The sequence below is a fragment of the Flectobacillus rivi genome (assembly GCF_030056655.1).
Lineage (GTDB): Bacteria > Bacteroidota > Bacteroidia > Cytophagales > Spirosomataceae > Flectobacillus > Flectobacillus rivi.
Window position 1 is genome coordinate 1 of sequence record NZ_JASHIE010000007.1, and the last position, 57,671, is coordinate 57,671.

The 57,671-nt window shown below is 39.9% G+C and carries 19 protein-coding genes (1 of these 19 running past the window's edge); 5 read left to right on the forward strand and 14 right to left on the reverse strand.

From position 1 onward, the window contains the following. The 3 genes from QM481_RS11340 to QM481_RS11350 form a co-directional block, all read right to left on the reverse strand. Positions 1 to 4,278: beta strand repeat-containing protein (locus QM481_RS11340; RefSeq protein ID WP_283381871.1), on the reverse strand; the 4,278-nt coding region annotated here is incomplete at its 3' end. 14 nt (positions 4,279 to 4,292) lie between these two features. Then, a complete protein-coding gene (locus QM481_RS11345) occupies positions 4,293 to 12,443 on the reverse strand; it encodes an Ig-like domain-containing protein (RefSeq protein ID WP_283381872.1) in 8,151 nt (2,716 codons plus the stop codon). Between the two features lie 126 nt (positions 12,444 to 12,569). Next, positions 12,570 to 14,522: a hypothetical protein gene (locus QM481_RS11350; RefSeq protein WP_283381873.1), complete on the reverse strand. Its 1,953-nt coding sequence runs from the start codon at positions 14,520 to 14,522 to the stop codon at positions 12,570 to 12,572. A 1,213-nt stretch (positions 14,523 to 15,735) separates the two neighbouring features. On the opposite strand from QM481_RS11350, the gene QM481_RS11355 reads away from it, so the two are divergent. Further along, positions 15,736 to 17,481, forward strand: coding sequence for a T9SS type B sorting domain-containing protein (locus QM481_RS11355; protein ID WP_283381874.1), 1,746 nt, complete (start codon positions 15,736 to 15,738; stop codon positions 17,479 to 17,481). Positions 17,482 to 17,860: 379 nt separating this feature from the next. Here the strand turns inward: QM481_RS11355 and QM481_RS11360 are convergent, their stop codons facing one another. The 4 genes from QM481_RS11360 to QM481_RS11375 form a co-directional block, all read right to left on the reverse strand. Next, the gene (locus QM481_RS11360) at positions 17,861 to 19,081 is read right to left on the reverse strand and encodes a sugar MFS transporter (RefSeq protein WP_283381875.1); all 1,221 of its coding nucleotides are present in this window, start codon (positions 19,079 to 19,081) and stop codon (positions 17,861 to 17,863) included. 358 nt (positions 19,082 to 19,439) lie between these two features. Further along, positions 19,440 to 21,590, reverse strand: a complete 2,151-nt coding sequence (locus QM481_RS11365; protein WP_283381876.1) for a S9 family peptidase — start codon at positions 21,588 to 21,590, stop codon at positions 19,440 to 19,442. A gap of 130 nt (positions 21,591 to 21,720) precedes the next feature. After that, complete coding sequence (locus tag QM481_RS11370) at positions 21,721 to 22,836, reverse strand: hypothetical protein (protein WP_283381877.1); 1,116 nt, start codon at positions 22,834 to 22,836, stop codon at positions 21,721 to 21,723. Between the two features lie 315 nt (positions 22,837 to 23,151). Beyond that, on the reverse strand, positions 23,152 to 23,694 hold the full coding sequence (locus tag QM481_RS11375; protein WP_283381878.1) for a hypothetical protein: 543 nt from the start codon (positions 23,692 to 23,694) through the stop codon (positions 23,152 to 23,154). A gap of 270 nt (positions 23,695 to 23,964) precedes the next feature. Between QM481_RS11375 and QM481_RS11380 the strand changes: the two genes are divergently transcribed. Further along, positions 23,965 to 24,987 (forward strand): LuxE/PaaK family acyltransferase, encoded by a 1,023-nt coding sequence (locus tag QM481_RS11380; protein WP_283381879.1) that lies wholly within the window; start codon positions 23,965 to 23,967, stop codon positions 24,985 to 24,987. Positions 24,988 to 25,165: 178 nt separating this feature from the next. On the opposite strand, the gene QM481_RS11385 is transcribed toward QM481_RS11380, so the two are convergent. Both QM481_RS11385 and QM481_RS11390 read right to left on the reverse strand, forming a co-directional pair. Continuing rightward, positions 25,166 to 25,576, reverse strand: a complete 411-nt coding sequence (locus QM481_RS11385; RefSeq protein ID WP_166579842.1) for a molybdenum cofactor biosynthesis protein MoaE — start codon at positions 25,574 to 25,576, stop codon at positions 25,166 to 25,168. Positions 25,577 to 25,617: 41 nt separating this feature from the next. Further along, a complete protein-coding gene (locus tag QM481_RS11390; RefSeq protein WP_283381880.1) occupies positions 25,618 to 26,121 on the reverse strand; it encodes a dihydrofolate reductase in 504 nt (167 codons plus the stop codon). Positions 26,122 to 26,302: 181 nt separating this feature from the next. On the opposite strand from QM481_RS11390, the gene QM481_RS11395 reads away from it, so the two are divergent. Next, positions 26,303 to 27,433 (forward strand): carbon-nitrogen hydrolase family protein, encoded by a 1,131-nt coding sequence (locus QM481_RS11395; RefSeq protein WP_283381881.1) that lies wholly within the window; start codon positions 26,303 to 26,305, stop codon positions 27,431 to 27,433. A gap of 307 nt (positions 27,434 to 27,740) precedes the next feature. Here the strand turns inward: QM481_RS11395 and carB are convergent, their stop codons facing one another. The 3 genes from carB to QM481_RS11410 all read right to left on the reverse strand — a co-directional run bounded on the left by carB (position 27,741) and on the right by QM481_RS11410 (position 34,037). Next, positions 27,741 to 30,566, reverse strand: coding sequence for a carbamoyl-phosphate synthase large subunit (gene carB / locus QM481_RS11400; protein WP_283381882.1), 2,826 nt, complete (start codon positions 30,564 to 30,566; stop codon positions 27,741 to 27,743). A gap of 331 nt (positions 30,567 to 30,897) precedes the next feature. Then, positions 30,898 to 31,929: a M28 family peptidase gene (locus QM481_RS11405; protein ID WP_283381883.1), complete on the reverse strand. Its 1,032-nt coding sequence runs from the start codon at positions 31,927 to 31,929 to the stop codon at positions 30,898 to 30,900. A 509-nt stretch (positions 31,930 to 32,438) separates the two neighbouring features. After that, on the reverse strand, positions 32,439 to 34,037 hold the full coding sequence (locus QM481_RS11410) for a M28 family peptidase (RefSeq protein WP_283381884.1): 1,599 nt from the start codon (positions 34,035 to 34,037) through the stop codon (positions 32,439 to 32,441). Between the two features lie 388 nt (positions 34,038 to 34,425). On the opposite strand from QM481_RS11410, the gene gcvP reads away from it, so the two are divergent. Next, positions 34,426 to 37,308 carry an aminomethyl-transferring glycine dehydrogenase gene (gene gcvP / locus QM481_RS11415; protein WP_283381885.1) on the forward strand — a complete coding sequence of 961 codons (2,883 nt, stop codon included), beginning with the start codon at positions 34,426 to 34,428 and terminating at the stop codon, positions 37,306 to 37,308. 88 nt (positions 37,309 to 37,396) lie between these two features. On the opposite strand, the gene QM481_RS11420 is transcribed toward gcvP, so the two are convergent. Together QM481_RS11420 and QM481_RS11425 are read right to left on the reverse strand one after the other, a co-directional pair. Next, positions 37,397 to 39,181, reverse strand: a complete 1,785-nt coding sequence (locus tag QM481_RS11420; RefSeq protein ID WP_283381886.1) for a T9SS type B sorting domain-containing protein — start codon at positions 39,179 to 39,181, stop codon at positions 37,397 to 37,399. A gap of 375 nt (positions 39,182 to 39,556) precedes the next feature. Next, positions 39,557 to 56,272 (reverse strand): Ig-like domain-containing protein, encoded by a 16,716-nt coding sequence (locus tag QM481_RS11425; protein WP_283381887.1) that lies wholly within the window; start codon positions 56,270 to 56,272, stop codon positions 39,557 to 39,559. 864 nt (positions 56,273 to 57,136) lie between these two features. Between QM481_RS11425 and QM481_RS11430 the strand changes: the two genes are divergently transcribed. After that, positions 57,137 to 57,671: the 5' portion of an SGNH/GDSL hydrolase family protein gene (locus QM481_RS11430; RefSeq protein WP_283381888.1), read on the forward strand. 80 nt of this gene lie beyond the right edge of the window; 535 of the gene's 615 nt are visible here — the first part of the coding sequence; its start codon is at positions 57,137 to 57,139; its stop codon lies beyond the right edge, outside the window.

The window sequence follows — 57,671 nt, forward strand, 5'->3', positions numbered from 1 at the left end:
GTTATCAGCAATTGTTGCTGGGTTACCATCTGCGCCCGTTGCTTCTGCGTAGTTGGTTACACCATCTCCATCACAGTCGCCTGTTCTCCAAGTCGTGCTTGTATTCGCTAACACTTGACCGATACCCCATACACATGGATTCGTTGGTTGTGGATCCGTGTTATCTGGATCGCCATCGCCATCTTGGTCACCTGCTAATGGTACACTTATCGTTACTGTTGCACTAGCACATACTTGTGGAGTCACCAATGTATTACACACTTGGTAAATCACTGTTACATTTACACCACCCGGCTCGGTAGCTGATGGAGTGTAACTCATGATACCTGTTGTTGGTGCAAATACTACGGTACCACTCGCTGTACCACCTGTTCTCGTAATTACATTGCTCGCTACTGGTAAGAAGTCATCATTCGATAACACATTTACCGTACTGATTGTACCAAATGGCGCTGTTAAAGCATCGTTAGCTGCTGTAGCAGTCTGTGGATTTGGATCTGTTCCATTTGGATTACCATCCTTATCACAGTCCTTGGTCAACCAAGATGGATCCACATTCGCAAGTACTTGGTCTACCTTGTTGTAGCTACAAGCATCGTTTGGATCTGTATTATCTGCGGTCGTCAATGGATTATCATCGATACCATTAATCTCATCTTTGTTCGTTACTCCATCGCCATCACAGTCCCCTGTACTCGTCGCTACTAAGGTCACTTGACTCAAGTTTAAGCTACATGCACTCTTAGGATCTGTATTATCCGCTGTCGTAGCTGGGTTACCATCTGCTCCAGTTGCTTCTGCGTAGTTGGTTACTCCATCACCATCACAGTCCCCTGTTCTCCAAGTCGTGCTTGTATTCGCTAACACTTGACCGATTCCCCATACACATGGATTCGTTGGTTGTGGGTCCGTGTTATCTGGATCGCCATCGCCATCTTGGTCACCTGCTAATGGTACACTTATCGTTACTGTCGCACTCGCACATACTTGTGGAGTCACCAATGTATTACACACTTGGTAAATCACTGTTACATTTGCACCACCCGGCTCGGTAGCTGATGGAGTGTAACTCATGATACCTGTTGTTGGTGCAAATACTACGGTACCACTCGCTGTACCACCTGTTCTCGTAATTACATTGCTCGCTACTGGTAAGAAGTCATCATTCGATAGCACATTTACCGTACTGATTGTACCAAATGGTGCTGTTAAAGCATCGTTAGCTGCTGTAGCAGTCTGTGGATTTGGATCTGTTCCGTTTGGATTACCATCTTTATCACAGTCGCCTGTCAACCAAGATGGACTCACATTCGCTAGCACTTGATCTACCTTGTTGTAACTACAGCCATCATTTGGATCTGTATTATCTGCAGTCGTCAATGGATTATCATCGATACCATTAATCTCATCTTTGTTCGTTACCCCATCGCCATCACAGTCCCCTGTACTCGTCGCTACTAAGGTCACTTGACTCAAGTTTAAGCTACATGCACTCTTAGGATCTGTATTATCCGCTGTCGTAGCTGGGTTACCATCTGCTCCAGTTGCTTCTGCGTAATTGGTTACACCATCGCCATCACAGTCGCCTGTTCTCCAAGTCGTGCTTGTATTCGCTAACACTTGACCGATACCCCATACACATGGATTCGTTGGTTGTGGATCCGTGTTATCCGGATCGCCATCGCCATCTTGGTCACCTGCTAATGGTACACTTATCGTTACTGTCGCACTAGCACATACACTTGGGGTCACTCCTGTGTTACATACTTGGTAAACTACCGTTACACTACTGCCAGGCTCACTCACCGTTGGGGTGTAACTCATCACTCCTGTACTTGCATTGAAACTTACTGTGCCACCCGCTGTGCCGCCTGTCTTAGTCATACTCGTATTTGAACCAGCTAAGAAGTCATCATTACTCAATACATTTACCGTACTTGTTGACCCATAATTGGCTGTTAACACATCATTCTGGGCCGTAGCTACCTTTGGATTGGGATCTGTTCCGTTTGGATTACCATCTTTATCACAGTCGCCTGTCAACCAAGATGGACTCACATTCGCTAGCACTTGATCTACCTTGTTGTAACTACAGCCATCATTTGGATCTGTATTATCTGCAGTCGTCAATGGATTATCATCGATACCATTAATCTCATCTTTGTTCGTTACCCCATCGCCATCACAGTCCCCTGTACTCGTCGCTACTAAGGTCACTTGACTCAAGTTTAAGCTACATGCACTCTTAGGATCTGTATTATCCGCTGTCGTAGCTGGGTTACCATCTGCTCCCGTTGCTTCTGCGTAGTTGGTCACTCCATCACCATCACAGTCCCCTGTTCTCCAAGTCGTGCTTGTATTCGCTAACACTTGACCGATTCCCCATACACATGGATTCGTTGGTTGTGGATCCGTGTTGTCTGGATCACCATCACCATCTTGGTCACCTGCTAATGGTACACTTATCGTTACTGTTGCACTAGCACATACACTTGGGGTCACTCCTGTGTTACATACTTGGTAAACTACCGTTACACTACTGCCGGGCTCACTCACCGTTGGGGTGTAACTCATCACTCCTGTACTTGCATTGAAACTCACTGTGCCACCCGCTGTGCCGCCTGTCTTAGTGATACTCGTATTTGAACCAGCTAAGAAGTCATCATTACTCAATACATTTACCGTACTTGTTGACCCATAATTGGCTGTTAACACATCATTCTGTGCCGTAGCTACCTTTGGATTTGGATCTGTTCCATTTGGATTGCCATCTTTATCACAGTCGCCTGTCAACCAAGATGGACTCACATTCGCTAGCACTTGATCTACCTTGTTGTAACTACAGCCATCATTTGGATCTGTATTATCTGCGGTCGTCAATGGATTATCATCGATACCATTAATCTCATCTTTGTTCGTTACTCCATCGCCATCACAGTCCCCTGTACTCGTCGCTACTAAGGTCACTTGACTCAAGTTTAAGCTACATGCACTCTTAGGATCTGTATTATCCGCTGTCGTAGCTGGATTGCCATCTGCTCCCGTTGCTTCTGCGTAGTTGGTTACTCCATCACCATCACAGTCCCCTGTTCTCCAAGTCGTGCTTGTATTCGCTAACACTTGACCGATTCCCCATACACATGGATTCGTTGGTTGTGGGTCCGTGTTATCCGGATCGCCATCGCCATCTTGGTCACCTGCTAATGGTACACTTATCGTTACTGTCGCACTCGCACATACACTTGGGGTCACTCCTGTGTTACATACTTGGTAAACTACTGTTACACTACTGCCGGGCTCACTCACCGTTGGGGTGTAACTCATCACTCCTGTACTTGCATTGAAACTCACTGTGCCACCCGCTGTGCCGCCTGTCTTAGTCATACTCGTATTTGAACCAGCTAAGAAGTCATCATTACTCAATACATTTACCGTACTTGTTGACCCATAATTGGCTGTTAACACATCATTCTGTGCCGTAGCTACCTTTGGATTTGGATCTGTTCCGTTTGGATTGCCATCTTTATCACAGTCGCCTGTCAACCAAGATGGACTCACATTCGCTAGCACTTGATCTACCTTGTTGTAACTACAGCCATCGTTTGGATCTGTATTATCTGCGGTCGTCAATGGATTATTATCAGTTCCTGTAGCTTCTTTGTAGTTAGGTACTCCATCGCCATCACAGTCTGCATCACGCCATGCTGTACTGGTATTTGCCAATACTTGACCTGAGCTCCATGAACATGGATTCGTTGGTTGTGGATCTGTTACATCTGGATCTCCATCGCCGTCTGTGTCGCCAGTTATGACCGTGATAGAAGTTGTACTGTTATCATTACCAGGTAAGTTACCCGTTGTTTGAGGGCCATTAAAACCTAATGTTCCTGTCACAGTCAAAGGTCCTCCGAGATTTACCCCTGTATAACCCAATATAATCTGACTACAGTCACCTGGAAGTATAGGACTCGTATTTTCTAAACGAATCGTTTGTCCATCATTTGACAATACAGTCCAACCAGTCGTCGTAATAGGAACTAGTGTGCTTCCTATTAAGCTACTTGGCAAAGTAATCAAGGGTCGCAATCTATTAGCCGCAGCATTACGCGCCCCCCCATCATTATTACAAATATCTACCGTCACCCGACCCAAGGTTGAACCTTGAGTCACGGTGGATGGTTGATTGATAATATTGATGCTTACATCTTGAGCCTTCATCTCTACACTAACTAGTGCCAAGCAGGCTAGGGAAATTATTATTTTTCGCAAAATGTTCATAAAGCTTGCTTTTATTAGTTAGCTGTGATTTTGGTCTCAACGGTGTTATTATCAATCTTCTCCTCACCTGCTGAACCGTAAATAATGGTTACTGTAATATTTTGGCTCGTGTTACTTGGTACACCTGTCTTACGTATTGCTGTAAAACCAACCGTTTTCTTTCCATTCGGTGGTATCACGACTCCTGGCTTAGCTGTCACTGTAATAAAGTTGGCATTCTCGGTAAAGATCCAATCGCTGTTACTATTCGCTGTCCCACCAAATACATTTGATGTACCTGAGGTAGATGGATAAGTAATCGTAAAGCCTGAAATCTTAGCAACTCTGAATCCGATCGTACTACCACTTACATTTGGTAAATTGTTGATTTCATAGATATTTATCGCAAAATCTCTAGAAGTACCTGCTGCCAAGAATTCCAAACTGTTAATATCTGTAGTTGGTGTTAAATCTGGCAATAAAGCATCTTTCCAAACATTTGGTAAACCATCTACTGGTGTCAAAATACCATCACCATCTGGGTCACAATTCGTCGTACAATCTACAATACCATCTCCATTTGCATCTAAATTTGGATTCAAGCCCCCTTCTTCTAAATCATAAACACCATCATTATCACTATCTACGTCATAAGGATTAGGTTTAGCGTCATTGTCAGTATCTGGTGGTGTCAATCCTGTTCCTGCTGTAGAAGGTATGCCTGTTATTGACACTGCTCCATCAGCCATACCATCACCATTTTCATCTGTACCATTGGCTTCATCAACATCATTAATACCATCATTGTCACTATCTAAATCTAGACGATTTGGTATGCCATCACCATCGGTATCTGCACTCAACTGAGCATCTTCAACTGTATCTAAAATACCATCATTGTCATCATCCAAATCATCTACATCTGGTACTCCATCTGCATCGGTATCTACTGGAACAGTAATTGTTGCTGTAGCACTTGCGCAAACATTTGGTGTAACTGCTGTATTGCACACTTGGTAAATTACCGTTACTGTGGTTCCACGCTCTGCTAATGTAGGCGTATAAGTAAGTACGCCTGTTAAAGGATTGATGTTTACTGTTCCATTTGCTGTACCACCAGTTTTGCTAATGGTTGTCTTGGTTCCTGGTAAGAAATCATCATTTGTCAAAATATTAAAGTTTGTAGCACTTCCATATTTGGCAGTAAAGGCATCTGCTACCGCTGTTGGCACTTTAGGGTTTGGATCGGTTCCATTTGGATTACCATCTTTGTCACAATCTTGTAGCTTCCATTCAGCACTTGTATTTCCTAATACCTGATCAATAGCATTGTAGCTACAACCATCCAATGGATTGGTATTATCGGCTGTAGTTGATGGATTATTATCTGTTCCTGTAACCTCCTTATAGTTTGTTACTCCGTCACCATCACAGTCTGCATTGCGCCATGCCGTTGTTGTATTTGCCAACACTTGTCCAGATCCCCATACGCAACCATCAGTTGGTTGTGGGTCTGTGTTATCTGGGTCTCCGTCACCATCCTGATCACCCGCAGCTGGAACACTAATATTCACTGTAGCTGTGGCACAAATACTTGGATTTACTGCTGTATTACATACTTGGTAAAGTACAGTAATATTCGTTCCTGATTCGCTTGCAGTAGGAGTATAACTCATTACGCCAGTTAGTGGATTAAATGATACAACGCCACTGGCTGTTCCTCCTATTTTTGAGATACTAATCGTAGCTGCTGGACGGAAATCATCGTTAGATAAAACATTAACTGTTGAAGCAACGCCATAAGGGGCATTCAACACATCATTAACTGCTGTTGGTACTTTCGGATTAGGATCGGTTCCATTTAGATTTCCATCCTTATCACAATCTAATAATTTCCAGTCAGGGCTAGTATTAGCTAGAATTTGATCGACTGCGTTATAGCTACAACCATCTAATGGGTTCGTATTATCTAAAACTGTTGCTGGGTTGTTATCTGTGCCTGTAACTTCTTTGTAATTTGTTACTCCATCACCATCACAGTCTGCATTACGCCATGTGGTTGTGGTGTTCGCTAATACCTGATTAGCACTCCATACACATGCATTAGTCGGCTGTGGATCTGTACTATCCGGATCGCCATCGCCATCTGTATCACATGAGAGTATTGAAACAGTAATAGGGGCGGTTGGACTATAACAAAGCGTTGTTGCATTATAGAATGACGCATAATATTGTCCAGCTCCTATAGAAGTTGGATCTGCTATTTTATTAATAGCAGTAGCTACTGAACTAGAGTGCCAAGTCACATTCAAACCAACTGGCAAATTGGTTGCCGCTAAATCTGTTAAATCTGCTGTTGGAGAAGGACAAACATTCGTTAAAGTAGTAACACCAAACGATGGAGTCGTTGATATTGCAGGGCTAACCAAATCCTCGCTAACCAAGTTTGAAATACAGGTAGCCTGAGTTACTGAAATATTTGTATATGAACCTGCAACTAACCCATTTATTTTATAGGAAGTTGAAGCAGCAGCTACGATAGAGATAGGCGTTTGTGCTACGCCATTTTTCATATAGTTTAATGTATATGATAATCCCTGTGATAGTCCTGTTATAATCAATCCTCCATCATTACCTGGTGAACAAGTGATAGGGTTAAGACCTATTACATCAATAGACGCTCCTCCAGGATTAGAGATTATAATTCCCACACCGTTAGAAGTACATCCCCCTTGAGTAACATTTATTCCGCGATATAGACCAACCCCTAAACCTGTCATGGTGTAAGAATTACCAGTAGCAGTAAAGGTCACTGGGCTTTGAGCAATTCCATCTTTAGTATAGTTTAACACATAAGAAAGCCCTGATGTTAGCCCTGATAAAGTAACAGCACCATCAGAAGCTCCACAAGATGAAACTTGTGTCGCAGGGCCTGATGATAATGATGCAGCTCCTGGGTCAGAAAGAGTTTGACTTAGGGAATTTGATGTACACCCTCCTTGAGTTGCTGAAATATTCGAATAGCTACCTGCACCTAATCCTGAAATGGTATAAGAAGATGAACTTGCTACCACTGTTGAAGAGGCTTGCCATATACCATTTTTCTTATATTTGATTAGATAAGTGTTGCCTATCACTAATCCTGATAGAGTAATAGACCCATTTGCAACTCCACAAGCACTCGGCTGAGTAGTTGTTCCTAAACTTAATACAACTGCACCAGGATCACTCAAACTTGTACTAACAGTATTAGACACACACCCTGAGCTAGTTACACGTATATTGGTATAATCTCCTCTAATAAGACCATTCAGTGTATAAGAAACTCCAGTGGAAGTAAAAGTAACAGGGGTCTGAGCTATGCCATCTTTTCTATAGTTAAGTATATATGATGTAGAAGGTGCTAATCCTGTTATCGTAAATGAACCATCATTGGCTGAACATGCAGTTGGGTTTGTTTTAGCTGATAACGAGATTGTTGCAGTAGTTGGATCTGACAATACTTTAATTAAAGCATTTGATGTACACCCTAAACTTCCTACTGTAATACCTGTATAGTTTCCTGCTGTTAAGTTACCAATAGTATAATTGCTACCCGATGCTGTAAATACGACTGGCGTTAAACTGCTACCATTGAGTAGATAATTTAAGGTATATTGTGTACCTGAAGTTAGACCACTAATTTGAATAAAGCCATCATTAAGCCCGCATCCACTAGGATTCTGACTAGTTCCTAAACTGATTGTTGCTGTGACAGGATCAGCAATAGCGATTGAAACACCTGCTATAGTTCCTGTTGAACAGGTTGTTGACACATTACTAATACTAAAATTGGTGTAAGTACCAGCATTTATATTAGATAATGTTACACAACCAGATACATCAGCAACTAAAGTTACAGGGGTCTGAGTAATACCATTTTTTGAAAATGCTATGCTATATGATATTCCTGAGGTAAGTCCACAGATTTTGATAGAACCATCTAATCCCAAACAAGTACTAGGGTCGACTTTTGTAAAATTACTCGAAGTCAATGTTGGCATTGTATTAACCGTTACCGTTACATTACTCGCTGGACTTTTACAGGTACCATTTACACAAGCGCCATAATATGTCGTTGTCACCGTTGGCTTGACCGTTGTACTAGTTAAGGCTGTACTTGTTAAACTCGAGTCGGTAAACCATGACAACGTACCCGTTGTACAAGTAGCACTCAAAACACTGCTTGAACCCGAACAAATAGCACTTGGACTCGCAGAGGCACTTGTTGGTGCTACTGGCGTAGCCGTTACTGTTACAGTCACACTCTTTGCTGTACTTTTACAGGTACCATTTATACAAGCGCCATAATACGTCGTCGTCGTTGTAGGGCTGACCGTTGTACTTGTTAGTGCTGTCCCTGTCATCCCCGAATCCGTAAACCATGATAAGGTACCCGATGCACAAGTAGCACTCAAGACACTACTTGAACCCGAACAAATAGAACTTGGGCTCGCCGCGAAACTCGTTGGTGCTGCTGGGATAGCTGTTACTGTTATCGTTGTACTACTTGCTGGGCTTTTACAGGTACCATTTACACAAGCGCCATAATACGTCGTTGTCGTTGTAGGGCTGACGGTGGTACTTGTTAAGGCTGTACCTGTTAAACCCGAATTGGTGTACCATGACAACGTACCCGTTGTACAAGTAGCACTCAAGACACTGCTTGAGCCTGAACAAATAGCACTTTGACTCGCCGAGGCACTCGTTGGTGCTTCTGGCGTAGCCGTTACTGTTACTGTCACACTCTTTCCTGTACTGTTACATATACCATTTATACAAGCGCCATAATACGTCGTTGTTGTTGTAGGGCTGACAGTAGTACTTGTTAGTGCTGTCCCTGTCATCCCCGAATCCGTAAACCATGATAAGGTACCTGATGCACAAGTAGCACTCAAGACACTACTTGAACCTGAACAAATAGAACTTGGGCTCGCCGCGAAACTCGTTGGTGCTGCTGGGATAGCTGTTACTGTTACAGTTACACTACTTGATGGACTTTTACAGGTACCATCTATACAAGTGCCATAGTACGTCGTTGTCGTTGTAGGACTGACAGTAGTACTTGTTAAGGCTGTGCCTGTTAAACCCGAATTGGTGTACCATGACAACGTACCCGTTGTACAAGTAGCACTTAAGACAGTACTTGATCCAGAACAGATCGCACTTAGACTTGCTGAAGCACTCGTTGGCGCTACTGGTATAGCCGTTACCGTTACCGTTACACTACTCGCTGGACTTTTACATATACCATTTACACAAGCGCCATAATATGTCGTCGCTACTGTCGGCTTTACTGTTGTACTCGTTAAGGCTGTACTTGTTAAATCCGAGTCGGTGTACCATGACAATGTACCCGTTGTACAGGTAGCACTCAAAACACTACTTGATCCAGAACAGATCGTACTTGGGCTTGCCGAAACACTCGTTGGCGCTACTGGCATAGTCGTTACTGTTACTGTTACACTACTTGATGGACTTTTACAGGTACCATCTATACAAGTGCCATAATACGTCGTAGTTGTTGTAGGACTGACAGTAGTACTCGTTAATGCTGTGCCTGTTAAACCCGAATTGGTGTACCATGACAACGTACCCGTTGTACAAGTAGCACTCAAGACAGTACTTGAACCCGAACATATCGCACTTGGACTTGCTGAAGCACTCGTTGGTGCTACTGGTATAGCCGTTACCGTCACTGTTACACTACTCGCTGGACTTTTACATATACCACTTACACAAGCGCCATAATAAGTCGTTGTTACTGTCGGCTTTACCGTTGTACTTGTTAAGGCTGTACTTGTTAAACCCGAGTCGGTGTACCATGACAATGTACCCGTTGTACAGGTAGCACTCAAGACACTGCTTGAACCCGAACATATTGCACTTGGACTTGCTGAAGTACTCGTTGGTGCTACAGGAATAGCTGTTACTGTTACAGTCACACTCTTTGCTGTACTTTTACAGGTACCATCTATACAAGCGCCATAATATGTCGTTGTTGTTGTAGGACTGACAGTGGTACTCGTTAATGCTGTACCTGTCATTCCTGAATCAGTAAACCATGATAAGGTGCCCGATGCACAAGTAGCACTCAAGACACTAATTGAACCTGAACAAATAGCACTTGGGCTCGCCGAGGCACTCGTTGGCGCCACTGGCGTAGCCATTACTGTTACAGTTACACTACTCGCTGGACTTTTACAGATACCACTTACACAAGCGCCATAATAGGTAGTCGTTGTTGTAGGGCTTACGGTGGTACTTGTTAAGGCTGTGCCTGTTAAACCCGAATTAGTGTACCATGACAACGTACCCGTTGTACAGGTAGCACTCAAGACACTGCTTGATCCTGAACATATTTCACTTGGACTCGCTGAAGCACCCATTGGTGCATCAGGGATAGCCGTCATTGTTACCGTTACACTACTCGCTGGACTTTTACAGGTACCATTTATACAAGCACCATAATACGTCGTTGTTGTTGTAGGACTGACAGTAGTACTTGTTAGTGCCGTACCTGTCATTCCTGAATCCGTAAACCATGACAAGGTACCTGATGCACAAGTAGCACTCAAGACACTGCTTGATCCAGAACAAATAGAACTTGGACTAGCCGAGGCACTCGTTGGTGCTACTGGTGTTGCCGTTACTGTTACCGTTACACTACTTGATGGGCTTTTACAGGTACCGTTTATACAAGCGCCATAATACGTCGTTGTCGTTGTAGGACTAACAGTAGTACTTGTTAAGGCTGTGCCTGTTAAACCCGAATTAGTAAACCATGATAACGTACCCGTTGTACAGGTAGCACTTAATACACTGCTTGAACCTGAACATATTGCACTTGGACTCGCTGAGGCACTCGTTGGTGTTACTGGTGTTGCTGTTACCGTCACCGTTACACTACTCGCTGGACTTTTACAAGTACCATTCACACATGCGCCATAATAGGTAGTCGTAGTTGTAGGACTTACGGTAGAACTTGCTAGCGCTGTCCCTGTCAAGCCTGAATCAGTAAACCATGACAAGGTACCTGATGCACATGTAGCACCTAATACACTGCTTGCCCCTGAACATATCGCACTTGGACTCGCTGAGGCACTCGTTGGTGCTGATAGCGGTGGACATCCCACTGATACTGTTACCAAAGCCGTATCACAGATACTCGTTTGTACTTTATCACAAATTTGATAGACAAACGATACCGTTCCTGTAAATCCAGTTGCTGGGGTAAAATCAATACTACCATCTGCTTTTACAGAAACGCTACCTTTTAGTGGATCTGGTTGTGTTGTTATAGTTGGAGCACTAACTGTAGATAATGTTGCAGCAATACCATTTCTCGTATCGTTATTCAATACTGGAATATTCACCAGTGTATTTAGGGTAGTAGAAGCTGTGTTTGAATTTGCCTGAATACAGGAATTTGAAGTAGTGGTAATCGACGTTGTTGGACTATAACATCCATTTACAGCATCATAAAAAGCCGCATAATAAGTTCCCGTACCTACCGATGTAGGCGTGGCTACTTTATTAGCATTTGTGGCTGGTGTTCCTGTGTGCCAAGTCATGCTTAAACCACTTGGCAGATTACTTGCAGTAACTGTTGTTAAATTAACAGTCACTGTTGGACAAATATTATTTAATGTAACTGCCGAAAGCGCAGGAGGTACTGTTCCTGCGCCACATAACATAAACACATAATAAGGAGTTGTTGCCAAATCACAAGTTCCATTATTATATTTCAAAACATATAAACCACCTACATTTGTCGTGTAGTTTGCTGAGTTTGCGCCTGATATATCAAGTCCATTTTGCATCCATTGATACCCTGTACCCCCTCCGTTATTGGTTTGTCCATCAAGCTGTATGGAACCTCCTCCCGAAACGAGTACAAAATAGTTGGACTGAATTAACTCACATGAAGTAGCGCTTTCCGCATAAGTGGCCTGATAAGTACCAGGTACACTTGTCGTAAATGTTCGCTGTGTCGAATCTGGTATATAAGCCCCATTTTTATACCATCTTATGTCTGTGACATTAGATGGTAAAGACAGGGTTATAGGACCAGTTCCACTATATTGCCCCCGAGCACAAATGCTGGTTAGCAATAATAGGAATCCTATTAGTAATTGCTTATTCATAACTACGGCTTGTTTAATAATGGAATTTTATAAAAGGAATCCCGCTATCAGGAGCAATACATCCTTAGATATATTGCTCCTGATATACAAAAAATAACCTTATAATAAATGAATAGACCTTAGCTGTTAAGGCTCTGGATGAGGGTTGTTATAATCACAATTACCATTCAACAGTAAAGAATAGATATTAACCCCTGGTCTATCAGACACATCATAAAAACCATTTGTACCACCTATATATTGTACCTGTTCTTGGTAACGCGCCATCGGACTATATGTTACTCCTCCTATATCTCCCACACTTTGAACAAAAGTATAATATGTTCCATCTAAGCCTAGTCCATAGCTATTTCGAGGTATGTGATACGCGGAAAATGCTGGTAATGAAGGTACATATTTTGGATAATATATGTTAGAACCAGCAGCAGTAGTAACCCCAGCTAACGCCATATTAGTAAGTTGACTTTCAGGCCAATAATTATTTATTTTTTGAGGATGTAGGCCATACGAACCATTATCAGTCAGGGCAATTAAAGCCTTAGAGCCCAACCCTGTGCCAAGTGTAACTCCATCTGAAATACTTGCCATGCCAGTTATAAGTTGAGCACTAACAAACTTAGTCGCTCCTGCTGGTAAAGCAACTTCTCTCGGCGTGGTACAATCCCAATAACGATTATCTCGTATTCGGATATCAGGTCTGTTATAAGAATAATCACCGTCTTTAAGAGGATATTTAAAATAAACCATACTTTGTGTAGTTATTGGTACCGCCCCCCACATACTACCTATTGCTTCTGCAAGTGTACCCAAAGCGAAGATTTTTCCATCTACCGTGAACATATCACTACCATCTGCCAAAACAGTACCTGCAGGATATAACATTTTTCGTATTTGAGAGGAAGATGTTGGGGCTAGAATGTAATTATATCCACCCAAAGATACCATAGTTGCAAAATCACTGCTAGGTGCCGTCAATTCAGCCGGCCCCCATCCGTAAGTATAACCTGAATAAATATTACTAGGCGTTGTAGCCATGGAATAATAATTACCATCGTTACCCATTAACACAAGTCTGAAGGTTGCAATCGGAGTTTGAATCTTTGTGTATTTGAAGGTTGCTGCATCAGTCCCTAAAGGCACGGGAAACTTTACCAGATGTTGCGCTCCATTGGCATAGGCACTTCCTCTCAACAAATAGACATCACCATTATCGGTCAAACCATAATTAGTACCTGAATTGCCTATAGAGATATCTACCCATTTTGTACCAGTAGGCGGTAATGGGTATTTAAGTATCATCATGGTTGGGTTATATATATTCATATCTCCTACGTATGAATAGGGATAAGTAAGATCAGGATGGAATGACGCATTACGTGGATCCATTACACTACCTGCTCCTTCTACTAAAAAATAAATATATCCATCTACCCCAACAGCATACCTATCTGAGACTGCCACCATTTTAGGAACATTTTGAACTCGGGTTGGGCTAATAATCATAGACTCTGGCCTATAAGTTCCATTTGTAGATGTGACATTATTTTTTCCATACAAAACATAAGGCATCGCATACAAAACAGAATCTGTGCTAATTGCGTATCTATTGTTATAGCTATCGGTCTTCCAAAACTTCAAATTTGAAGGGCACGGTCCTGTTATCACAGTAGTTGGTCCGCCTACTGTTCTGTCAAACGTACATGATTGTGATTTGCTACTAAGGGTAAAGGTCGTAGTACCGCCTGATACCGTATAGCCTGAGGCGGTGAGTACCACGGTTTGCAATCCCAATGCTGTAAATGTTCCTGAGGCGGCAAACGTGACTCCATTGTTGGTAGTACTTAGGCTATATTTACCTACTTTACCTACCGTAAGTTGGATAGTCTGTGTTACTCCCGTGCCAACCATTGTACCTGCCTTTAGTGTACCAGCCGAGGCTACTGAACAGTTATTGAAGGCAGTAATCACAGCCGCGCAATCCGTACAAGCTCCCGCTAGTGGGACGGTAGTTTGTGCCATGATTCTATTGGTATTAGCTACCAACAAACCAATTAACAAAAGTATAGCTCTTGCTTTCATATTTAACTATTGATTAATTATTGATTATTTTATATTAAAGACTCTACCTTGGCAATCATCTCAAATGAAGACTAGATGATTATATATGGAAAAAGCTCAAAAGTTCAAACCTCAAGACAAGGATTGAAAATGGTTCTTTTAGCTTGAGTCGAAAGAAATATTTTTATTAAACCTACAATGGATACAATACTAACATTAAGCAACAAGCAGTAAGGAAAATGCTTATGCTACTTAAAAAAGCTATTAGTTTTTTGACTTGCAACCTAAACTGATAGTGGGCAAAATAAACTTTAATTTTACCCACTTATCTATTATTGAATAGCAATGAAGCAGTATAGATACATTATGAAGAAACTATCAATAGAAGACTTTCATTACTACTTAGGCGAATGCGTTCGTTATATTCAAATATGACTAAGGTATTAAGTATTAGTGTTGAATTCTAAATTTAAAATTTTAATTATCTGTATTTTGTATTCACAATTACTTCAATTTCATTATGCTTTCGGTTGTAAGCCGTAGGCATTAGGCAGAAAAGCTTCCACTATTTCATGAGAAACACTTTTCAACTTTTATCCTACGGCATAAAACCTAGAATTTAAAGTGGGTAAAAATTATTTAATTTTGCCCACTTACCTGTATATAGTAGTTAGGTAATATTTTTATGAATAAGCTATATTATATATATGTATAGGATTGTCGATAAAATTGAAACGAAACTATTTTGTTTGCGTCACCAGTATTTTACAAGATTTGTAAGACCTTAATGGTTTCATTTAATTTTAACAAATACTGCGCCATCGAATCCAAGTACTATTCATTTATTGGCAATTCGCAACGAACGACACGATAATTATAATGAAACTGCCATTTTAACTAACGAACGTGTTTGTACGTCGTAAAAATTTTAAGATATAGATACCCGAAACTAAGACTGTTCAAGCTAGACTTTATACATTTTTTCAGAAAATAAAACAATCTTTCAAGTCAAATTTGCCTAATACCAACAGTCTACTGCCGAAAGTGTAATAAGGTAATCTTACTTTGCATGATTACTTATTTAGAAGAGTACTATCAATGTAATCTACCGGGATAGTATTAAGTGAATCATTTCTATTAAAAAATTCCTCATTCCTACACAACGTTTTTCCTATCATTTCTGGTCTAGTAGCTTAAAACATAGGCAATTTATTATCCTCTAAATGATACAAGTATGAAAAAATATTTTCTTTCCTTCTATCTTTTACTCTCATTACCTTCTTTAATTTTATCGCAAACCGACTGTACAAATATTGGCTTCGAGCTGGGAAGCATCACTGGCTGGAGCTTAAGTAGCGGAACGCTGACAGACGATGGCACAAAGGCAATTTACAGTGCCGAGGTTTCTGGCGCCACCTATAAGATAGTCAATGTTAATGATGGATATGATTCCAATATTACTCAAGATAAAATTCCCGTAACATCAGGAAGCAACTATGCCATACGGCTCGGAAGTAACACTGAGGGAGGCAGTTACCATCGATTAAAAACATCCTTTAATGTAACTTCTGATAATGCTTTGTTTCAATACAAGTTTGCCGTTATGCTCGCTAACGATAAACAAGGGCATGCCGATTTTCAAAAACCAGGCTTTAACATTCTAATTACAGATCAAAATGGTAATCAATTAGCTTGTAGTTATTATGATGTGCAACTTTCAACGACTGGTTCTACAGCAACCTTTAAATCTCAAACCTATTCAAACGGAACCATCGAGTATAAAGACTGGACTACTGGAGCTATCAATTTAAGTAATTATATCGGTCAACGTATCAATATTCAAGTCACAGCACATGGATGCACCAAAAGAACCCATTTTGGGTATGCTTATTTTGATGCGCAATGTTTAAAAGCTGAAGTAAAAGCAAATGCTGTTTGTCCAGACGAAAATGGCGTCATGACATTTTCGGCGCCAGACGGCTTTGCGCAATACACTTGGAATACTGGAGCCACCACATCAAGTATAACTGTAAAACCCACACTCGGAGATAAATTTTGGGTGAAAGTATTGCCTCTTGCAAGTTTGGATAAAAGCTGTGAGCTTCAATTGCAATACGAACTCAAATATCAGCATGTTTTTCATTCTATTGACTCTACTATTTGTGAAGGTGAATCTGTTGCAGTTGACCATAAAACCTACAAAGCTACAGGAACTTACACCATCAATATTAGTCGACAAGGTATCTGCGATAGTACCATTACACTTAAGCTAAAAGTAACAGCACTTACTAGATACAGTAATATAGTAAGTCTTTGTTCTGGAAAAACACTCAGCGTCGGTAGCAAAACTTACAATAGTACAGGCATCTATATAGACACGCTACAACGTGCGGGCAAATGCGACAGTATCGTAACGAATTATTTAACCATTGTTGAGGTTGATATATCCCTTGAACAATCAGATTTCAATTTGGTAACTGGCGATAAGGCATTCTTAAAAACCATAGCGCACTCTACTGGAAATTATCAGTACACTTGGATACCTTCAACTGATTTAGACTGTGCAACTTGCTCAGAAACGGGGGTAAATCCAAGTCAAAGTCGGCAGTACAAAGTTTATGTCGTTAGTAAAGATAATACGGCCTGTCGTGACACTGGCACCGTTAATATCGCTGTAAGGCGATGCGATATTGTGATTTTACCAGACGCATTTTCTCCTAATCAGGATAGCCACAATGATTATTATTTTGCCTATGCTAGTGGTTGTGTAAAGCAAATCAAAAGTATGAAAATTTATAATCGTTGGGGAGAATTGATATTTTGGAAAGAAAACCTATCCCCAACCGACCAAACCAACGGATGGGATGGGACGTACAAAGGAGTTTTAGCTGAGGTTGGTAGCTATGCGTATCAGTTAGAAGTAGAATTAAATAATGGATTTATCAATAATCAAACTGGTGCCTTCGTATTGATGAGGTGATTATTTCAGCAAGAACAACTGTATAAAGACTTAAAAGTGAATCATCTCGAATTGAGTGATTGAACGGATGAGTGATTATTTTTTAATATGAATTTTACTGGTAGAGACGCAATGCTTTGCGTCTAAAGATGTGTCATTTTGAAATATAGCATCAAACATGAGTCATCCCGAATTTTAAGATTAGGGGTATTCTCCAAATTTTCATCAAAAAAGCGGTCGAAAACTATTTTTCGACCGCTTTTTTGGTGCTACCATACTAGATTTTATTCAACTCAAGACGCAATCATTGCGTCTCTACTACTAGAATACAAATTGTAACATAATCACTAAATCCGGGATGACTCATGTTGAAAACAGTTTAGAAACGGAATCTACCGTTCTACCAATTAGCTTTTTTATGTCCCCAAGTTGCATAATAAGCAATATATAAATACAAAGGAATCAGTAGTCCGTAAGCTGATTGTGCACCAATAGTGTCTGCCAATTTACCATATACCAATGGTAGAATAGCACCTCCTGCAATCATCATTACCAATAAAGCCGAACCTAATTTGGTGTATTTGCCCAATCCATTAATGGCTAATGGCCAAATCGCAGGCCACATAATAGCATTCGATAAACCTAATAAGGCAATACTCAATACAGAAGTATATCCTGTGGTAAACAATGCCACAAGTGTAATTACTACACCCAATAAAGATGATAATTTTAACCATGTTTGTTGTGAAACATATTTGGGAATTAATACAATTCCTAATACATAACCCACCAACATAGACCATAAAGTAAATTGTCCAAAGTCTTTAGCTTCTGATTCTGGAAAACCTAGTGAAATACCATAACTAATAATTGTATCTCCTGAAATTACTTCAAGTCCTACGTAGCAAAACAAGGTTACTAAGCCTAAAACCAAATTCGGGAAAGCCCAAATACTTGTTTTTTCACTTTTCTCTGAAGCATCACCCTCTTGCTCTTCACTCACCTCTGGTAAGCCTTTTGAAAGCATAATCAAAATAGCAAGTACAATCAACACTCCCGTCAAAATCAAATAAGGCACTGTTACTTTATCCAATTCTGTTTCGCTCGATACAGCAACACTTACAGTGCTACTTGCCAATAACAAGCCTCCCAAAAGTTTTTGACTCAAAATACCTGCAATCTTGTTGGCAATACCCATGATACTAATACGTTGAGCAGCGCTTTCACGGTCGCCCAAAATTGTCACATAGGGGTTTGAAGCCGTTTGCAATAATGTCAATCCAATTCCAATTACAAATAAACCTACCAAGAAAAGTACATAAGAAGCCATTTTAGCAGCAGGAACGAAAGTTAATGTTCCTATTGCCATCACTCCCAAACCAACAGCCATACCCTTTTTGAAACCAATTTTTTTCAAAATTTCTGACGAAGGAATCGCCATGACTGTATAAGAAATGAAGAAGGCAAAGGTTACAAGTAAAGAGCTTGTATTGTCAAGGTTAAATGCTTTCTTGAAAAAAGCGATTAGGGTACCATTCACCCACGTGACAAAACCAAATACGAAAAATAATACCCCAATGATAATCAAAGGGCCTAAGTAATTTTGTTTTTTGTTGTTCATAGTTTGTACAAGAAAATTGGATATAACGCAATATATTACCGAAAAATATCTATTTTTATTATTAAAGAAAATATAACAGAATGATACTCATTCTATTTGTTACTATTTAAAGGTATTTCTTAACCAAATAAAAGTTGAAACTTTCAGCAAAATATTATGCAATATACTGATTTTCAGAACAAATCAATGTCATTAATCTTATTTTATAGTAAATACTAATAAATATTATATTTAAAATTAAAAATCGGCAATTTATTGCACAAATATTCCATTAATACAAAAACCACAGAGTTTCAGCTCTTTATAAGCATTAACTCTGTGGTTTTGTGTTAATAATTTTCTTTGTACTGAAATCAGACTATAAGTTTTTCTCCAAAAAGTTAGTCATCATAGTATAAAGATGTAAACGGGTGTTTCCACCAGCAATACCATGATTTTTATTTGGGTAATAGAATGACTGGAATTGCTTGTTGTTTTTAATTAAAGCATCTTCTAATGCCACTGCATTTTGGAAATGAACGTTGTCATCACCCGTTCCGTGAACCAATAGGAAGTTGCCTTTCAAATTTTTGGCGTGAGTCACTGGCGAATTGTCGTCATAGCCTGAAGGGTTTTCTTGTGGAGTTCTCAAAAAGCGTTCGGTGTACACTGTATCGTAGTAACGCCAGTTAGTCACAGGAGCTACTGCAATAGCAGCCTTGAAAACATCAGCACCTTGGAATAAACAATTAGATGCCATAAAACCTCCATACGACCAACCTTGAATACCAATACGAGTAGCATCAATAAATGGAAGTTTGCCAAAGTATTTTGCTGATTCGATTTGATCACGAACCTCTAGTTTTCCTAAGTTCAAGTAAGTACATTTCTTAAACTCAGAACCACGACCACCCGTACCACGGTTATCTACGCAAGCAACAATATATCCTTTTTGAGCCAAAATTTGATACCAGTAGAAGTTAGCGCCATCATATTGATTTAGTACTTGCTGGCTTCCTGGACCGCCATAAACAAACATCAACAAGGGATATTTTTTATTTGGGTCAAAATTAGCTGGCTTAATTATCCAAGAATTTAACTCTACACCATCTGCTGTTTTGATTACAGTAAATTCTTTAGGAGAAATAGTATACCCAGTTAAACGAGCACGCAAGTCGGCATTGTCTTCCAAAACTTTTACTAATTGAGCATTTGAAGAACGATACAAACTTACTTTCAAAGGACTGTTAGACGCAGAGTTGTTCAGGATAAAGTATTTGAAGTCAGGGCTAAAGTTTGCCGAATTGACACCTCTATCAATAGACAGTTTCTTTTTCACTTTGCCATCCAATGAAATACTATACAAATGACGTTCGATAGAGGCTATTTCGGTCGATGTAAAATAAAGGGTATTTGATGACTCATCGATACCATAAAAATTGTCAACTTCCCATTTTCCTGTGGTAATTTGGCGAACTTCACGACCCGACATATCATATTGATAAAGGTGCTTATAGCCATCTTTTTCAGAGGACATAATGAAGCTTTTGCCATCGGCCAAATACGTTAGGTCGTCGCCAAAATTTTCAACATCTACATAAGTTCTACTTTCTTCAATCAAAATAGTGGTTGTTTTTCCTGTAAACGCGTCAGCATGAATCAATTCCATTTTGTTTTGGTAACGATTCAAGCGACTGATTGAAAGAACATTCGTATTAATTGTCCAACGAATACGAGGAATATACAAATCAGTTTCTTTACCCAAATCCATTTTTACAGTTTTGGTATCTACAAGGTTATATACCGAAATACTTACGGTCGAATTAGGCTCTCCTGCTTTTGGATATTTGTAACGGTAGTCTGTAGGGTACAACTTACCCCACATTTGCATATTGTATTCTGGAACTTTGCTCTCGTCAAAGGTATAAAAAGCAATTTTACGGCTATCTGGAGACCAGAAGAATGCTTTTGCAAATGAAAACTCCTCCTCATATACCCAATCGCACATCCCATTAATGATGTTATTCCATTTGCCATCTGTCGTAATCTGGCGCTCAGACATGGTATTCAAATCAACCATAAATAGGTTGTTTTGACGCACAAACGCAATCTTTGTACCATCTGGCGAGAAAGTAGCAAATGATTGTTTGCCCCCAGCAGACAACTTTGTAAGTTTTTTAGTCTTTATATCGTACACAAAATTTTCGGCACGAGAGCTACGACGATAGATTTGTTCTGGATCTGTTTCAATCAAGATTTTTTGCTCATTCGAAGACAAAGTATAGTCAGCAATTGTAATTTTTTGCCCCAAGTTTTCGACACTTACTCCTTCATCAAAGAGAGTTTCTACGGCAGCTCCGTCTGTTACTTGATGCTTTACAATACGACCATTTTCTAAAGCTGAATAGAAAGAACCGTCTTTCATCCAGTTGATACTTCGAACTTGTTTTTGCGAAAAAGCAAATTTTGTCCAAACTTCATCAAGGCTTACATTCTTTTTTTGAGCAACGACACTCAGGCTATTGTACATAAGCAATGCTATTACGGAACAAATGATTAGATGTTTTTTTTTCACTGTATATAAAAGGTTTCTGTTGTTGATATAACTTTATGAATCCCAAAGTCTGTCAAATTTAAGTAAAATAGCGCAATAAATTACCCTAGTTCTGACTGGTTTTTGGGCTCTTCCGTTTAAAAATGACAGCACCAAATTCAGCTTTCTTACCATATTTTTGCATACCATCGCAGGAACTAAGTACTGTCACCAGCTCTATTTCATTGCGCGAAAATTTCTTGAGTTTTTCCATATCTATCTCTTCGTTATCTACAATATAGAGTGGCACCTCAGGCTTTTTGTTTTCACGCATTTGTTTCAACTCGGAAATCACGCGTGACATATTTGCCGATGAATGATAAAATACCTGTCTGGTTTTAATCTTGATTGTATCAACTTTATTTTCTTTTCTTTCGAGAATAGGGAAAGAAGTATTTCCTTGTCCTAAAGTAGTTTCAATAGACACCACGCCATCCAAATCTATTGTCTTGCGATTGATATATTCGTTTTCAAGTCGATTATCAATCATATAAATCACCGATTGTGCTTCAAGCTTGGCTTTTCGATAAGCTCGAAACTCGCTCATATTTGCGAGGACGGTGTCGGATAGTATTTTCCATCCACCAACAGGAGATATCAGTTCCTTTTCTACAATATTGATTTTAAAAATAAGGTTGGGCGATGTTTTAGTTTTATGTGTTTTTACAACCACTAATCCTCCTTCAAATCGTGAACTAAAATAGCGTATCGCATTTTCGGGAGAATATACTTTAATAGATTCAGTTTCGGCGAGATTAAGATGATGGGCAGTAAAACCGATAGCTTGAAGTTGTCCATCAATCAAATACCGAGGAGAAGTTGACGTTTTTTCTGATGACAAACCTATACCGTCAAATAGGGGCTGTTCAACTGAACAGGAATAACGAAGCTCTTCTAAGGTTAAATTTCTAAAAGTGACAAAACTTTCGGGTAAGTCATCATTATACTGAATAGCTGCCGCTGACAGTGGAACAGGCTTCTTTTGACTCGGTTTTTCTTTTAAATACACATAGTAAGTTGCGGTATCGGTAGCATTGCCATATACTTGAACATTTGGCATTTTGTCGAGATATGATTTATTGGGAAAAATTATCTCATTGACTCGAATGATGGCTTCAGTGTGTATTTGTTTCTTGTCAAAAACTTGATTTTTGGGCGCAAACCAAGGTATATGACTCATCATAGTTCTCACAGAGGTTAAATCCTCTACTTTATAATAAACAAGAGTGTCAAGAGGAATATTAAATCGCCTCATAGAAGTTTCTGTATTTTGAGAATAGGTTTTAAACGATAGAAAAACCAATAGGATGACTATTAAAGAGAAATTAGTGCGCATAATTGAGAGAAGAGTACGTTAAACTTATTCTTTAATTTACAAAAAAATGATAAAATTATAAAGCTATTCAAGATATACGCTAATTGATTCCATAAAAAAAGCTACCCTTTCAGGTAGCTTTTCTGTTTAAATAACATGGCTTTTGCAGAGATATAGCACTTGCTAATTCCCAAATAACACAATATCGTTCGACTGTACTACATTGCTTTTGTGAAGGGCACGGTCGGTAATCCAAATATCAAAACGGATGGTATCTTTTTTACCTGTTAGGTAAGGAATACCACTGAAGTTATTATAGTCAAAATTGATTGAAAAATCGATGCTTCCTTCGATTGGGCCGGGTTTATCTCCTTCCTTATAACGCTGAAAGTGATTTCCTCCTAATGGAAAACTAGGAGTTGATTTGATATAAGTGCCTTTCTTTTTTACATACAAATCCACATCGAAAGTACGTAAGTTCGGCTGAATCAATATCAGTTTTTTATAATCATCTTGTGTAAGTCCTAAGTCGCCGTCACCATCTTGAAAATTGATGGTCAAAATCAAAGAGTCGCGTTTGGTGGTGTTACCCAAAAGATCGGATGATGTTTTGGTAATAATGCGTGCTGAGTTGAAGCCAATATAAGGTATTACGTCAAAAGTTGGTTCGCTCACGCAACCAAGCATTCCAAAAAGTCCTAGTAAGAAAAAAGTAATTTTTTTCATGGGGGCATAAGTTCTTTACAAGGTAAAAATCTATCAAACAGTTATCTGACTGTGTTTAAGAGCGTTTTGTGTTATCAAAAAACGATGGCATTCTTGGAACGAAAAAGCCCTTGAAATGTTGTTCTTTCAAAACCAAACTTCTGTAAAGTTAATCATTTGAAGTAATTTTGCACGGAGAATTCCCAAAATCAACATTTTTGTATTTATAGGCTGTTACTTCTCATATAGATAAGAGCCACATTGAGCTACAAAAAGTTTCTTTACAATACTATGCAATCATCAAACGCTGACATATTAAAACAAAGAGTATTGTCGGTAGATGAATCAAATTTTGATTCACTTGCCCTTGATATTTTTCAATTTCAAGCTACAAACAACCCTGTTTATCGTCAATATATCGAGCAATTAGGGAAAAAAACTTCTGATATTACTTCAGTTAGTGACATTCCTTTTTTGCCAATCGAATTTTTCAAATCCCAAACTATCATTACCAACCAAGTACCAAGCAAAGTTGTTTTTGAAAGCAGCGGAACCACAGGCTCACAAACCAGTCGTCATTATGTATATGACCCAGATTTTTATGTAAAGGTTGCAATACAGATATTCGAAAAATTTTATGGAGCTTTGGCAAATTTTCAAATACTGGCATTGCTTCCCTCCTATTTGGAGCGCAATAATTCTTCGTTGGTTTACATGGTCAAAAGTTTTATTGAGCAAACCAATTCACAATATTCTGGTTTTTTCCTAAACGACTACAAAGGACTTATTGAAAGTCTTAAAAATGCTCACAAGGCAAATCCTAATCAAAAAATTCTATTAATTGGGGTAACTTTTGGGCTTTTGGACTTAGCCGAATCAGGAGAAGATTTCAGTTTTCTGAAGGACTTTGATGATGTTATCATCATGGAAACGGGCGGAATGAAAGGACGTCGAAAAGAGCTATTACGAGAAGAAGTTCACGAGATATTAACCGCAGCATTTGGCGTGAAAAGCATCCATTCGGAATATGGAATGACAGAACTACTTTCGCAAGGGTATTCTTATGGTGAAGGTATTTTTGAATTGCCAGCATCTATGCGAGTGTTATTACGTGATGTAAATGACCCTTTCACTCTCGTAGATTCCAGCGTGCGCTCAGGAGGTATTAATGTTATTGACTTGGCAAATATCGATTCGTGTTCTTTTATTGAAACCAAAGACTTAGGAAGTTTTTTACCAGACAATCGCCGTTTCCGTATTCTAGGCAGATTCGACAATTCAGATATTAGAGGCTGTAATTTGATGACGCTTTAAAGTGATGAGTTTTGAGTTAGGAGTGCGGAGGGAACATCTATTTCGGATATCGGATTTCGGAAGTATAGCCCATTTTTCGAATAATATTTTACAAAAATTGAGTTATTTTCAATATTTCCGGAATCAGAAATCCCAAATCCACAATCGTCTGAAACTCCTAACTCAAAACTCATCACTCCTAAGCATGTGCTTCTAGCCATTCTTCACCGTTGTCGTACACTTCTTTTTTCCAGATAGGTACTACTTGTTTTAGCGTATCGATAAGCCATTTGCAGGCTTCGAAAGAAGCTGCACGATGAGGGGTTGCTACGGCTATTACTACCGCTACATCGCCTATCGAAAGTACACCTTTGCGGTGAACCATCACAATTTTTTCAGTATTCCAACGTGCTTGAGCTTCGTCTGCCAATTCTTGCATTTTTTTGACAGCCATTGAATCATACGTTTCGAATTCCAGTCGTACTACCGATTTATCTTTGTTATGATTACGTACGGTTCCGATAAACACATCTACGGCTCCCGCACGTTCAGACTGAGCAGCATCGATACATTCTTGAATATTTATAGGAGAATCTGCAATAGCAATCATAGCGTTGTGTTATCTGTTTTTGATGAAAATATCGATGAATCCTACGCCTTATCAGTGCGTTTTTCTAAAGTAACAAAATCGAAAGCATACGCATGCTTTTCGTCTGGCTGAAAAGACTTACGTTCTGTTTCTGTCCAAATATTTGTATCTAATACTGGGAAAAAAGCGTCGCCTTCAAAGTTATGATGAACTTGGGTCAAATATACCGTGTCTGCCATATCCAATGCTAACGCGTAGATTTGAGCGCCACCGATGATAAAAGCCTCTTCTGTTTCAATCTCTTTTGCTTTTTCTATTGCTTCCTCTAAAGACCCCACCACAATACAACCCTCTACCAGATAGTCAGTATTGCGTGAAATAATGATGGATGTGCGATTAGGAAGCGGTTTGCCGATAGACTCAAATGTTTTACGACCCATGATAATCACATGACCAGTTGTCAAACGTCTAAACATTTTAAGGTCTTCGGGCAAATGCCAAATTAATTGATTGTCTTTTCCTATTACACCTTTCTCGGCTGTAGCAACAATAATTGAGAGTTTCAAAGTTCTATTTCTTTAAAATGCTATTCTATATTTTTTGTAAAAATAAGCAATTAATGTTCTTCAATTGATAAGCCATCAAAGATTGTTGGTTTTCAGAAAGAAGAAACAGAGTTTTCTATTAGATATATTCTCCATAACTTTAGCTTCTCTAATTTGAGGCGTTTAATCGCTATTTTTAACTATGAAAAAATTGTTACTCCTTATTCCAGCATTGTTATTGTTGGGTTATTTGACGTGGTCTAATCTCGACCGACAAGAGCTTGACTTGCCAACCGATGCTCAATTTAGAGATTACCAAACGATTGGTATTGATTCGGGTCGTGGAAACCTCATTGGAATTCAACCTTTCATGGTCACAGCAGACTATAGTTCCGAGAAGGCTTTTTACAAAAAAATGGATGGATATTTTGCTCAACTCAAACAGCACAATTGGCTCAGCAACAAAAGTATTGTTGTGCTTCCCGAATATTTGGGCACGTGGTTGGTAGCTGTCAATGAAAAGCATTCGGTATATACTTCGCCTTCATCAGCCAAGGCATTGCAAACGATGGCACTTAGTAATTTGGGCAGTTATGCGAGTGCCTATTTGAGTGTGCCTGATTCTGTTAAAGCTCATCCGAGATATGCTATTTTTAAGATGAAAGCAGCAGTAATGGCAAAAATTTATGGCAATGTTTTCAAGAAAATTGCCTCTACTTATCAGGTACATATTGTGGCGGGTTCTATTCTTTTACCTAATCCCAAAGTCGAAAATAATGAGATCATTCCACAAGATGGACTCATGTATAATGTATCGGCGGTGTTTCAATCCAATGGAACTATTGCGACTGATTTAGTCAAAAAAAGCTTCCCTATTGCTGAAGAACAAGCATTTTTAGCTGCTTCTCCTATACAAAACTTACCAAGTTTTAACACTCCTGCTGGCAAGTTGGGAGTACTCATTTGTGCAGATTCATGGTTTCAAGAGGGTTATCAAGTTCTTAAGCAAAAGGGTGTAAAAATCTTGGCTGTACCTTCATTTTGTTCTGTAAATTTTGGTTGGCAAATACCATGGTCTGGCTATAGTGGTTGGCCAACGCCAGCACAGGCTAAAGCTGATATTGGAATTCTGACCGAAGGACAAGCTTGGCTCAAATATGCTATGGGAGGAAAAGCCTTTACAATCGGAAATATCCATGCAGGAATGAATGTTTTTTTGAAAGGTCAACTATGGGATTTTGGGTTTGATGGAAGAACCACCTCTACTCTTAGCACAAAATCATATACTGACAATCAAGAAGTTAGCTCATCAGCAACTTGTTTGTGGCTTTGATACAATCTGGCAGGTTTTGTTTTGCCGTATAAAAAATTGAAGTGAAAATAATGTTAAAATTCAATTTTTTATGTTAAGTTTATATGTTGTTGCACTAATTGCTTGCCAAATGTTTGTTTTCTAAATCATTGCCAATCAGTTGGTATTAATAGCAAAAATAAGTTAACGATATTAATATAGGTATAGGCAAAAACGTCAATGGAGTTTTCTATTGACGTTTTTTTCGTTCTATGGATTTTATTATCAACAAAAAAGGGCTTCGAGTAACTAGTACTCAAAGCCCTTTTTGTTTTATTTAGTCTCTTTACTATTTAGAAAGATACAAATTACGCTCGCTATACACTTTGCGGAAGAATTCATCTTTCAATGAATCGATAAAGTAGATAGCTTCACCAGTAGATTTCATTTCTGGACCTAATTCCATATTTACATTCGGGAATTTGTTGAATGAGAATACAGGAATCTTAATAGCCCATCCGTTTTTCTTAGGAGCAAAGTTGAAGTCTTTCAATTTAGCACCTAGCATTACTTTAGTAGCGTAGTTTACGTACGGCTCTTGGTATGCTTTACAGATAAATGGCACTGTACGAGAAGCACGAGGGTTAGCTTCGATGATATATACTACTTCGTCTTTAACAGCAAACTGGATATTAATCAAGCCTTTTGTTTGAAGTGCTATCGCGATTTTTCTAGTATGTTCTTCGATTTGGCGAATTACATTTTCAGATAAATCAAATGGAGGTAATACCGAGTGAGAGTCACCAGAGTGGATACCCGCAGGCTCGATGTGCTCCATTACTCCGATGATATAAACATCTTCGCCATCACAGATTGCATCTGCTTCTGCTTCGATTGCATTCTCAAGGAAATGGTCAAGCAAAATTTTGTTACCAGGGATGTCACGTAGAATATCTACAACATGTTGTTCCAATTCCTGCTCGTTGATTACAATCTTCATTGACTGACCACCCAATACATAAGATGGACGAACCAATAAAGGATAACCCAATTGACGACCTAATTCTACAGCGTTGTCAGCATCCTCACAAACACCAAATTTAGGATAAGGAATATCGTTTTCTTTCAACAAGGTAGAGAATGCACCACGGTCCTCTGCTAAGTCAAGGGCTTCGAAAGATGTACCAATAATTTTGATACCATATTTCGATAATTTCTCAGCTAATTTAAGCGCTGTTTGACCACCCAACTGAACGATAACACCTTCTGGTTTTTCGTGTTGGATAATGTCATAAACGTGCTCCCAGAATACTGGTTCGAAGTATAATTTATCAGCAATATCAAAGTCAGTCGAAACGGTTTCAGGATTTGAGTTAATCATGATTGCCTCATAACCTGCCTCTTTTGCTGCCAAAATACCATGTACACAAGAGTAGTCAAACTCGATACCCTGACCGATACGGTTAGGACCAGAACCCAATACGATTACTTTTTTCTTATCAGTTGCTGACGACTCGTTATCAAGTGTTTCTGAACCTTGTGAGAACGAAGAGTAAAAATATGGAGTTTTTGCTTCGAACTCAGCCGCACAAGTATCTACACATTTGTAAACACGTGTAATACCTAGGCTTGTACGCAACTCATGTACCTCCGATTCTAAACAACGTAATGCATAAGCAATTTGACGGTCAGCAAATCCTTTGTGTTTTGCTTCTTCCAACAACGCTTTTGGCACAGATTGAAGGGTATATTTCTCTAGTTCATTTTCCACTCTTACTAAATCTTCCACTTGGTATAAGAACCATTTGTCAATTTTAGTAGCGTTGCGGATAGTTTTGAAAGAGATACCCATTTTGAAGGCATCGTAGATATGGAAAAGACGATTCCAAGATGGATTAGCCAATGACTTCATAATAGCATCTTGATCGCGCAAGCCTTTGCCATCTGCTCCCAAACCATTACGTTTGATTTCGAGTGATTGACAAGCTTTTTGCAATGCCTCTTGGAAGTTACGACCAATACCCATTGCCTCACCTACTGACTTCATTTGGAGACCCAAAGATTTGTCAGCTCCGTGGAATTTATCAAAGTTCCAACGTGGTACTTTCACAATCACGTAGTCAAGCGCTGGTTCGAAGAACGCAGATGTTGATCCTGTGATAGCGTTAGTTAATTCGTCAAGGTTGTAGCCAATCGCCATTTTAGCAGCGATTTTAGCAATTGGATAACCAGTTGCTTTTGAAGCCAAAGCCGAAGAGCGAGATACACGTGGGTTGATTTCGATAGCGATGATATCATCATTCTCTGGGTTCAACGCAAACTGAACGTTACATCCACCCGCAAACTTACCAATAGCATTCATCATTTTGATTGCCATGTCACGCATCTTTTGGTAGACTGTGTCTGGCAAAGTCATCGCTGGAGCTACTGTAATAGAGTCTCCAGTGTGAATACCCATTGGGTCAAAGTTCTCGATAGAACAGATAATGATTACGTTACCTAAGTTGTCGCGTAACAACTCAAGTTCGTATTCTTTCCAACCCATGATAGATTGTTCTACCAATACTTCATGCGTAGGCGAAGCGTGCAAACCTTTGTTAAGAGCAGCATCAAAATCTTTTGGCTCATTAACAAAACCACCACCAGTACCACCCAAGGTAAACGAAGGACGAATAACCAACGGGAAGCCTGTTTCCTGCGCAATTTCTTTACCCTCCAAGAAAGAACGTGCAGTACGACCTTTACAAACGCCAACACCAATTTCTAGCATTTTCAAACGGAACTTCTCACGGTCTTCGGTAGTTTCAATCGCATTGATGTCTACACCGATGATACGTACTCCGTATTTTTCCCAGATACCTGCAGCGTCGCAATCGATAGCTAAATTTAATGCCGTCTGACCACCCATAGTTGGCAAAACGGCATCGACTTTGTGTTTCTCTAAGATTTCAATAATAGACTTTTTCTCAAGTGGCTTCAGATATACATGGTCTGCATTGAGAGGGTCTGTCATAATCGTGGCAGGATTCGAGTTAATCAAAATAACCTCGATTCCTTCTTCACGAAGTGAACGCGCTGCTTGCGAGCCAGAATAGTCAAATTCGCAAGCCTGACCGATGATAATTGGACCTGAACCGATAATGAGAACGGACTTGATGGATGTGTCTTTAGGCACGGCTGTACTTTATGTTAGTTTTGAAATAATACGTAAAATAAAAGTATTCAGTACTGACTTTCAGTGATTTACGATTAAAAGCTTAATGATTAATTGAAATGTGCGATAAGAACATGATTCAAAAAAGCTAATCATTAGCAAATACCTGATTATCAGAGTGCAATTTTTGTGGAACATCCTTGAATTACATAGCGGTAACAAAGGAAGGATATGCTCAAAAATTGCACAAAGGTAATAGATTGAGCCGAAAAACGAAGCCTAAAATTGTATTTATTTAATTTTTCAAAAACTTTCTAAGAAAAATATTATTCTGTTTTTACCCTAAAAAACCTTAAAATTCACCTCTAGCTATGCGCCAAGCCAGAAAAAAGAATAACTGAGCACGTTTTTGCAAAATATCAAATTCAATCTTCTCTACATCGTCAGTTGCCTTGTGATAATCTTCATGTTCTCCATTGGTAAAAAAGATAATTGGGACATTATGCTTAGCAAAATTATAGTGATCTGAGCGATAATATAGCTGCAATGGGTGCATCTCTGAGCTATAGGCATAGTCCAGCGACAAATGGGTATAGGTATTGTTGGTATTTTTTAAAAGACTATCCAATTTGGGATTCATTTTGTCTGAACCAATCACATAAACATAGTTGGGGTCTTTTTCTTCTTCGTGATAATGATCGATACGCCCTACCATGTCAATGTTGAGATTACAAACTGTTTTTTCAAGTGGAATAATAGGGTGTTCTGTGTAAAATTCAGAACCTAATAATCCCATTTCTTCTCCCGCTACGGTCATCAACAAAATACTTCTTGAAGGTTTGTATCCTGCTTTTTGCGCCTCTGCAAATGCGGTAGCCAATGCCAAAATTGTGGATGTACCTGAGCCATCATCATCCGCTCCATTGTACACCTTTCCTTGGTCTTTTCCTAAATGATCATAATGTGCTGTAATAACAACAACCTCGTCTTTTCTGTCTGTGCCCTCAATAAAGCCTAAAACATTTTCGGTAGGAATAACACCACGACCTTTGATATGCTGTGTTTTAGGAGCATGAATGACACTGTATTGTTCTAGAAAATATTTTTTGATATAAAATGGCTGAATATATCCATTGCCTTTGAGGCTATCTTTTACGATTGGCAATAAACCTTGACTCTCAAAGTGTTTGGCAATATACTGAGCTGCTTTTTTCTGCCCGACAGTACCTGTACGGCGACCTGCTAGTTCGTCGGATGCAATGTAGGTTAAATGTTTTTTCAATTCTGGCACAGAAATATACTGCGCAAATCGAAGAGCAGTACTGTCCTGAGCCTGTAAATAATGGGGGATCAATATTAAACAGAATAGTATTTTTTTTAGCATAATTGTTTTTGGATAAATGGTACTTTTAGTGAACAGGCGCAATTCTAAGAAATGTCTATTTCGGATATCGGATGTGGGATTTCGGAAGTATAAGCTTCTATATTGTGTAAAAAATAAAGGTATTTTACTTTATTCCCGAAATTAGAAATCCCAAATCCGCAATTGTTGGAAATCCTTCGTACAGCTCTAGTGATGAATGTAAATTTAAGTTTTGAGCTTTCAGCTATGAGCTTTGGACAAAAGCAAGTCTGTAGTTATCAAAAAACATGTTAAAACTCTTTGCCTGTTGCCTGTTGCCTAGTGCCTATTACAAAAATCTACTACTATTTCATAAGAAATATTTGACCGAAAGCCCATAGCTGAAAGCTAAATCGTCAGAGTTAATTTTGCCTTATTACTTACTGCTCCATGTAGCACAAAGGCAGCCATATAAGCTGCCTTTGTTGCTTGGACTTTATTTTTGCGCTTTAGCACTTGATTTGATAACTTCTCAAAACTCAGCACTCCTATTAGGGCTTATTTGAATCTACCACAATACGGTTATCACGATTTGCCAAATCCCATGCCATGTAGTACACTAATTTGGCACGTTTTTCCATTTTATTAAATTCAATTTTCTCCACATCGTCCGTCGGTTGGTGATAGTCATCATGAACACCATTAAAGAAAAATGCTACAGGAATTTTGTTTTTAGCAAAATTATAATGGTCTGAACGATAATAGAAACGGTTTGGATCGTTAGGGTCGTTGTAACGGTAATCCAAATCCATTTTTGTGTATTTATTATTATTAGTCTCCATGATTTGGTGTAATTCTGAAGACAACTTATCAGAGCCAATCACATAAATATAATCACCTTTTCCTTCATGCTCTTTGTCAGTACGACCTACCATGTCAATATTGATATCACAAACAGTATTTGCTAAAGGCAAAACAGGATGTCTTACGTAAAACTCAGAACCTAACAAACCTTTTTCTTCACCTGTTACCGTCATAAACAACATGCTACGACGAGGACGATGACCCGCTTTGGCAGCTTTTCCGAAAGCCTCAGATACTTCTAATACAGATACAGTTCCTGAACCATCATCATCGGCACCATTGTAGATTTTACCATCATTCACGCCAACGTGGTCGTAGTGAGAAGTTACTACAACAATTTCATCTTTTTTGTCTGTACCTTCCAAGAAACCCAATACGTTGTAAGTTTCGACAGGCGTAATGGTACGTTCGATACGCAACGCAGCAGACTGCGGAGTCAACGAACCAGCTACGGTTTTCTTAGTATCGGCAGCTTTTGCACGAAGAGCATCCAAATCGCCAGCTTTGATCCCCAACAAATCTGTCGCCATAGCATTGCTCACGTTTAGTACAGCAAAATCAGCGCCTTTAGGCTCACCATCTTCACGGAAACCCATACGAGCATTACCAAAACGCTTCATCATTACTTGGCGTTGTTTGATGGCCTTATCAAAGTCTTCGTCTGAAGTTTTAGTAATCAAAATCATAGCTTTTGCTCCTTTTTCTTTAGCAATCGCCATTTTATCTTTCCAACTATCGGCTTTACTCCATTTTGAAGCTTCGCTATTTCCCGAAAGTACATAAGTGCCATCGGTATTGCGAGGTTCGCCATCGAACGCCACAATCACTTTACCTTTTACGTCCATGGTAGCGTAGTCGCTCAAGCGAGATTCGTCGATACCATAACCTACAAACACTAAATCTACTTTTTCTTCAGTGTTGATTGGAGCCGTGTTGCTAGCAATAAAGTCTTGGAGATACACATAAGTCTTGGTATTGGACTTGATATAAAATTCGCCCCAACCACGTTTTACTAAATCTACTAGTTGAAAATGTGATTTGTCGGCTCCAACAATTCCTTTCAAACCTACCGATTCGAAATGATTAGCAATGTATTGAGCAGCCACTTTTTGTTCTGGCGAGCCCGTATCTCTACCTTTTAGGCTATCAGAGGCAATAAATGTAAGATGTTTTTTTAGGTCGTCAGCCTTGATGGTATTAGCGTATTTGGCAATGACTTTATCTTGAGCCAAAGTAGCCGTACCTGACATGAGCAACAAGACTGCGGGTACTATCAGTTTTTTCATATAAAGGTATTTTGTTGAATGAATCTACGAAGATAATGAATTCTTAGTGTGGGACAAATGAGAGTTTATGAGGGTATAGGCGAGTATAAACAGTTTTTGATTGAATCAACTTCTCTATTCTTCAATTTTCTCACAAAAGTCAGAGAATTAGTAAACACTTACCTAAAACAGGATTTATCCAAGAATGATTGCTGCGTTTTTTTTGAAATAAATTGCTAGAACAATCTTCTAAAACAGGAAGTTATCCATAAAAATCGCTCTAATTAGCACTGTCCGAGCCTTCTGGGTTCAATGTTAGGGATTTGTGAACAAGTGTTTGCTGTTTTGATAATAATTCTACTTAAATTTGCAGCGATTTCCGACAAAATACCATCAAATCACCCATTTAATGAAAATCAACTTTCAGTATCAGGAAAAATTTGAGACACGCCATAACAACTCAAATGTAGCAGACCGCAAGGCTATGCTAGAGGCAATTGGTGTTGATTCGATCGAAACACTCATCAACCAAACAGTACCTGCAGCAATTCGTTTGCCACAGGCGTTAAATCTTCCAAAAGCAAAATCTGAAGCTCAATTTTTGAAAGATTTCAAGAAATTAGCTCAGTTGAATGATACCTACAAATCTCATATCGGGATGGGATATTATGACACAATCACGCCTTCAGTGATTTTGCGTAATATTCTCGAAAATCCAGCTTGGTATACTGCTTATACTCCATATCAAGCAGAAATTGCTCAAGGTCGTTTGGAGATGTTGCTCAATTATCAAACTATGATAATTGATTTGACAGGAATGGAAATTGCTAATGCCTCGTTACTTGACGAAGGTACAGCTGCTGCTGAAGCAATGACAATGCTTCACGGACAAAGAAAAGGCGCTAAGAAAAACGCTGAAACCATCTTTGTTTCTGAACTTTGCCACCCTCAGACTATCGATGTATTGGTAACCCGTGCTACTCCACTTGGCATCAAGGTGGTAGTGGGCGATCACCGTACTGTTGACCTTACTCAGGAAGATATTTACGCTGTATTTGTACAATACCCTGCTGGTGATGGTTCTGTTTTTGATTACACTGACTTTATTGCTTCGGCTCATGAGTTGAGTATCAATGTAATTGTCGCAGCAGATTTGCTTGCCTTGAGTTTGTTAAAATCTCCAGGCGAAATGGGTGCTGATGTTGTAGTGGGTTCATCACAAAGATTTGGTGTTCCGATGGGCTTTGGTGGTCCTCATGCAGCATTCTTTGCTACAAAAGAAGAATTCAAACGTCATATTCCAGGTCGTATTATTGGGGTATCGGTAGATGCTCACGGAAATCGTGCTTTGCGTATGGCTTTGCAAACACGCGAACAACACATCCGTCGCGAAAAAGCTACTTCAAACATTTGTACAGCACAAGTATTGTTGTCAGTAATGGCTGCTGCTTATGCGGTTTATCACGGACCAGAAGGCATCAAAGCTATTGCTGAGAAAGTTCATGGTTTGACAAAATTGACAGCTTTAGCGCTTGAAGAATTAGGTTATAAAGTAGAGACAGAATCATATTTCGATACTATCAAAGTATTTATCGACGAAGACGAGAAGCGTTTAAGAATGGAAGCTTTGGCTAATGGCATCAACTTCCGTTATTATGATGACTACCGTTATATCGGCATTTCTTTGGACGAAACTTGTACTTTGGAAGACGTAGAAACAATTATCTACGCTTTTGAAAAAATCGGTAAAAAAGAAGTAAAATTAGAAAGCTTATTCGACAAAGTTGATTATGCTTTCCCTGCTTCTTTGAAACGTGAAAGTGCATATTTGACACACGAAGTTTTCAATAGCTATCATTCAGAACATGAAATGTTGCGCTATTTGAAGCAATTGGAAAACAAAGACCTTTCAATGGTTCACTCAATGATTTCGTTGGGTTCTTGTACTATGAAGTTGAACGCTACTACCGAAATGATTCCAGTAACTTGGCAAGAATTTGGTAACGTTCACCCATTTGCTCCAAAAAATCAGGTTGGTGGTTATTTGAAAATGATTGAAGAGCTAAACGTATGGTTGTCTGAAATCACAGGTTTTGCACAAATGTCATTCCAACCAAACTCTGGTGCTCAAGGTGAATACGCAGGTTTGATGGTAATTCGTGCATACCATGAGTCAAGAGGTGATTTCAATCGCAATGTAGCATTGATTCCATCGTCTGCACACGGTACAAACCCTGCATCGGCTGTTATGGCAGGTATGAAAGTGGTTGTAACGAAATGTGACGAAAACGGAAACATCGACGTTGCTGACTTGCGTGCCAAGGCTGAACAATACTCAGATAGTCTTTCTTGTTTGATGGTAACTTATCCATCTACTCACGGTGTATTCGAAGAGTCAATCAAAGAAATTTGTGCATTGATTCATGAGCACGGTGGTCAGGTATATATGGACGGAGCAAACATGAACGCTCAGGTAGGTCTAACATCTCCTGCAACTATTGGCGCTGACGTTTGTCACCTTAACTTACACAAAACATTCTGTATTCCTCACGGTGGTGGTGGTCCTGGTATGGGTCCAATCGGTGTAGCTGCACACTTGGCTCCATTCTTGCCTGCTCACGCTGTTGTGAAAGATGCTGGTGGTAAATTAGGTATCACAGCTGTTTCGGCTGCTCCTTACGGTTCAGCTAGTATCTTGACTATTCCTTATGCTTACATTGCTTTGATGGGCGGCGACGGATTGACAAGAGCTACAGAAACAGCAATTTTGAATGCTAACTATATCAAAGCTCGTTTGGAAGGACACTACCCTGTACTTTACACAGGTACAGAAGGACGTTGTGCTCACGAAATGATTTTGGATTGTCGTCCATTCAAACTTTCAGCAGGTGTTGAAGCAGAAGATATTGCGAAGCGTTTGATGGATTATGGATTCCATGCTCCTACCCTTTCGTTCCCTGTTGCTGGTACCTTAATGATTGAACCAACAGAATCTGAGTCTAAAGCAGAATTAGACCGTTTCTGTGATGCAATGATTGCTATTCGTGCAGAGATTGTAGAAATCGAAGCTGGTGCTGACAAGACTAATAACGTTTTGAAAAACGCACCACATACACAGCTTGTAGCATTGCAAGAAAACTGGGATAAACCATACTCTCGCGAGAAAGCGGTATTCCCATTAGCTTATGTAAAAGCTAATAAATTCTGGCCAAGTGTTTCAAGAATTGACTCAGCTTACGGTGACCGTAACTTGATTTGTGCTTGTATTCCAACAGAGGCTTACGCACAATAATCAATACAGTATGGAAAATTTGCTTAAGCAGATGCTCCACACTTCTTAAATAAAAAGGGGCAATTTGATAACTCAAATTGCCCCTTTTTTATCTAAAAATAGCTAAAGTACCTTTCAACTCTAACTCTGGATGATCAGGGAAAGGTATGATATGGTAAGTATAAGATCCCATTGGCAATACTCGCCCATTATAGGTTCCATCAAAGCCCGCATAAGCGCCATAGGAGTAATAGGCTATCTCTCCCCATCGATTAAATACCCGTACTTCTGCATTTGGATAGGCAGTTATGTTTGTTAACTCCCAAGTATCATTAAATCCATCGCCATTAGGAGTGAACACATCAGGAATCCATATTTTTTCAAACACTACGACATCTACCGATTTTTCGTCACTACAATTTGAGCTAAAAGGGCTTTCTACCTTCAACGTGTAAGTCTGTGTCGCAGTGGGATTGGCTATGGGAGTTGGAATTCGTGGGTTGCTTAAAGCTATATTAGGAGTCCAAGTATAAAGGTAGGTCGGATCGGTATAATTGCTTTGAAGCATTACACTTGAGCCTTTCCACATAAATTCAGTACGAGCAAATTCAATTTTGGGTATTTCATGAATTATTACGTCTTGATTAGCTGTTCCGTTAAGGCAGCTTAACGTTCCTCTAACTTCATAGTTTACGGTATGTTTTCCTACGCCTAATTTGGCATAATCAAACTGTGTAGCAGTAGTCCCATCGATAGTAAATGTACCGCCAATTGGTGTTCCCTCTAGCGTGACAGCAGTATGATTTAGTCCACAAACTGAGGGTATATTGGTAATTTTGGGTTGAACCTGATTAACAAATTTTGCCGTGAATAGCTTTTCGGCACTACACTCTCCATCCGAGATCTTCACTTTATAATCAGCATCGCTGGTGATTGTCAGTTTGCTACCTACCTCCGAAAGTACAGTACTATTTTGAGACCATTCATAACTTACAAAACCTGTGGTAGCTTGTAAACTGGCAGGTTGACCATTACAAAAATCTGTACCCCCAGTGCTACTTGTAAGTGTCACTTGAGGATCTTTTACGACAATTTGAACACTGTCCTCTAAATTCGGACAGCTATTATTTTGAGGTAAAGAATAAAAAATTTTATGAGTCCCAGCTTTGGCATCTTGTGGCGAAAAAAAGCCCATAGAGGTATTGGTAATACCAGGACCTCTGAAAGTACCTCCAGCATAATTTACCGAAAGATTAAAGCCTGCTGTACTTACGCCGCACACTGTTGGAACGGGTGAAATGACTGGTTGTTGTAAGGGAAAATAGGTAATCTCGTAAGGGGTAGATGACTTTACACAACCTGTAGTTCTATCTATTACTTCGAGTACATATTTACCTTCTTTGGTGGCCTGAATGACAGTATTATTATTATTCAGCGAGTTATTATTGAGTCGCCAATTATAAAAAACATTAGTGACTGTATTTGCTCGAAGCTCTAGGGAATTACCTTTACAGATTTGATTGGTGGCTACAGCGGGCGTAATTTCTGAAATTGGAGCTACCAAATCTATAACCGTTACTTCTGGAAATCTAACAGTTGATTCGTCAGATTTACGGATGGCAAAAAGTCTATATCTACCTGATTCTGTAATATTCAAATCACTCCCATTGACACCTCCCACCCCATTCACATTAGCCGACCAGCTTTGTGAAGATACCACGAACTGTTGCCAACTAAAACCTGAATAATCATCGGGATTATCAACATACAAACGTAGAGAACTGTTAGGGCAAATACCTAAACCATCCATCTTAATTTGCTGTGCAAATGACGAAGAATAACTTAGGAATAATATAGCGAAAAAGGCAATATATCGGTAAATATTTATGGGCATATAAGTTAGTAATCGAAATTGTAGGAAATGCTTTTTGATATGGGCTATTTGTAAAATTCAGGAATGAAGAGTTATTTCTTTGGTGCTGTTAAAGTAAATTTTCTATTAATCTTTTACCTAAAATTCTTTTCCAAAACTGCATTCCAAGTATAATCCTGATTCTCAATAAGATGACAAATTTACTGTAATTAACGTTGCAATACAATTGAATATTTTCCTGATACTATTTTCCAAAAAAGAAACCCCTTCATCAATTGACAAAGGGGTTTGCTAATATGGGATAAGATAGAGTCTTCGCTCGCGATGAAAACTTCCGTTAATTAATTGGTCCCATTTCTTATTATCTTTTTAGAAAAGGCTTTTGCCTAATTCTGTTTATCTCGCTGATTTTTGAATTGTAATTGGAACACATTCTTGAGGTCCGCAATCACAAGCCACTGGTTGAATTCTCACTACCTGATCTGTAAAACAACCGTTGGCATTGAATACTCGAATCGTATAGGTTTTTGTTGCCGTTGGATTCGGAATATTAGCCATCAAAATACCATTGGTAGGAATAGCTGTTGCTGTCGCAAAGTTTTTCGTTCCTGTGTAAGTTGAAGCTTCAACAATGTCATATTTATCTCCAGTATTGAAACCTGCGATACGAATTGAGCCATTGTTTAGCGTAGTTGTTTTGTTACATTCTGAGTTAGTGACAATCGGAACAAAGTTTGGTTTTGCATAAACCATTACATCTGTTGTAGCTGTTGCCACACAACCATTAGCTGAAACAGTTACCATATAAATACCTTGTGACAAGGCACTCGCGCCTGATACTACAGGGTTTTGGTCTGTCGAAGTAAATCCATTTGGACCAGCCCAGCTATATGAAGTACCGCCACTTGCACCGAGTGTAATCGAAGAGCCAGCACAAGCACTTACTGAAGTAGCCGTTGCATTTACAGTATTTTTAGTTACTGCTACCGTTGTAGTTGCTTCACAATTTTTATCAGTAATCACTTTCACCGTGTAAGTTCCCTCTTGGGTAATCGATACCGTTTGAGATGTTGAGCTAAATCCGTTTGGACCTGTCCACAAGTAAGTTTGACCGCTAGTTACACCTGAATTAATGGTTAACTGTGTTGAAGCATCCGAGCAGAACGCCGTAGCACCTGTTACTACTGTAGCTGCTTTAGGATTCTGAGTCACATTGAATACCTGAACAGATTTGCATCCATTAGCTTCCGTAATATTCACAGTATAAGCTCCAGCAGTTGATACACTAATTGAAGACGTTGTTGCTGAAGTATTCCAACTATAAGTAGCATTGGTAAATCCAGTAACTGCCAAAGTTGTTGTACTACCCTCACAGAATTCAATTGCTTTATTCGTTGTTGGAATAGGACTCACTATAATACTTACTGTTGCGGTAGTTGTACAACCTGAATTGCCTTCTACTGTGACAGTGTATGTTCCAGAATTACTTACTGAGACATTTGATAGCACAGGGTTAGTTGTTGTGGCTGTAAAGCCTGCTGGTCCACTCCATGAGTAAGATTTTACTCCTGAACCAACGGTTGCATTTACATTCAAATTAACCGAACCACCCGAGCAAACCGTTGTTGCACTTGCTGAAGCATTTACATTAAATGTTTCAGTTGTCAAAGTTACAGTTCCTGTCGCAGAACATCCATTATTTGTTACTACCACTTGATAACTTCCTGCTGTACTTACATTAATCACTGCGGTATTGGCAGTAAACCCATTTGGCCCAGTCCAAGCAAAAGTACCACTAGAGTTTGCCGTAAGTGCGACTTGACCACCTGGACAGATTACTCTATTTCCAGAAATAGTCACCACTGGGTTTTCTTTTACCGTCAAGCTTGCCGTTGCAGAACCTACACAACCTAATGAAGTAGTTCCTACCACTGTGTAAACTCCATTCATTGTGATAGCAGCACTATTTGAAATCAAGGCTTGAGCAGATGTTGAAGTAAATCCGTTTGGACCTGTCCATGAGTAAGTACTTGCACCTGTAGCTGTCAGTTGAGCAACTCCTCCTACACAAACCTCAACATTAGATACACTTATCGTTGCCGCAGGATTTACTGTCACACTTGCAGTAGCTGTACCAATACAACCTATAGCATTAGTTCCTGTTACCGTGTAAACTCCTTGCGTGTTTACTGATGGTGACGCTCCTGTTGCCGCAAAGCCGTTTGGTCCTGTCCATGAATAAGTACTTGCACCTGTTACTCCCAAATTCAAACTCTGTCCTTGACAGATAGTTCCGCCTGTAGCTGTCAGTACTGGTAATGTATTTACTGTTACTTGAACTGTTGTTGAGGCGCTACAGATATTACCATCACTTACAACTACAGTGTAAGTTCCAGAATTTGCCGTGGTCGCACTTGCAATTGTTGGGTTTTGCTGTGTCGAAGTAAAGCTTGATGGGCCACTCCATGAGTAATTAGAGCCTGAGCCATTAGCTTTCAATTCGATGGTTTGACCTTGACAAACTACCGTATTTACTAAGGTTGCACTTACTGTTGGTAGAGCATTTACTACTACATTCACTGTCGCAGTCGTCGTTGCTGAACAAGCATTATTAGCTGTTACTGTCAAGGTATAAACTCCCGATTGTGCAGTTGTTACACCATTGATAGTTGGACTTTGACTTGTACTTGTAAAGCTTGCTGGACCACTCCATGAATATTGTGATACCGTTGGTGTTCCTGTTACGACTGTCGTAAGTTTCACTGTTGAACCTGCACAGTATGTATTTTTATCAGTACTTACACTAATTTGTGCTGCTGGACAATTTACACCTGCATCAACAGTTAAGTTAGATGTGCCAGGCACTGTGATTGATACTACACCTGTTGTACCTGTCAAATCAGCATCACTATCTTTTGTATCATCACCGCCAGCGTCTTTCGTTGAAATCACATAGCCTGCTGGTAAAGTACTTGTCGAGAACACTACTTTGTAATCGCCTAAACCTAGGTAATCAAATCCATAGATACCAGAAGAATTTGTCGTAGTCGTTGCTAAGATATTTCCTAAACCATCCGTTAAAGTAACCGTTACATTGTTTACTCCATTAAGTGGCGTTTCGTTTTGGATACCATCTCTGTTGGTATCATACCATACTAAATCTCCAATTTTTGAAGGTTTAAATAAACCAAAATCAACGGTTAAGTTAGAAGTATTATCGGTATCACCATCGTTTACAGGCTCTGTATAAGGAACTAATGTAATCGCTTTAGTGATAATTTCAGTACCTACTAATGTTCCATTATCATCATTATTTACATCATTGTCAGGATCTGGTGTCGCACTACCCTCGTAAGGTCCTGTTGCGCTACCGTTTTTACCTGTTGATGAAATATAGCCTGCTGGTGCAATGATGCCTACGATATAATTATCTGGTTCAAGACCTGTAAATAGATAGTTACCTGTAGATGTTGTCACCTGTGTCGCTATTGCTACTCCGTCTGGAACATTATCGTTGTTTGCATCACGGTAAAGTTTTACCGTAACATTTGAAATACCTGATTCGCCAGCATCTTTAATACCGTTGTTATTCAAATCATCCCATACTAAATCGCCAAGTTTCAAACATTTGTCTATTGTAACTGATACCGTAGCGGTAGCACTACAATTATTGCTGTTGGTTACAACAACTGTGTAAACTCCAGCATTTACACCTGTAGTATTTGGAATAGTTGGGTTTTGAGATGTACTGCTAAAGCTATTAGGACCACTCCACAAATAACTTCCTCCTACTCCTGCACCACTAGCTTCTAAAGAAAGTGTCAGTCCTTGGCATAAAACACTACCTGTTGGACTTACAGCTGTTGCAGTTGGAAGAGGGTTCACTGTTACACTTGCAGTAGCTGTACCAATACAACCTATAGCATTAGTTCCTGTTACGGTGTAAACTCCTTGCGTGTTTACAGATGGTGACGCTCCTGTTGCCGTAAAGCCGTTTGGTCCTGTCCATGAATAAGTACTTGCGCCTGTTACACTCAAATTCAAACTCTGTCCTTGACAGATTGTTCCGCCTATAGCTGTCAGTACTGGTAATGTATTTACTGTTACCTGAACCGTCGTTGAAGCACTACAGATATTACCATCACTTACTACTACGGTGTAAGTTCCAGAATTTGCCGTGGTCGCACTTGCAATCGTTGGGTTTTGCTGTGTCGAAGTAAAGCTTGATGGGCCACTCCATGAGTAATTAGAGCCTGAGCCATTAGCTTTCAATTCGATGGTTTGACCTTGACAAACTACCGTATTTACTAAGGTTGCACTTACTGTTGGTAGAGCATTTACTACTACATTCACTGTCGCAGTCGTCGTTGCTGAACAAGCATTATTAGCTGTTACTGTCAAGGTATAAACTCCCGATTGAGCAGTTGTCACTCCATTGATTGTTGGACTTTGACTTGTACTTGTAAAGCTTGCTGGACCACTCCATGAGTATTGTGATACCGTTGGCGTTCCTGTTACTACTGTCGTAAGTTTCACTGTTGAACCTGCACAGTATGTATTTTTATCAGTACTTACACTAATTTGTGCTGCTGGACAATTTACGCCTGCATCAACAGTCAAGTTCGATGTGCCAGGAACTGTGATTGATACTACACCAGTTGTACCTGTCAAATCAGCATCACTATCTTTTGTATCATCACCACCAGCGTCTTTCGTTGAAATCACATAGCCTGCTGGTAAAGTACTTGTCGAGAACACTACTTTGTAATCTCCTAAACCTAGGTAATCAAATCCATAGATACCAGAAGAATTTGTCGTAGTCGTTGCTAAGATATTTCCGAGACCATCCGTTAAAGTAACCGTTACATTGTTTACTCCATTAAGTGGTGTTTCATTTTGGATACCATCTCTGTTGGTATCATACCATACTAAATCTCCAATTTTTGATGGTTTAAATAAACCAAAATCAACGGTTAAGTTAGACGTATTATCGGTATCACCATCGTTTACAGGCTCTGTATAAGGAACTAATGTAATCGCTTTAGTGATAATTTCAGTACCTACTAATGTTCCATTATCATCATTATTTACATCATTGTCAGGATCTGGTGTGGCACTACCTTCGTAAGGTCCTGTTGCGCTACCATTTTTACCTGTTGATGAAATATAGCCTGCTGGTGCAATGATGCCTACGATATAATTATCTGGTTCAAGACCTGTAAATAGATAGTTACCTGTAGATGTTGTTACCTGTGTCGCTATTGCTACTCCATCTGGAACATTATCGTTGTTTGTATCACGATAAAGTTTTACCGTAACATTTGAAATACCTGATTCGCCAGCATCTTTAATACCGTTGTTATTCAAATCATCCCATACTAAATCGCCAAGTTTTAAACATTTGTCTAATGAAATACTGATGGTAGTTGCAGCAGTACATCCATTCGCATCTGTAACTGTCAAAGTATAAACACCTGCATAAGTTGGTGAAGAAATTGGTATAGTTGGATTCTGAATTGTAGAGCTATATCCAGCAGGACCAGCCCATGAGTACGAACCACCTATTCCGCCTCCATTACCATACAAACTAATAGGAGCACCTTGACAAATTATTGTTCCACCTTCGCTACTAGCAGTGGCTGTTGGAACTGGATTAACAAATACAAATATTTCTGATGTTGCTGTACATCCAAAACTATCTGTCGCTTTTACATTATAGAATCCTTCATTTGCCTCTTGCGCACCTGAGATTGTTGGGTTTTGACTTGTACTAGCAAAGCTACTAGGACCACTCCATGTGTATGAAGCAATAGTTGCCCCACTTGCAGCAGTTCCATTTGCTTTCAATTCGATTGTTGAGTTATTACAAACAGTAGCATCAGTTACAGAAGCTGTTACTGTAGGTTTTGTTCTAACTACTACTTCTACTGTAGCAGTACCTGTACAACCTCCAGTTCCAGAAACGGTTACTGTATAGATACCATTCAAGCTAGTACTTGCATTTGTTAAAGAAGGAGTTGCTGAAGTTGATGAATACCCATTTGGTCCTTCCCACAAATATGAAGTTCCACCAGATGTTGATAAGGTCACTGTTCCTCCAATACAAACTGGAGAGTTAGTTGTTGCAACTGGTGTTGGTTTGCTGTTATAAATAACATCTACTGAGCGTCTTGAACCTACCGGTGTCTCACAGCTTGTAGTAGTATTTTTACAAGAAACAAAATAAGTAGCATTTGCAGATACTGCTACAGTATAAGCATTTCCAGAAGTCAACATTGTTGTTGAGCTTTGTGAACTATACCAAACAGGCGTTAAACTTGCATCTCTACAGTTTGCAGTAAGTGTTAAATTACCCGTACCACAAACAGAACCACCTTGAACATCAGCAGAAGCTGGTGCATCAGGAATAAGATTCACAGTACCTACCACTGGAGTTCTTCCGCCAATAGCTACCTCACAAAGCGTGGTGTTGTTTTTACATGCCACATAATATGAAGTTGTTGCTGAAATACTTGGACTGTAGCTTGTACCTGTTGACAAGACTGTAGTCGATGTCTGGCTTGCATACCATTGTACCGTTTCTCCTGCTCCACAAGTAGCTCCTAAAGTCAATACGCCACTACCACATCTTGAGTTGTTTGTGACATTACTTGGACTTGGTGCTGGTGGTATTGGATTTACTGTCCCTACTACTGCTTGACGTGAGTTCGTTGCTGTTTCACAAGTTGTTGTGTTGTCCTTACATCCTACAAAATAAGTAGTCGTTGCTGTGATGCTTGGTGCGTAACTTGTACCTGTTGTCAATACACTTGTTGAACTCTGACTTGCATACCATTGTACCGTTTGACCTGATGAACATACTGCACTTAAGTTTACTACGCCACTACCACAAACTGCACCACCTTGTACACTTGATGAACTTGGTGCTGGTAGGTTTGGATTTACTGTGCCTACTACACTTTGACGGGTTCCTGACGTCGTCTCACAAGTTGTCGTGTTGTCTTTACAGCCTACATAATAGGTTGTCGTTGCTGTCAAACTTGGACTGTAGCTCGTACCCGTAGTCAACACACTTGTTGAACTTTGACTTGCATACCATTGTACCGTTTGACCTGTTGAACATGTCGCTGTCAAGGTAACTACTCCTGCTTCACATCTTGAAGCGCCAACTACATTATTAGCACTTGGTGCACTTGGAATTGGGTTAACCGTTCCGATTACGCCTTGACGTGTTCCTGTTGCTGTTTCACAATTCGTTGTATTGTCCTTACAAGCTACATAATAAGTTGTCGTTGCGGTGATGCTTGGTGCGTAACTTGTTCCTGTCGTCAAGACACTTGTCGAACTCTGACTTGCATACCATTGTACTGTTTGACCTGATGAACAAGTTGCACTTAAGTTTACTACACCACTACCACAAACTGCGCCATTCGTTACATTTCCTGAACTTGGTGCACTTGGGATTGGGTTAACTGTGCCTACTACTGATTGACGTGAGTTCGTTGCTGTCTCACAAGTCGTAGTATTATCTTTACAACCTACATAATAAGTTGTCGTCGCTGCTATACTTGGTGCATAACTTGTACCTGTCGACAATACCACTGTCGATGTTTGACTTGCATACCATTGTACCGTTTGCCCTGTCGAACAGGTTGCACTCAAGTTTACTACACCGCTTCCGCATACTGCGCCACCTGATACATTACCTGCACTTGGTGAACTTGGGATTGGATTTACTGTCCCTACTACTGCTTGACGTGAGTTTGTTGCTGTTTCACAAGTTGTTGTATTGTCTTTACAACCTACATAATAAGTTGTCGTTGCTGTAATGCTTGGTGCGTAACTTGTGCCTGTTGTCAACACACTTGTCGAGGTTTGACTTGCATACCATTGTACCGTTTGTCCTGATGAACATACTGCACTTAAGTTTACTACACCACTACCACAAACTGCGCCACCTTGTACACTTGATGAACTTGGTGCTGGTAGGTTTGGATTTACGGTGCCTACTACACTTTGACGGGTTCCTGATGTTGTCTCACAAGTTGTCGTATTGTCTTTACAACCTACATAATAGGTTGTCGTTGCTGTCAAACTTGGAGCATAACTTGTACCTGTTGTCAACACACTTGTTGAACTCTGACTTGCATACCATTGTACCGTTTGTCCTGTTGAACATGTTGCTGTCAAGGTAACCACACCAGCTTCACATCTTGAAGCGCCAACTACATTATTAGCACTTGGTGCACTTGGAATTGGGTTAACCGTTCCGATCACGCCTTGACGTGTTCCTGTTGCTGTTTCACAATTCGTTGTATTGTCTTTACAAGCTACATAGTAGGTTGTCGTTGCAGTGATACTTGGTGCATAACTTGTACCTGTCGTCAATACACTTGTCGATGTCTGACTTGCATACCATTGTACTGTTTGACCTGATGAGCATGTCGCTGTCAGATTCACTACACCACTACCACATACTGCACCATTCGTTACATTTCCTGAACTTGGTGCACTTGGGATTGGGTTTACTGTCCCTACTACTGCTTGACGTGAGTTCGTTGCGGTTTCACAAGTCGTAGTATTATCTTTACAACCTACATAATAAGTTGTCGTCGCAGCTATACTTGGTGCATAACTTGTGCCTGTCGATAACACTACTGTTGATGTTTGACTTGCATACCATTGTACTGTTTGTCCTGTCGAACATGTTGCACTCAAGTTTACTACACCGCTTCCGCATACTGCACCACCTGATACATTACCTGCACTTGGTGAACTTGGGATTGGGTTTACCGTTCCTATTACTGCTTGACGTGAGTTCGTTGAAGTCTCACACGTTGTTGTATTGTCTTTACAACCTACATAATAAGTTGTCGTTGCCGTGATACTTGGTGCGTAGCTTGTACCTGTTGTCAAGACACTTGTCGATGTCTGACTCGCATACCATTGTACTGTTTGTCCTGATGAACATACTGCACTTAAGTTTACTACACCACTACCGCATACTGCGCCACCTTGTACACTTGATGAGCTTGGTGCTGGTAGGTTTGGATTTACGGTGCCTACTACACTTTGACGGGTTCCTGATGTTGTCTCACAAGTTGTCGTATTGTCTTTACAACCTACATAATAGGTTGTCGTTGCTGTCAAACTTGGAGCATAACTTGTACCTGTTGTCAACACACTTGTTGAACTCTGACTTGCATACCATTGTACTGTTTGTCCTGTTGAACATGTTGCTGTCAAGGTAACCACACCAGCTTCACATCTTGAAGCGCCAACTACATTATTAGCACTTGGTGCACTTGGAATTGGGTTAACTGTTCCTACCACACTTTGACGTGTTCCTGTTGCTGTCTCACAATTCGTTGTGTTATCTCTACATGCTACATAATAGGTTGTCGTTGCTGTCAAACTTGGACTGTAGCTTGTGCCTGTTGTCAACACACTTGTTGAACTCTGACTTGCATACCATTGTACTGTTTGACCTGTCGAACATGTTGCTGTCAAATTCACTACACCACTTCCGCATACTGCACCATTCGTTACATTTCCTGAACTTGGAGCACTTGGGATTGGATTTACTGTCCCTACTACTGCTTGACGTGAGTTCGTTGCTGTTTCGCAAGTCGTTGTATTATCTTTACAACCTACATAATAAGTTGTCGTCGCTGAAATACTTGGTGCATAACTTGTGCCTGTCGATAACACTACTGTCGATGTTTGACTTGCATACCATTGTACTGTTTGCCCTGTCGAACATGTTGCACTCAAGTTTACTACACCGCTTCCACATACTGCACCACCTGATACGTTACCTGCACTTGGTGAACTTGGGATTGGGTTTACTGTACCTACTACTGCTTGACGTGAGTTCGTTGCCGTTTCACAAGTTGTTGTATTGTCTTTACAACCTACATAATAAGTAGTCGTTGCCGTAATACTTGGTGCGTAGCTTGTACCTGTTGTCAATACACTTGTCGATGTTTGACTTGCATACCATTGCACTGTTTGTCCTGATGAACATACTGCACTTAAGTTTACCACACCACTACCACATACTGCGCCACCTTGTACACTTGATGAGCTTGGTGCTGGTAGATTTGGATTTACTGTGCCTACTACACTTTGACGGGTTCCTGCGGTTGTCTCACAAGTTGTCGTGTTGTCTTTACAACCTACATAATAGGTTGTCGTTGCTGTCAAACTTGGAGCATAACTTGTACCTGTTGTCAACACACTTGTTGATGTTTGGCTTGCATACCATTGTACTATTTGACCTGTTGAGCATGTTGCGGTTAAGGTAACCACACCAGCTTCACATCTTGAGGCGCCTACTACGTTATTAGCACTTGGTGCACTTGGAATTGGATTAACCGTTCCGATTACACTTTGACGTGTTCCTGTTGCTGTTTCACAATTCGTTGTATTATCTCTACATGCTACATAATAGGTTGTCGTTGCCGTGATGCTTGGTGCATAACTTGTACCTGTTGTTAATACACTTGTCGAGGTCTGACTTGCATACCACTGTACTGTTTGACCAGTCGAACATGTTGCTGTCAAATTCACTACACCACTACCACAAACTGCGCCATTCGTTACATTTCCTGAACTTGGTGCACTTGGGATTGGGTTAACTGTGCCTACTACTGATTGACGTGAGTTCGTTGCTGTCTCACAAGTCGTAGTATTATCTTTACAACCTACATAATAAGTTGTCGTCGCTGCTATACTTGGTGCATAACTTGTACCTGTCGACAACACTACTGTCGATGTTTGACTTGCATACCATTGTACTGTTTGTCCTGTCGAACAAGTTGCTGTCAAATTCACTACACCGCTTCCGCATACTGCACCACCTGATACATTACCTGCACTTGGTGAACTTGGGATTGGATTTACTGTCCCTACTACTGCTTGACGTGAGTTCGTTGCGGTTTCACACGTTGTTGTATTGTCTTTACAACCTACATAATAAGTTGTCGTTGCTGTGATACTTGGTGCATAGCTTGTACCTGTCGTCAATACACTTGTCGATGTTTGACTTGCATACCATTGTACTGTTTGTCCTGATGAACATACTGCACTTAAATTTACTACTCCACTACCACAAACTGCGCCACCTTGTACACTTGATGAACTTGGTGCTGGTAGGTTTGGATTTACTGTGCCTACTACACTTTGACGGGTTCCTGATGTTGTTTCACAAGTTGTCGTGTTGTCTTTACAACCTACATAATAGGTTGTCGTTGCTGTCAAACTTGGACTGTAGCTTGTACCTGTTGTCAACACACTTGTTGAACTTTGACTTGCATACCATTGTACTGTTTGACCTGTTGAGCATGTCGCTGTCAAGGTAACCACACCAGCTTCACATCTTGAGGCGCCTACTACATTACTTGCACTTGGTGCACTTGGAATTGGGTTAACTGTTCCTATTACTCCTTGACGTGTTCCTGTTGCTGTTTCACAATTCGTTGTATTGTCTTTACAAGCTACATAATAAGTAGTCGTTGCCGTGATACTTGGTGCATAACTTGTGCCTGTCGTCAATACACTTGTCGATGTTTGACTTGCATACCATTGTACCGTTTGACCAGTTGAACAAGTTGCTGTCAAATTCACTACGCCACTACCACATACTGCACCATTCGTTACATTTCCTGAACTTGGTGCACTTGGGATTGGGTTAACTGTTCCTACTACTGATTGACGGGTATTTGGAGCCGTCTCACAAGTCGTAGTATTATCTTTACAACCTACATAATAAGTTGTCGTCGCTGCTATACTTGGTGCATAACTTGTACCTGTCGACAACACTACTGTCGATGTTTGACTTGCATACCATTGTACTGTTTGTCCTGTCGAACAAGTTGCTGTCAAATTCACTACACCGCTTCCACATACTGCACCACCTGATACATTACCTGCACTTGGTGAACTTGGGATTGGATTTACTGTCCCTACTACTGCTTGACGTGAGTTCGTCGCGGTTTCACACGTTGTTGTGTTGTCTTTACAACCTACATAATAAGTTGTCGTTGCTGTGATACTTGGTGCATAGCTTGTACCTGTCGTCAAGACACTTGTTGAGCTTTGACTTGCATACCATTGTACGGTTTGTCCTGATGAACATACTGCACTTAAGTTTACCACACCACTACCACAGACTGCGCCACCTTGTACACTTGATGAGCTTGGTGCTGGTAGGTTTGGATTTACCGTACCTACTACACTTTGACGGGTACCTGTTGTCGTTTCACAAGTAGTCGTGTTGTCTTTACAACCTACATAATAGGTTGTCGTTGCTGTCAAACTTGGACTGTAGCTTGTACCAGTTGTCAACACACTTGTTGAACTTTGACTTGCATACCATTGTACCGTTTGACCTGTTGAGCAAGTCGCTGTCAAAGTAACTACACCTGCTTCGCATCTTGAGGCTCCTACTACATTATTAGAACTTGGTGCACTTGGGATTGGATTTACTGTTCCGATTACTCCTTGACGTGTTCCTGTTGCTGTTTCACAATTCGTTGTGTTATCTCTACATGCTACATAGTAGGTTGTCGTTGCCGTGATACTTGGTGCATAACTTGTGCCTGTCGTCAATACACTTGTTGATGTTTGACTTGCATACCATTGTACTGTTTGACCTGTCGAACATGTTGCTGTCAAGTTCACTACACCACTGCCACATACTGCACCATTCGTTACATTTCCTGAACTTGGTGCACTTGGGATTGGATTTACTGTCCCTAATACTGATTGACGTGCATTTGGAGCCGTCTCACAAGTCGTAGTATTATCTTTACAACCTACATAATAAGTCGTCGTCGCTGCTATACTTGGTGCATAACTTGTACCTGTCGACAAGACTACTGTCGATGTTTGACTTGCATACCATTGTACTGTTTGCCCTGTCGAACATGTGGCACTTAAGTTTACTACACCGCTTCCACAGACTGCGCCATTCGTTACATTACTTGAGCTTGGCGCTGGTAGGTTTGGATTTACCGTGCCTACTACACTTTGACGGGTTCCTGATGCCGTCTCACAAGTTGTTGTGTTGTCTTTACAACCTACATAATAGGTTGTCGTTGCTGTCAAACTTGGACTGTAGCTTGTACCTGTTGTCAATACACTTGTTGAACCCTGACTTGCATACCATTGTACCGTTTGCCCTGTCGAACATGTGGCACTTAAGTTTACTACACCGCTACCACATACTGCGCCATTTGTAACATTACCTGAACTTGGTGCTGTAGGCAAAGCATTGATCGTACCAGTTACAGCTGTTCTATTAGCTGTTGGTGTTTCGCAACTTGTCGTTGTATTTTTACAACCTACATAATAAGTGATACTAGCGGTTAAACTTGGACTGTAAGATGCGCCTGTTGTCAATACTGTCGTTGATGATTGCGACGAATACCATTGTGCAATTTCTCCACTACCACAAGTTGCTCCAAGTGTTACTGTTCCTGCTCCACAACGAGTGGCGGGAGTTGTACTTGGTGACGATGGTGTTGAATTTATTGTAATAGCAATAGAGGCGTTACTAGAACAACCTGTATTACCTGTTACAGTTAAAGTATATGTTCCTGTAGTACTTGCTGAGATATTTTGAGTTGTTGCACTGAAGCTATTTGGTCCTGCCCATGAATATGTTACTACAGGTGCATCAACTGTCATTGAGATATCATCTATCGCAAAATCATTACCTCCTGTATTAGTATTCTCATTTCTAATCTCAAAATATGCTGTTGTACTACTTCCTGAATTCCAAGTAGTAGTTAATTGTTGCCACGCACAAGTTGTTGCTGACAAGGTTGTTGAAGTACCAACTTTTACTCCATTTACATAAAATGCTAAAGTAGAAGGGTTTGTTGAAGATATAGACGTTGCGTAAGTACTTAATCGATAGGTCGTATTTGGGTTTACGGCAATTTTTTGTCCCCAAACGGTTAGGCTTGCATCCGTTCCTCCATCCGTAACAAAGATTTTACCTGTGCCTGCAACAGTCCTATCCTTACAGGCTGATGCCCAAGAAAAATAGGTATTGGCATCTGTCACTACACCATATATTCCATACCCATAATTTTGCTCCCCATATTGTGTTACAAAACCAATATCCCCTGCAGAAAAATCTCCATTGTACACAAGATTTGGATTAGCGACACTACCTGCACCATTGATTGTAATTGGGGTTCCACAATTAGAAGTATTACCTCCTACTGCTGTCGCACTCACACCCGAAACTGCTCCACTCACCGTTAAGTTGACTGGAGTTTTCATACTTTCACAGTTGTTGAGCGTACACGTTGCAAATAAATTCAACGATGTGCTTCTTGAAGCTGGTGTATATGTAGTCCCAGTAGCTATTGGAGTAGTATCTGTAGAACCACTATACCATTTCACAGTCCCTCCTGTACATCCTGTAGCAGTTAGGGTTGCCGTACCTGTTCCACAAATATTTACACTACTAACTACAGGTGCAGAAGTACAAGTTTCTTCTGTCATACAGATATCATCAATGGCAATTCCATCACCTTCATTATCTCGTGGTGTGATGTAAAGCTCTAAGTATTTTGCACCTGCAGGAGCCACAATTTCAACACAATACTGTTGCCAGTTGAGTGTTTCCCATTGACCATCTGCATCAGCAGGGACTGATTGATAAATATCTCCTGTAGATAATATACCTTTATCGCCACCTTCAGCATTTCTGAAGTTGTATTCAAAATACACATCTGCATTACCTTGTACACCCGATGGGTTAAATGCAGCCATATAAGCACATATTTTATATTTTTTTCCTGGAGTTACTGGGAAAAATTTTTGATTTGCGCTTGGTGCAAAAAGAACGCACTGATTATAACGTCCGTAGATAAAACGGTCGCCAGAGTTTGCATTTCCTGTTACACTTGCATCGATATAATATGCACCATTTTGGTTAGCATAATCATTTACATCTGTACCAATAGCCCAATCAGCAGGAGAAGCTCCTCTATAAGCATCGGTATTGGTAGCAGTACGTGTAATATATGAGGCAGGAGATGATTGAAAATATACTGGAAACTTCTTCCCGTTATTAGTGACATTATCATCAGTCTCAAAACTTGAGTTAGTGACAATGTTATTGGTACAAGCCACAGTCGCACAGTTGTTTTTCAAAACAACTAATACGGCATTTGATTCAGCCACATAGTCGTTACAGTTGGTACGACGAGCTGTTCTGATATAACAAGTTGTCTGTGTAATTGCCCCAGGCGTATAAGTTGCAGCTGTTGCACCCGAGATAGCAGTATATTTTGATGAGCCTGCTACGTTTGTAGGGCAAGCACCATTCTCTAATGATGTTGCCTGATACCATTGATACTGGATAGTTTGTCCTGTATCACCACCTGACGGTGCAGTTACGTTGGTAAGAGCTGCTGGTGTACTACTTACATTTTTACATAATACTTGGTTTGAGCCAATGGTACCTCCACTCGTTAAGTTGTTACAAGTATTGTTTATAGTCAAACACAAGTTGTCTAATTTTAACCAGTCACCACTTGCATAACCTTCTACTCTCAAATAAGAAGTCCCTACAGGAGCAGTTTTAGTCATTACATATTCTTTCAAAATTGTTTGTCCTGCTGGAACAATATCCACATCCCAATCAACTTGAGCTTCTGCAAAATCCAATAATGCTCCTAAACTATTATAAAAGGCTAATCGGTATCTATGGTTATATGTAGGATCGTGAGTACCACCATAAGCTGATAAGGTATATGAAGTACCAGCCGTAATATTATCTACTTTCTGCCACATCATAGCAGAAGAGCTATTGGCATACAAATAAGCGTTATTATCGTCACAAACTTTAAAACCTGAGCCTGTCGTTAAAGAGCCTGCCGAGTTCCATTCCCAATAAGCTGTTTTATAACTAGTGTTATATCCTGCACGAAATTCTGGAACCTCAAATCCTGGGTTTTTCAATAAACCACCTGGACAGTCACAAGTAACAGAGCTAAAACTACTACAGTTGACAGTTGTATTAAATACCTGATAGTGCACTTCCCCTTGTGCATGTGTATAGTTCATACACACTACCTGACCTTCAATATTACCAGAACCAGCTTTGTTGACGTGTGCATTTGGCGCAAACACAGTACCAATAATAGTACTACCTCCATTTAAGTTGATTGTTGCACTACCCGCTGAGCTATTCACAAAGTTGAACAAAATATACTGACCTGCTGCGTTTGGTACACCTGGGAAATTTGGAATAGTCCAGTTGAACGCTGTCGCTGTACCAATATCCACTGTAATTACCACAGGGTTGGTAGCAGAAGGTACTATATTAAATTTTATCTCATTGAACAATGCCAGTTGAGTGGCTGTCATTTTATAGAAATTGGTACGACCTGCTGTTAAATTGAATGTGTAAGATGTAGCAGTAGTCGATACTGTTGTATTCGAAGAACAACCTTTATAGGTAGTTGAGTAACTACGCATATTGGCAATGGCTGTATTAAAGTCGAATACATCGGCATTAATAGAGGCTTGCGTTTGAGAGGCTGACAAGTTAATACGAGGGTTCACATCTTGTGAGGAAGCTCCCGCCGCACTAATACGTGTGGGATTGGTAGACCAATATTTCGAAGTTGTGAAATCTTTAATTTTCACAAAACCTCCATTCAGGACATTTACACCACTACCAGCCGAGTAGCTCACATTACCTTCAACAATCAAAGCCGTATTGTTGGCATCACCAGAAGCTTTGAAACTACCAGTGGTACTCATCGACAATGAATAGGCACCATTAAGTGTAAGGTTACCAAAAGTAGCCAAACCACCATTGGCATCGCCATTGTTGAGGGTAGCATTACCATAAGAAAAGATGTTAAATCCTTGGATAGGGCTTAGAGGATTTTGCTGGGCTTGAGATTTTTTTACACCTCCTAAAAAAAAGATAAAGGGCACAAACAACATAACCCTCAAAAATCCATTGGCATGGTTTTTGAGGAAAAGGCGTGCTCTTCTAAAAGTGTTCAACTCAGGCGTACATAACTTACTTAAGCCGTACTTTGATGAAGTACGTAATGAAGCAGTAAAGTTTTTCATGGGGAAACTTTATTAATTTAACTCGGCGGATTCTAGGAAAAATTATATCTCTGGATTAGTACAAACTAAATCCATACAACTGTTTCGAGAAGACAGTATAGTCTTTCTTGGCGGGGACAAACATCTGTAGGCGGTGTCAAAACAAAAACATCCTAAATCATTTTATGGCGTTTAAAATGATAGCATGATTTCCTACAAAATGCGTTCGAAAACAGCAATGATTTACAAAGCAAAAACGTGAGACGACCAATAGCGGAAAGGGTCGAATGTGATAAGCCTAGATTACTGAGGTTGATTAACGAAAATAAATGTTACGGGAAAAGTTTGCGGTTCTTTCCTATAGAAATGGCGTTACTCTTTAAAACTTAGGCTTTTGCGTAATAATAAGTGATATTGCGGTTCACTTAAGGTAATATATAATAATTCTGAAGCATTAGCGGGTGCCTGACAGAAGTGTATTCAAATATTTCTCTCAAAATTGTTTCTCAAAAACACGTTGCGAAGGTATTTTTTCCAGAGACTTTCTTGTAAATTACATTTTTTAAAACAAATTAATTTTGGGCGGGTTTTGTAATAAAAATGCAATTTTGTCTAAGTGAAGACAAGAAATATTTACTATAAATGGAGCTAAAATCATGCCAAAGTACAATATTATACCTACGTGTAGTTTTTTTCACTTTCTTAGAAAAATTATTAAACGGTATCTATATCAGCCATTTATAAAGCTCTCGTTTGTAGGTATTTGACATAACCAAACGTATAACCCTTACACTAATGCTATACAATGTACCTCAACGCTTAATTTGCATTATGATAGTGTTTCTCCTCTCATTATTATTATTCTCCCATACACTTACAAACCCTATGGACAAAATACCTTCAAAAAAAATACTAGCCCTTGGCGATTCTTATACTATCGGAGAAAGTGTCCTTGAGTCGGAACGCTGGTCGGCACAATTAATTGAACTTATCAAGAACGAGATACCTGTTTCCAATCATGATATTGTAGCGCAAACAGGGTGGACAACTTTTGAGTTGCAGGATGCCATTAAGTCCCGCAAACTTGACAAGCATTATGATTTGGTTTCGTTACTCATTGGTGTCAATAATCAGTATAGAGGTCTTTCGAAAGAAGATTTTAGAAAGGATTTTCAGCAATTATTACAAACAGCTGCCAACTTTACTTCAGGTAATTTTCGACATGTTATGGTACTTTCCATCCCAGATTGGGGCGTGAGTCCTTTTGCGTCAAATCGAGATAGAGCGCAAATTGCTAAAGAAATAGATGCCTTTAATTTAGTGATTAAAGATGAATGTCTAAAGCATCATGTACCCTTTGTTGATATTACTCCTATCTCAAGAGCATACCCCAATGACGTATCGATGATTGCTGAAGATG

What these genes read in the sequence shown, in the direction of transcription:
- QM481_RS11350 (WP_283381873.1), bottom strand. Translation starts at nt 14,522, where the DNA reads ATGAAAGCAAGAGCTATACTTTTGTTAATTGGTTTGTTGGTAGCTAAT.
- QM481_RS11380 (WP_283381879.1), top strand. Translation starts at nt 23,965, where the DNA reads ATGCAATCATCAAACGCTGACATATTAAAACAAAGAGTATTGTCGGTA.
- QM481_RS11395 (WP_283381881.1), top strand. Translation starts at nt 26,303, where the DNA reads ATGAAAAAATTGTTACTCCTTATTCCAGCATTGTTATTGTTGGGTTAT.
- QM481_RS11405 (WP_283381883.1), bottom strand. Translation starts at nt 31,929, where the DNA reads ATGCTAAAAAAAATACTATTCTGTTTAATATTGATCCCCCATTATTTA.
- QM481_RS11420 (WP_283381886.1), bottom strand. Translation starts at nt 39,181, where the DNA reads ATGCCCATAAATATTTACCGATATATTGCCTTTTTCGCTATATTATTC.
- QM481_RS11425 (WP_283381887.1), bottom strand. Translation starts at nt 56,272, where the DNA reads ATGAAAAACTTTACTGCTTCATTACGTACTTCATCAAAGTACGGCTTA.
- gcvP (WP_283381885.1), top strand. Translation starts at nt 34,426, where the DNA reads ATGAAAATCAACTTTCAGTATCAGGAAAAATTTGAGACACGCCATAAC.
- QM481_RS11360 (WP_283381875.1), bottom strand. Translation starts at nt 19,081, where the DNA reads ATGAACAACAAAAAACAAAATTACTTAGGCCCTTTGATTATCATTGGG.
- QM481_RS11410 (WP_283381884.1), bottom strand. Translation starts at nt 34,037, where the DNA reads ATGAAAAAACTGATAGTACCCGCAGTCTTGTTGCTCATGTCAGGTACG.
- QM481_RS11370 (WP_283381877.1), bottom strand. Translation starts at nt 22,836, where the DNA reads ATGATGAGTCATATACCTTGGTTTGCGCCCAAAAATCAAGTTTTTGAC.
- QM481_RS11385 (WP_166579842.1), bottom strand. Translation starts at nt 25,576, where the DNA reads ATGATTGCTATTGCAGATTCTCCTATAAATATTCAAGAATGTATCGAT.
- QM481_RS11375 (WP_283381878.1), bottom strand. Translation starts at nt 23,694, where the DNA reads ATGAAAAAAATTACTTTTTTCTTACTAGGACTTTTTGGAATGCTTGGT.
- QM481_RS11355 (WP_283381874.1), top strand. Translation starts at nt 15,736, where the DNA reads ATGAAAAAATATTTTCTTTCCTTCTATCTTTTACTCTCATTACCTTCT.
- QM481_RS11365 (WP_283381876.1), bottom strand. Translation starts at nt 21,590, where the DNA reads ATGTACAATAGCCTGAGTGTCGTTGCTCAAAAAAAGAATGTAAGCCTT.
- QM481_RS11345 (WP_283381872.1), bottom strand. Translation starts at nt 12,443, where the DNA reads ATGAATAAGCAATTACTAATAGGATTCCTATTATTGCTAACCAGCATT.